We start from the raw sequence: 57,671 nt of genomic DNA, 5'->3' as shown, positions 1-57,671 counted from the left end.
AGAAGCGGAGAGTCATGCCCTTGAACTGCCAACTGGAAGCCATCGCCCTGACGGATGATGTGCGCTTGCATACCATTACGTCTGAGGATGTCTTGCAGCTCTGGCGACAAATCGCCTCTCAGTGGTAGAGAATTGGAACGTATCGACATAATAGTGTTGTTTAGGTTCAACAATCAGGCATTGCCATCAGCCAGTGCCTTTTCAAGTTCTTCTCCTTTGTAGTCAACGAACTTTTCTGCCGACTCATCGCCAACAGACAGTCCGCGTTCTCTGCAGAAGTCAGCATATTCGTTCTGCCATTCTTTGGAGTGATGGTTCACATAGTCGAGCCAGTTAAATTCGCCGCTCTGCTTCTTCTGAACCAACTCGCTTTCGGAATAATACTTGTTTGTAGCCATTGTCCTTTCTTTTTAGGGTTTTCGTTTCTGATTAGCGCATATGTCCCATGCTTCTGAGACCTGCCTTTTTCTGCTCATTCCAGAGTTCATCGGTGTAGTCCTCTTCCTTGACGTAATCAAGATTGCCGTCATCACCCATGACCCAACAGCCGTAGATGCCGAAGGTGAACTTGTCCCAATCACGGGTTCGCTGTTCGCTCCACATCTTGGCATCGCCCGGAGATACACGTACTCCAGTGCGGTTGCTAAGGTCAATACCAACAGTGATAGGTTCGTCATCGTCGTCACGGACGAAGGTGACAGGCTCACCATTCTGAAGGTTGTTGAACTCGGCTTCGCTCAGATGGATATCCTCTGAAATGAACTGGAGGTTGCGGGCGATAACCTGAACTGGTGCAGACAATACCTGGTTGGTCTCGTTGTCAATCTGTACAAAGGAGCGTACCATGCTGCCATTCTTGTCAGGAATGGTGGCAATGATAGTCTTACCTTTTTCTAAGAGAGCGCGGTTCTGCTCTGAGAACAGTCTGAGATCCGCTTTCTCTATCTCAGGATAGAAGAGCGCATCAACATTGCCGTCCTCCTTGCGGATGAGCTTGAAGCGGCTACGACTCTTGACCTCATTGCCCTCTTGGTCAATAACCATAATAGGAAGTACGGGCGAGCGTCTTCCTTCGAGAATGTCATTGGTAATCCTGACAGGGAGGTCTTCAATCATTTCACGGGTCAGACCCAAACGGTCAAGGGTCTGGAATGGAATTTCGTTCTCGGTAAACTGCATTTTCTTCAATTTTTATCAGTTGATGAAACAATTTTGGCTGCGAAGGTACACCATAATTATTCATCTTAGCTGAAGAAAATACTAAATCAGGTCGATTTTGAGTCTTGATAACATTTGAGTATAATTTTGCAGAAGAAATCATACTCAAAACTTATCAAATGTTATAACCGTAAGGTATTGTCTGATGATATTTTCCCAAGTGGCACAAGAGCACTAATTTTGCACCATGAAAAAATCAATACTCGTAATACTCACATCGGCATTTGTTCCGATTGCAAGTTTCGCACAGTTCAATACCATCGGTGATGTTGAAAGTCGCCCATCAATCAAGACAATAAAGAATCCTTCAGAACAAACAGTTGCTCCGAAGGATAGTGTTTTGCCGTCAGTTACGGCATCTACTGATATTCCCGATAGAATGGAAGGGAAAGAAAAGAGACTGAGGACGTACCTCAGTGTGTCCTTTCCTCTGAATAAGATACAGATAAATTCAAAGTTCGGAATGAGGATGCACCCTGTATATCATAAGTATATCATGCACAACGGCATTGACCTTCATGCACGACATGAGGATGTTCTGTCGATGCTGCCAGGCAAGGTGCTTAGGGTAGGATATGACAGCCGTTCTGGGAAATACGTGACAGTACAGACGGCTAATTACACGGTCAGCTATTGCCATCTGTCAGAACAATATGTAAAGACCAATGACTACCTCCAAGCTGGAGAACCATTGGGATTAACAGGCAATACTGGTGCATCCACTGGTGAACATCTGCATCTGACAACAAAAAAGGATGGCAAGGCTTTTGACCCAGCCATCCTCATTGATTATATTCGTTCTCTACAAAAATAGTGAACATTCATCATACAGATGACGAAACAAGTTTGTCCATGTTAGTCCACCTTCAAGTGATTTTGAACATGTATATAAAAATATATGTAACTTTGTGCCCAAATCATTATAACTAATAAAAATTTGGTAACATGAAGAAATTAAGTTTTATCGCACTCATATGTGCATCATTCTTATTCAGTTCATGCGGCGCTTTCAAGAGTTATGTCGCAAGTTATTCGGTTGGTCTAAGTGCTGTTGAAAGTCCTGCGGACGCTAAACAACAATTTGGTGAAACCAAGGTTGTCACTTTTGATGAAGAAGGCATCAGTAAATATCGCTATGAAGACGATTACATTGATATTGTATGGTATGTAAGTAGCAAGCAATTCAACTTTACTTTGAAGAATAAATCAGGTCATACCCTAAAAATCAACTGGGATGATGTAAGCTATGTAGATACAAAAGGTCAAGTTGGTCGAGTTATGCATTCAGGTGTGAAATATGCTGAAAGAAATAGTTCTCAGCCAGCTACAACGGTACCAAAAGGTGCAAGTATTTCAGATATTCTTTTGCCAACCGACAATGTATATTATGTCTCTGGTCAATACGGAGGTTGGAGAGAAAGCTACTTGATACCTTGTGTATATAAAACCCCAGAAGCTTTTAATGCAGAGGCTTCTGGATATGTCGGAAAGACAATGACCGTCATGATGCCTATCATGATTGAGAATGTCCAGAATGACTATACTTTCACTTTCAATATTGATAAACTCTTGAATACAGCTTCAAAATAGTACAAATATGGCTGCCTATACGTGTTTGTAGGCAGCCATTATTATTTGAAATCTATTCAGAACTTAATAATGTCCAAGTTAGGCAATTCAAACCCCCACCGCTATTAGTGTTAACATCAGGATTTTCAAGGATTTCGGTCATGTCACAATTAATTGTCTCTATTTCAAAAGATGAGCCGAATGCTTCCTTGATTTGTTGATTTGCGGCTGTGTCGAGTTCTTTCCATCCTAATGAAGGGATTATGATGTGACGGCCTACTTGTAAGAAATTGATATATCCCCAGCTCTTTGATTTCATTAAACTCCACATCTTGGTGTCTTTAATTCCTTCTATATCTCCGAAATGAAGACGCTCAATATCAAAGTATTTTTCCAATGGTTTTGTTAGGCGTTCTTCATCATCCAAATCGCAGTAATTCGTGATAAGAACTTTCCCCTCAGATATATAGCGAACCATTCCGTCTGCATGTCCAATTGGATTCTCCTCTTTGCCTTCCCAATCTATGAGAATAAGACGAATCTGTCCATCAAAGAATATATCCCACCAGTCGATCAGTTCTTTTTTTGACAGATTGTTTTCATTAAGAACTTTACTACACATGATAATAGTTGGATGACCAAATTTATCAATAGCCTTTATAATATTACCTCCATCAAGAACAAGTGGCATAGTCACAAAGTTAAGGTCAAGCTTCTCTTTGTGACGAACATGAACTTTGTGAATAAGCCAATTGGTAATATAAGCCTTTTGTTCACTAAGATAATCCGGATTATATGTGTAGTTTAAGAATAAATCTGGCGTTAATTGTACAGGCATGTAGTCTCTGGCCCATATATCACGAGTATTGTACAGCTCATAATTCTTTAAGGGCTTGACAGCCTCCTTCAATGCGTCATACAGTTCTTTCCTTAACCGAGAACTTAAACCGCTACTTTCTGTAGGAAGAAGACTTGAAAAACAAACCGTATTGTTTTTGTCATCTGTAATAAAGTCCTTTTTAGGGATATTTATCATGTTTTTAGTCCTTTATAAGTTCAACGTTAATTATTTCACCATGTGTCTTATAGTTACCGATGCTATCACCTCGAATTACTTTTTCTGCTTCAAGAATCTCTCCCTTGCGGATTTTATAGACAAAGAGAAGGTCATTAATTTTTAGACTGCTGTTTTCACTCGAAACAACCTTCAAGTAGTTCTCGCCTTCGTGATTAACAACAACAAAGGTAATTTTGCGATCCAGATATTGGATGAAGATTTTTGTATTTATTTCAAGGGCATGGATATATAGGGTCTCATCATTATACCCCCAGTCACTAACAAGATTCTTTGCTGACGAGTACTCCTCCCATGAATTATATCCGACATATAATGCTATGGTGTTTAATGTGTATTCACTTGCCTTTCTGTCATCTTGTATGTAGTGGAATAACCGTTTCAGAGTGGTTACACCAATATTTCGTCCTGTTTCCTTAAAAATGAGAGAGGATAAAATGCTAAAGTCTCCTGCTTTGTCAAACAAGAGACTTGATTTTTCTTTTATATCCTCAATAATAGCATTATTCAATATCATATCTCAACCTTTATGAATGAAAAATTGTCAGAAATAGAATTAGCAATAGCATCCAATTCTTCCTTCTTAGAATCATCATAGCACAATGCCTTTGTCATGTCAATCTCCTTATGGAAACCATCAGAACAGAGAATAAACACATCGCCAGTTTCTATCTCTATTTTTCTGACAGGTGCAACATCAACAGTTTCAACTCCCATTATCGATTTAGTTACGATAGAAGAATACTTCTCATAACTTGAAGCGCGTAATGTTTTAATTTTAGCCAGTTCATTAACAACAGAATGATCTTCAGTTCTATAAACTTCTTGACCATCCCTGTACATGTATATTCGACTGTCACCAAGCCATGTTAGATAGGCATATCCTTCAGAAATAAGAAGAATAGTTATAACACATCCCATCTTCTGAGCAGCCATAGCCATTCGTTTTAACATCAAGGCATCATTAGCAAATGATATGGATTCTTTTAGAAGTTCTGCAGGTGTATAATGTTGATAATTCATATCCAGAAAGTCGTAAATGGCTTCTGAAACTACTTTTGATGCAGCAGCTCCATCAGAATAGCCACCCATGCCGTCTGCAAGTACGAAAAAAGCAGCGTTATCGGGAAGGGAACCATGGATAACGAAATCCTGATTCTCTTCTCGACTACCTTTATTTGTATATTGATATATTCTCATTACTTAACTGCCTGAATTGTATCACCACCATGTTTCGTAACACGAGGACGAATACTAATCTTTATTGGTCTTTGAGTAATTGCTTTGTCAGTTGCTTTGTTTGCCCATAGATATGCCTCTCCAGAACCCAAAGTAGCCATTTCGGTAGCTGTGAGAGTCTGTAATGGAGTGATTGCCTTTTGGACATGTTTAACCCATGCTGGTGAACTGAACCTATGCATTACAACAATAGAACTTAACTCAATAATCTCTGTAGGAAGACTCATTGGATCCTGACTTGCAATCATTATAGAAACACCTTTATGACGCATTTCTCTGATAGCAGTTGTGATTGAACCCACAAGTTCTTTGTTGTTCATGTACTTATGTGCTTCATCAAATACAATGAATTTGTTGAACGCACGTCCATCCACTTTCAACACTGAAGAGAAAATATTGAGCATAACAACAAACAGACCAAGAGCTTCGTCTTTCTCGATGAACTCATCACGAAGGTCAACGATAATCAATCGACCAGGCTTCATGTATTGCTGTAGTTTGTTACCATCGCTTATATATTCTTCGGCAAAATCCAGTTTCTGCTCTGCAAGAGAACGCTGGGATGTGCTCATGTGGTTACTGTTTGCAACACCATTTCGGATATTGATAAGACTCATGTCATTTCTGCAGGCTTTCATAATCTGCTTCAACTCCTTGATGTAGGTTGAGTCATTTCCCATAGCCCCAAGCAAGAACATCCAATCACGAACAGCCAATTCTGAAGAATCAAATCCTATAGGATGAACTTCAATATCAGGATATTCTTCCTTTCTGGTTTCCACCTGACTTTCTGGTGCAAGAAGGATAACATCTTTGATACAGCCTGGTTCCGCTCCATATTCAGCTTTGAGCTTTGCTAATTGACCGGCTTCATCATTTGGATATACCATAGATGTGAATTCAGGTGCATAATCCATGCTATCACTGTAATGGAAAATAACACTGGCCATTGGTGCAGGTAACAAGTTCACCTTAGAGAATTGACGGAGTACCATTTCTGTAATTGAGCCAATGGTGTAACTTTTTCCAGCACCTTGAACGCCAAACAAGCTGATTGTATTGCATTCATTTAAGTCAAGACCTATTACACGGCCATTGCTATTCATCTTACCGATGATTCCGAACTGGGGACTATCACCATTCTTGCCTATAATAACATCACAAGACGGCTTCTCGTAGTTTGGATCAATAGGCTCTGGCTCAGAAACTGGTTCTGATTCAGAAGGTGTTTCCACATCTTCGGATGGTTTAGTTACAGACTCGGTGGCATGAGGTGTGTCATCTACATCGATATGCTCAGGCTCTTCCTGCGGCTCAAATGATACAGAAGGTTGATCCACAGAAGGATTTATAGGTTCGTCTTGAATGTCTGAGATAGGATTCTCGGTTCCTGTCTTAACAGTTGTCTTCTTTGGAATTATAACTTCGTAATCAGAATCCTGTTCAGGCTCATCAGAATGAACAAAAGGTTGTACAGGTACAGCAATTTCCCCGTCAGGGTCTTTTCTTGGAGTTAGGGTTGGCTCAAAGAAGTTCACGATTTCCTTGTCCATTGCTTCAAGTACCTGGGTGTTCAAAGTTCCCTCGGTATTAAGGATTTCACCAATTACTGGTTCTCCCATCGAGTAAATGAGTGCATCTCCATAGAAGTGCTTCTTTTGACGTTCCATTTGAGTAAAGTCAAACACAACACCTAACTGCTTAAATCTGATGGTATATCCATCAGCTAACTTACTCATGAATACTAAATACTCGTGTGCAAACTCTGGGTCAAGTTGGCCATAGCGCATAGCACGACGAATATAGAACTCCAAGAATGATTTCAATTCCAATACTTTGAGCTCTCTGTCAAGTCTATCATAGCCATCTACTGCAATTTCAAAGTGTGAGCGTAGTGCAAAGATTGTATTTTCAATTTGATTAACCATCTTAGCATGAAGCTCTTCCGCATTGTAATGTGCATTGCGGCATTTGATTTCAACTACCGTAAACAGAATTTCTTTCTTTGCAGAGTCGATTTTAACTACGAGATTGTCTGCACGTTCCTTGTTCTCGTTTTCTAAGTCTGCAAACAATTCTTTATGGAGGTCAATTGGAATGAGGAATGACTCTTTTGTTATCCCTTTCTTCTCCAAGAATCGTTTACAAAGTGTGGTGCCAATGACCTCAAATCCTTTACGAGAGGTTGCATTAACCTGCATAATCAAAGAACTACTTACAGAACGCACATCTTCCAATATCTGCTTGAAATTCTCATATCTTTCAAGGTTAATACCATATTCATGGAAGAGAGGAATCATCAATGCACCTATCTCGCTTGTAGGTTTGGTGGTAAGATACGACGAAACACCTGTAGCATCTTCACCAGGGACATAATCAAGTAGATAAGGAATATCGTTTTCGCCCAAACATGGTAAGTCATAAAATTCTGGCCCCATGTTTTTATCGAAAGTGATAACCCAGTCACTGCTATCATGGACGAATGATAACAGCATCATATCATTTTCTTTCAGGCGTAGCGTTGTAGCTGGAACAGACTCTTCAAGAGTAGAAGAGAGCAATTTTCCTGTTGCTTCTTGTAAACGTGCAAACAAGCTAACTTCCATGTTTGCAGACTCCGATACAGGATTTGGCAGTATCTTATTCGAGTAATACCTGTTCCACACGAATGATTTTCCTTCCTTTGCCGCATTAACCACATCTCGGCAAATTGTTCCATTCAGGTAGAATGAACGGCTTAATTCGTCAGGGCGAACTAACTCAGTATGCACGGCGAATGGATTAACCAGGAACGAAAGGTGTGCCTGGTACTTATCGTGGTCATCAATAAAGTCGCTTACCTTGTTAAGAGAGAAACGAAGTTTAGGGAACAATCTGTTTGCAGAAGCTTGTGAAAATACTTCTGCTTCAGCAGCGGTTCTACCATAACCTTCTGGATCAAGCAACTCTTTGAATGCTTCACCTGATTGTAGCATATTATCATCCGAGAACAAACGGATTTCATATGTCAGGTCAAGACCAAGTCCAATCTTCTCCAGTTCAATGAGAGCCTGAGCAAATACAGCTGCATCACCAGCATTGAAGAGGTTGATGACAAGTTTATCCGTATATGGATGAGACAATCCGTAATTGAACAGATGACGAACAACCAAATCTTTGCTAACATCACTATCAATCTGCTTTTCACGAGCGACATTAAGTAACATCGCAGTATATGACTTCAACTGACGGTAGCCAGAAGCAAAAGCGTCTTCTCTTCCGTAAGATGGTTGTGCATACGCGCCCCAGCCGAATGTGATTTCACCAATATACTGATATGCCTCTTGCAAAGAGCTTTCGCTTAGTACGAGAGGGGCAATTTCCATTGGCAATAATCCCATGAAGAGTTTGTCTAATTTCCTATACCATGCCTTACGGTACTTGGGATATTCTAAAGTCTTTTCTTCCCAATCCTGATACAACTCATATAAGTTGACCATCCATGCCAGACGAAGTGGATGAAGTGGGGTAATAAGTTTTACTTTGACATTGCTGCCATCAGGCATTTCGACAGTCAAAAGTACAGTGTCAAGATTCTGCAAGCAAACAATCTGCTCTTCGCTTAATTCTGTTTCTTGGAGATTTCTCAACCACGAATCATATTCAGCGAGATAGCCTTTGATTAGTCCGATATTTGTAGTAAAGTCTGTAGTACACGTAAGACCACTTTCATTTTCAGCAGACTCACGTATAATTGAAAATAAGTCTTGACGCAATGCTGTTAGTTCATCAGGAATACGAAGCCCCTTAGCTGCAACAAACAACGGGTACTGCCTTGCTGTGTCTGTTGGATCAAGCAGTTTTGCGTCTGTTGGATTACCACTTAGCAGTGCCTCTACATGACCAAATTCATTATCATTTTTAAGGAACGTGGTTTCTAATTGTATCAATTTCTTAGGCAACTGAATCTGATAAGCATATGCAGCACCAAAGTCAAATTGGTATGTATTATTCAATGTACCCTCAATCCACATACTTCTATCAGTTCCACCTTCGGGAAGCTCCAAATCTTCTTCTTTAGACAGATGGGTACTACGATAATGAATAATTGCCTGAGTTAAACTGTTAACTTTACCTCGTTTGTCAACTTCGCCTTCTCCTGAATACTCTTCAGTGGTAATAGTAAAGCTTTCAGACTCATTGCAGTATGCCACGTGTTGCTCCAATCGGTACTGTTCCATTTGAAGGTTAGGATTCTGCTCCTTCGCATCAAGCCATGAAGCCTGTACACGTTCTTCTTTGAACTCTTTTAATGTGTCAAGAACAATACCATTCTCGTCAAGAGCACGAACACGAAGCATATATTCACCTTCTTCGAACATGCCTGATGCAATATTCAATGAAAGTTTACGAGAGGCACGTTTGTTAGTTCCAACCTTAGCTTTTTTCACAACTCCTACTTCAGAGAAGTCATCAATGTTGACAAGGGCTATTTCGAATGAGAAAATATCTGGATTATCTTTGGGAGATGGATCCGTTGTAATCGTAAATGAAACCTTTCCCTTTTTGTCCTGTGGAATAGCCAACAGCAAGGAACCTGTATCGGCATCGCGAACCAGTTCCTTTTTGGGGTCTTTTCCTGGAACAATGTCAACCATGACCTTTACGGGTTTGCTCTCGTTGTCTTTGTCTATCCAAGGCAGAACTGCATAATTGAATTCAGGATGATTATCGTGAATATTCTCAAAGAGAGATACGGCATCTTCAATATTATCCGTTGTAGTAAAGAATACCATTAAGTCCTTTTGGACGGTATTTCTAACTAAAGGCAGACTAACGATTCTGTCAGCAGCAGTTAAAGAGAAGTCTGCCATCACAGAAGAGACCTTCTCTAAATTGAGCATGAAACGTCTTCTGATAGAACCTTCATTCTTAATGAGGTCTTTATCAGGAAGCATACCAAAAAGGTACAATCCATTACCCCATGCTTCATCAGCATATTGTTTGGTCTCCAAATATAGAAGATAGTTGATGACCGTTGTTCTTGACGGTTTTATCTCCTCAAAAAGGTCTGTCATCTGTTTCCAAAGATATTCCTTTTCTTCTGGTAATTCATGAATGAGTTTCCACACGAAGGAATCTTGGAGCTCTGCTACAGACAGATTTTGGAAGGTTGCATCACCATAAGAGTCTTCTGCTGATGTACGACTGTTTGACGGAACAAGGATAAGTACCGACTTGTCGGGATTATTACGTAGCTCAATAAGCTTAGTAGCATGAATAAATTCTTCTCCTTTATCCGTTTCTGACAGGATATAAACTTCCATTCCACTGTTCAAAGGACGAAGCAATGGAAGCAAGACACGAAGCTCCTTCATAGCCAGACCAGTAATCTTCATACAATGTCCTGGCTTAGCAGACTTCAACTTAGGTGAATACGCTTCTACAACATGTTGTATGAAACGCTCGTAATATAATGTTTTAATATTTTCCATTAGTCTTCCAATTTATAACGTGGACGAATCTTTTGAAGGATGCAAGCATCACTCATATCTGTATAAAAACCGATCTGACGAAGTTTATTTTTGAACGCATCCATGTTAACTCTGAATGCTGCATTCATTTCTACATCAGCATCTGCAAAACGTTCTTCTCCAATACCATTGATGATTAGACCGTAACGCTCACGAATAGCCTTCGCTAATTCATCTATTGAGAGAGAACGGGTTTCATAACCGCCATTGCTCTTCTCTTTGAGAACCAACAACTGTACCATCGTTTCAAGCAGTTTACTACCTAATGCACCTCTTCGAGGATGACGCTTAGAACGGCTATCTGCCAGCAACATAGAAGAGCTGTTTTTCATGCAGACAGCATCTACAAAATCATGTATGTACTTGTACTGACTTGCACCCAAATTGGATTTTTCAAGTACATGGACAAACATATCGAAATAGTCTTTCTCAGGGAAGAACTCTAACATTTCATGGAAGTCGTTTTTATCAAACTCCTTCTCATCACTATTGGGAAGGCTATCCTCTATGTCATTGAGTTCTTTCTCATAGTACTCTCCTTGCTTGTTATTGTCTTCTTTGAGTATGCGGAAAGCTTCATCAACATCGCAACGCTTTCTTTTCTGGATAATATCAACCATGTATGTAGCACGGATGTATTTGCCATAGCTGTTTTCCATTCGCTCAATGTCTTTACAAGCGAATTGCGAAACAATACTGTCAAGATTATCTGTCAAATCAACAACAAGTGACCAGTCATCATCAACGTTTCGAGTACCGGCATCAATCATCTTGGGCAACAGATATACAACTTTCATTGTATAGAGTGCAAGATGAAGACCGCAGAGTATTCTCAGATAGTCGATGAAAACCGCACGTGGAAGTTTTTCTTTGTAAATGAGTAATCGACGAATATCATCTGTAAACAAAGCAGCTTGTTTCTCCAAAAGAGGCTTGGGTATAATATCGACATCCTTATTCATACTCTTGCGCTCACGGAGAGGCTTTGTTATGTGTAGAATGCCTGTGGTATCTACGTCAAGTTCCTCCTGTGTGTTGATTTCGCCAGATGCTTTGTCCCAACCTTTGCTTAGATACTTCACCAATCCTTTCATCACTTCGGGATTGCTTTTTAACATGAGATATAATTGGTCTGAAGCACGATAGTCACGACAGTACTTGCTGTTCTGTACGCGGAAGCTCAACAGATGGAGTGGCTTTAAGGTAGATACATGTTCCTTAATCACATTACCACGGTTAACCAATTCGAGTAGTGAACTACGTAGCCAGTCCTCTACACCATCAGGATTATCCTTCACACCATTGATTACACCTTGTTCTTCAAGAGCATTGAGATTGGACTTCAGTGTATCGATAGTATATTCCTTTCTGAATGCCAGCTGGACAGGCTGCCCATCAGCATACATCTTAATAAACAAGTTAGTAAGAACACGATCCAGTCTTACTGACTTGAAGTCAACGTAAAGCAATTCTTTATTCAAGAATGCTACTGTACCTTTTTTTAATTTCAGTATCATAATCGTATTCTTTAAGCGTTTAGAGGTTCAATTACAATATGTTTCTTACCATCGAGTCGAATTACAGTGAACTTCCTGTTGTTCTTCGTGACAAGAATCTCTGTATAAGTTTTGGCTTCTAAGAGGTTCTTGAAAATCTGAAGTTCAATGAATCGGCCTCGTAGGTCATTCACAGAAGGACTGAAACCTGCACGAATGTATTGAAGCATTTCGTAGAGGTCAAGGCTGACAGTCAACTGGATAAACTTATCGGTTTTGTGACGGAAAGTAAGACTATCACTTTCGTATTCGATATATTTAGTCAGATGTTCTGTCTTGTTTACGAATAGCTCAAATTCATCCAATGGGAAACGACGATAGCTCTTTGAAATAGGATCACCCACATTGGAGCTTGCCAAAAGCAGATAACCTTCAGTCAAACGTGCATTGTCGCATCCTTCACTTGCAGAGATGGCGCAAGCCAAATCTTGCATTGTTTCTTTAAGAGCCTTTTCGTCTTCAACTCGAAGTTGCTCCTCGAACATACTTGCATAGCGATATGGCAAACGTCTGCGGAAATCAAATTTTCCTTCAAAATACTGATGACGCACATAACTCTTATGACGACCAGTTGCCTGCATCCTTATAACATCAGATTTAACCTCATATGCAGGAATAATGACATTGTTTTCGTTAAAGTCATTTAATAAGCTGCGCTTGCGGTCACTAAAAATCAGATAGTCATTAGGACGCTTAGATGTATAATAAAGGTCTCGGTCGTAAGCAGGTAAAGCTACACCAGCAACATCTGTTTCCCTCAGCAATTTTACCAAGCGGTCATTAGAGTCAAGTGATGGGAGCATGAAGTCTTTTGCTGGCCATGCAACTGGAGCTGTTACATTGAAGTAGTAATACTGCCAATAGTATTCAGGCAACTGTTCTGTCTGTACATACTCCACTAATTGCTTGACCTCATCACAAGAGTAGTCTCGTGTTAGCATCCAAGCAATCATAGAACGCAAGTCTCTCATGGTGATATGAAGCTCACGTTTATATACAATAGTTCTTACCAACCATTCCAGTCGATTGATTACTTCATCACCTGCACTGCTGTCTTGGAAGGTATCTACATTATATTTAATATAACAGCGGTCTGCAATAGGACATCCCTCACACTTTGACCACAACTCTGGACGGGTCAGTTTTTTCACCTGTTGAGCCAGAAGACTTGGAGAATTGCCGTCTCTTGCTGTCACAGAACGAAGATTAAGATTGATAACCATCAGACCTGGGAGGAGTTCTGCATGACCTTCCTGATAGAAATAGTCTTCAATGTTATCTTGGAGTTTTTTCAACTCATTATGAGTGGAGAGGAAGTCAACCAAACGACCTTCGTTGATTGCAATTACTCGTCCTTCTTGTGCCTGAGTGTAGTCACTAAGATTGTTGAAAGGAGATAGGAACTGAGCCAAAACTTCGTCGTTTGCTTTTTCATCCTCATCTTGTGAACCATCATAGTTAGATTCGAAGCGTATGCCATTTATATAGAACTGTGAACCATTGTTTGTGTCAAATGATTCTTTATTTGTTCCTTGATCTTCAATTCTATGGATAAATGCAGTCTTACCATCACCAGCATTTCCGGTAATGATAATCAGCTTATACTTCAAATCATTTATGTCCTGAATGAGTTGCTTGTCAAGTTTTGTCTTGGAATAAGTCAAATCATCAAAGGCATGAGTCTTTGCTCCAGCTCGTGTGCCGCTATTTCCATGGCGACTCTGACTATAGAGAGAATTAATGTAATCGACTGGATTTGCATTGACTGTAGAAGTATTTAAGATAGTTGAAGTGTCCTTCAAGATACCATTGACACCAATCTTCTCCAATGCTTCAAGCATTTCTTTGGCAGATGTAAATCGCTTATGTCTATCTGTAATGATTGCCTTCATTACAAACTCAGCAATCTCATCTGTCAACTTATCGTTGTAGCTACGAATATCCGTAGGCTGCATGTGTATGTTGGGGCGCATGTTGCTTCCTGGCCATGGATAGGCATGAGCAAGAAGTTCATAGATAGTAATACCCAGTGCAAATGTGTCGGCTGACTTATCCCAATCAATCTTATTTCCCGATAAAACAAGGTCTGGAGCCATATATGGGAAGGTTCCACCAAACGACTTGTCATCGGTAGTCGTAGATATATTGAAGTCAATGAGCTTGTAAATTTGACGCTTATGCCACATGATATTACTTGGCTTAATATCTCTGTGATATACAGGAGGATCTTGCTCTTCTTGCATGTAGCGCAACGCTTTCAAGATTTGGGTAGCCATCTTGTAAACCTCGTCAACAGGAAGACGCAGGTCACCTCTTGTATAATCCTGCAGGTTTTCACCTTCAAGCAGCTCCATCAGTGTGTAGAACAAGCCTTGTTGAGTGCGGTCGTTAAATTTAAACTCAACAATGTTGGGGTGGTGGAGAGATTTTAATGCCTCAAACTCATTGATGGCATTGTCAACGGATGCATCACGTTCAAAGATTTTAATGGCAAGATATTGTTTCTGCATATCATGCCATACCTTGAATACACGTCCAAATCCACCTCGGCCAAGAATTTCATGAAGGGTCATAGAAGGAGTTACCTTAACTCCTGGCTTCATGTCTTTCAAATATGCCACCTTGGTCTGGCTTGTGGTATTTCCTGCTGAATTGGCATTTTGAGCTTCAATGGTTTTCTTTTGCTCTTCTTCCATGGAATTATTGATGAACTCAATAAATTCATCAGCCTCTTGCCAACGTTTGAATGGGTCAGCTACGATTGTATGCTTGACAACTTCATCCATCCATTCAGGAAGATCTTTTGATACCTTGCTTGGCATGAGGTCTTCTGTGAGCACTCCTCCTAATGCAGAAGTAAATGTGAGACAACTGTCAAAAGGAAGTTTGCCAGTCATCAACTCATAAAAGATTACTCCAAGAGAGAATATATCACTTCCTGAACATACATCACCTTCTAAGAATTCAGGTGCTGTATATGGTGAGTTGATATTAGTATCTTTCTTTACCGTGAAACTGAGGTCAGAGTGTTCGACAAACCATGCCATACCAAAGTTTGCCAAAGCTGCTTTACCTCCTTCATATACAAAGATATTCTCAGGACACACGTCACGATGATATACCTGTTCCTTATGCGCAGCTTTCAGCGCATTAGCAACATCGAGTATAATGCTGATTTTATCTGTCTGTTTGAAAGTTTTCTGACGGAGTTTGCTCCTGAGAGAACTTTCATCCTGATAACGGCTTATCTCATAATAGTAAGTCTGCTCTTCATTCATTCTGCAATCAGTCTTGACAATGAATGGAGAAGCACCTATCTTGTCTTGGGCAAAGCTGGCATTCTGAACCATCAAACTCAGTTTCTTCAGTTCTTCAGGACTCTTACCAGCAACATCAAGGGGATATTCACGTATTTTATAACGCGCTGTAGCAATGAGTTTGGGAACACACAGATATTCCGTGAACTCTTCTGTCTCTTGAAGAACCTCCTCAATAAGATAGTTGAAGATTTCCTTTCGGTCAGCTCTTCTACGTTCAACAGATTGGCCAGAAAGCAAGTCAACAAGTTGTGACTGAATATCCATAATCATTCCTGGAGTACGTCCTACAAGTTCGGGCTTAGTAAGAAAATCTATCAAATCACCGCCCAATGTGAATGTTTGCTTGTAACAATCACAGGTAGGATCTAATCCGAATTTTGACTGTTGCGGATTGCTGAGAGTTATAGCTGTCAGTATCTGGCCAAAACGCCAATCTGGATGCTGGTTCTTAATCTTGCTGGCGAGAATACGGCTCTTTAGCCCTGCGGTCTTATGAGGGTTTGCAACCTCTTGACCACTACGGAACCAAGCCCAGTCATCTCCTTCGAGATTACCAGCCCAATCCTTATTCTCAATGTGATAAACAGCATGAGGTGCCACAACAATGCAGTCATATTCCCAATATTTCATTACTCGGTTCTGGCCAGTAATGGCAATATTAAGGTTGGGAATAATAATGTAGTTACTTGGCAACTTTAAGTCGAGGTAGTCCAACAAACGCTGTTCTCCAGCATTTACAGGACCATCATCGTGTATGGGTTTTCTTATTTGTGCCATATATTATACATGTTTAATGATTATTCGATAATACTCTCTCCAACTTGTCTATAATCCTGTCTGCTCGTTTGTCAACAAACGGCTCGCAAAAATCAAGGAACTCGTTGGCTGCTTTAATAAATGTATCACGAGAGATTCCCGGTTCCCAACTAAAGAGACCTTGGAACACCTGCTTGGGCTTTCCTTTTTCATCGAGGAAGTCTTCAAGCATCAATTCGTGAACAATATGATTGAAGTTTTCTTCTGTGCGGAAGGCAGCTACTTCTTTCTTCTTTAAATTGAGTGCATCTAACATCTTCATATTGCACTTCTTCGCACCAATCATCATCTTATAAAACTCTGCAAGGAATACGTCACAATAACCTCGTCCAAGAGGCTTGGTATTACGCATAAGGTTCAGGCCAGATGGAAGAACCATAGTGTTACCAATGGTGTGAACCTTCTTGCCGAATCGAACAACTCTTTCACGCAAATCCGCTGGAGCATCGTATGTTTCAAGAGCCTTATAGTAATCTTCAAAGTTAATACCGAAAATGGTATTTGTGATGTTGATAGTATCTGGCTTGTACTTATGTTTATCCATGCTTTCATAGGTGAAATCTGGATAAGTATCAGCAAAAGCGAGAGTAAGAACGGATTTCATTAGTATGCTATCAAGTCCTACCACACTTACGCGCTCGTCACCAAACTCAGTATCTTCCCTCAAAGTATAAAAGTCGAAGTCCTTCAATTTCTTGATGTCACCATCAAGTCTCTCAGCAACAAACTTTTTAAGCTTATTGAGAGCATAGGTATCACAAGCCTTTTCGACTTTTTCTTTTTCAATCTTCTTGTGGTACATGTCCATCTCTTCGAAGAAGGATGGTTTTGCGATGTCTGTCTTACGATACTCGCATCTACCTTTCAGATAACGCTCACGGAAACTCTTGATAAAGAGTCTTCCGCATCCTTCACCTTTGCCTTGTATGCCGTTTGCATAAATGCATCCTTCACATACTGTACCACTTACACCTCTATAGGGGAAATTGTCTTCTACGTTGATGAAATCCTTTAGGTCGGCATCATTTGCCAACTTGTGAATCATACTGCTTAGATTGGCTATTGGCCCATCTGTCGGTTCTTCCTGCTCGTTTGGATTTACAGGATAATACTCTTCGTCCAAACCAATCGGGTGGTGCATTCTCTCCACGAACTCCTTATCAAGAGAACGAGGATGAACCTCCATCTTCATCTTCTCATCGAGACTTTTGCGTGCCATCTCTATGAGAGTCGTTTCCTGACCAGTTGCTTCATTTACAAAGTTCATGGCTGTCTCGTCATGTCCAAGGAAGAAAGCTGCTGCTCCAGGAATATGAAGAAGGAAAACTTGTTTTACCCCTTCCTTCTCATAAACATCCATGACCTTGAAGTAACTGTTGAAATGAAGAGTGCATAGATTCCAATTCTTCACATTGGGATTCTCCTGACATAGCTCAGGAATCTCACACATCATGGCTGCATGGGCACTTGCTATAAGGAAACGAGTTTTATGAGCTGGCTTCTGTAATTTCGTGGTTACATCGACAAAGAATCCTGCACGAAGCACATCACCTACATGATAAGTGGTGTCCACAATCACTGGCGCATCAGTATCTCTGTAGAAAAACTGCAATCCTGGTAATGTCCAGTTGGCAAACTTCTCAAAGAAATCCTTATAGTCTATACTTACCTTCTTGGGTAGATGTCCGCGAGCAGGGTCATAGATACTGCCGTCGAGTGTAATGATATATGGCTGAGTACCAATCTCTGCATAGATGGCATCGCCCTTCTCCATCCAATGCGCTCTGTCAAATATCATAGGAAAGATGACATCACCGTTGATATGCGCTACTCCATAGATGTATCTTGTCTTAGGATTGGTCTTTGACTTACGGATGGTATTACTGAAGAGGAAGAATCCTTTCTGAACCTTAAAGACATCATTGTGCCAATTCTTTAGAACAATACTGCCATCAGGGCGAAGAATATTTTTCTTTATCCCTTGTTCTGCCTTATAGAATCCTTCTCCCCATTCTTCAATGTAGGAGTATCTTTCACCAACTTGATTGCCATTCTTGTCTAAAAGGAACCACTGGGCATCCTCATATACTCTGGCAAGTCCGTTGCTATCGTAATCGTATTCAGTTCTTGCCATGGCTATTCCTCTTTCATTTGTTTTGCCATCCACTCAGCATCCACACACATACAGCCTTCTGCTTTCATGCGAGGATCAAGTTCACAGGCAAGTTTATGCTCAAAGTAATTATCCATAGCAAAGCGAATCTGCATGGTTCGCTCGTTCTCTTCGTCGTCATAGAAGAAATAGATTGTACCATGCGGAAACTCCTCACTGGGTTCTTCGGTCTTAGCAAAGAACAACTCATAACCTTTCTCAACAATCTCTGGCATAATGACATGACTAATCATATACTTTTGATGCTCAATGGCTATATCATTCAATCCATGCTCCAGTATTACAATCTTTTCCTTGAATCGTCGTAAACCGAAAACAGCACGGAACAAATATTCTTTTTTCATCCCCAAACCTTCTGGAATTTCCATAGGAGAGTAGTCATAATCATCTGGTTTGAAGAAATCGAAGAATATCATGAAGCTATGAGTCATATCATGGTATAGCGTACCAGCAGGTATGCCTGTCACTTTGCCACAGTGAGGGCAGTGGTACATAAACAACTCGTCAGAGAAAATTTTTCCTCTGAGTTCGGGGTCTAAGTCCACGTTTACCGATGTCCAAAGGTCGTACTCGCCTTCCTGATGGCAGTGTGGACATTCTATGGTTTCTTTCCTTAACTGTGACATAAGCGTGATACTATGTTAATTGTTCCACTTCTCGATTTCTTGTTCTACCATAGATATTGCTTGATTTTCAAGTTCTATAGCTTTGTCGTTTTTGTATACATACTCCTTAATCAGTTCTACAACATTATCCATGTCTTCTTTAGGTATGATAGGAAGATCTACATTCCCTAGAAACTCTTCACCTAATGTTATTATTACAGAACCATAAGGTAGAATTTGAAGAGAATTTTGTCCTTGCTTAGTCTTGAAGTATGCAAATACATATTCAGGAGCAATTTTAGATGAATCAATACTAAGTTTCATGGCGTGTTCAGAAACTGCTACTTGGTTAAGAGTATCACCTACAATGACAGTATTGCCAACTGTTCCAGAACGAGAAATTAGAATGTCACCTTTGGACACTAACATATTCTCAATGTTGTTCGAGTTTTTTCTAATTTGTTTGCATCCTCTCAAAGGATTGGCAAGCATCATATCAGAGGAGGATAAGAAAGGTACTCCATTCTTTTCTACATACTCTCGTTTACCCCTATTTCCAACAAGGATTTTAGTCGATAATGATTCGATTTTTATGGTTTTCAGATTCTCTTTTTCCTTCAATAGTCGTTTGTTGCCTATTTGATACTGAGCGTCAAAACGAACGAAGCGAGCTGCTATGTTCTTTGATGAAATTGCAGCAGATTGGTGGTCAAAATTGAAATTTGAGGAACCTATGTTGTTCTCGAACACTTCAACTGCAGTATTTAATGCATCTGTTGATTCTTCTCTGAGTCTTGCTGCTTGTTCTATCAAGTTATTTACCTCATTTTCAAACCCTTTTTCAAATACAGGCATTTTTATCTCGCCAATGAATGATGGCTCGATATGTTGAATAACAGCACCAAAGGAGCCTTGCGTCAAAAGTGATTGTCCATATTTTGAAGCAAAAAAGGCATATAATAATCCGCCTTTTATCTTTGAATTAGGCACAACTCTAATTATATCTTCAGAGCCATATTTTCCTTCGTGAATCTTATTTGACCATGCAGTTTGACCGACAGTACCTGAACGAGTAATCATTACCCAACCTGGTTTTAAAGTCATTTCTTTTATACCAGGAGTGTGGATTCTCGAAACTAATTTGGTGTTATCTAGATTTGCAAGCATAATATTTGCTCCAGTCATGAAAGGAATTGCATGTTCTGGCTTACTTACATATACTCTGTTTGCTCTGATTCCATAAAAAATACGTTCTGTAATATCACAAATTTTTGTTTCGCCTAATGGTGAATGTTTAATTCTGCGACGGATAGAAACACCATCGCTCAGATGATAACTTGCATCAAATCTGTAATTTGCATTTGCAATATCACTTTTGGTTACACTTAAAGTTTTCATTAGCGCACCTCCTTGAATTGTGCATAAGCCATTGCTACCTTTGGAAGGTCATCTGCTAAATGCTTGATTCGTTCCTTGCGACTCTTGATTGTTTCGTTTCCGAACTCATCATAGCTGAGCCACTGTTTATAGTTCTCAAACAAGATTTCTGCACCATCGTCATCCTTTTCATAGACAGGTACACCACGACGATCCTTACCAACCTTTTCGACGATAGCCATGAAAACGTCATAGTCTTCATCTTCTATAGGGGTAAGCATTTCGGCATCTGTCTTCTTCTGAAGGAAAAGAAGAGATGCTTGAACGCCTACCTGAGGAAGGAAGGTCTCTACAGGAAGGTCAATACTTGCAAGGAGTTTGAAGTGACGAAGAATCCAGAGACGAACACTCTCTGTATTTGGATTGCCAAGAATACCGTCCGGCAATACGATTGCCATTTTACCGCCAGGTTTCAAGAAGTTGTAGCAAGCTTCTATAAAAAGGACTTCTGGAGCCTTGCTATTAAGTTCATATCGCTGAGCAATTTCTTGGTCAACCTCTACCTTAGTACCGAATGGAGGGTTGGTGAACACCATATCGAATTTACCTTGTGCATTATTGTCTGGGGTTTCGAAATGGAAGTCCTTATCTGCGCTATGCTGAATACTTTCGTTAACAGCTTCTGCGATATGAGGAACATCGGGTTTGCTACCAAACGGATATTCAAGTGAATTGATGTTGTAGATGTTAGAGTGTCCATCACCTGCCATCACCATATTCATTCGAGCTGCTTTCTTTAGGTCTGGATCGAAATCAAAACCGAAAATCATCTTTTCTGCATACTCACGAACAGCATCATCCACTTCTGGTGAGTTATATTTAGCTTCAAGACGAACACCATCAAGGTCTGGATAAAGATTCTTGGCAATCTTGTGACGTACATGATCAAGCACCATTACAAGGAAGCCACCAGAACCGCAAGCAGGGTCAAGTACACGACAATTCTGGTCCGGATCAAGCATTTCAACCATGCACTTGATAATATTACGTGGAGTAAAGAACTGACCAGCTTCCTGCTTCAAGGTATTACTTACAATAGTCTCGTATGCAGTACCTTTTACATCTACAGTAGCATCAAGGAATGAGTATTTCGCAAGTTCGGATGCAACAAACGCAAGGCCACGGTTTGAAAGCATTATCTGCTCATTGCCATCGAACACATCCTTGAATATGTTGCTTTCCTTCAAATCTTCAAAAAGGCCCTTGATGCGTTCTGCTACTGCTGCTTGTCCTTTTTCGGTGTTCTGTTCCTTTACGCCAACCCAAAAGCGACGGCGATAACTGATACCCTGTTTGGCATCAGAGAATCTACGCTTCTCATCATATAGTTTACAGAAAATAAGGTTGAGGAGTTCCCAGAATGCAGTCTTCTTCATTCCCTCATTTCCATAAATGTAATCATGGCAACGCTTAAATGTCTTTACCAAAGACTCGTTAGCAGGTTTACGAGGCATGGCACGTTCACCTTGTGCTTCAAGGTCTTCAAGAGTCTGTCCTTCAGCAGGGAAATCAGATATGGCTTCGCAAGTTACCTGACCAAAGTCATCCTCGTATGAATAAACATACTGGAGATCTTCACCATTTGTCCAGCAAGCAAAATCACAATCGGTGGAGCATAGAATGCCTTCGGTTGTTGCTTCAACGCCAGCTTTCTTGTCATTTGGCTTAACCTTAGCATCCTTAGCTACGATAATGAAACGAATGAGTTCATCTGCATCATGAGCATGGCCAGCATTGAAGATAGCCAAATCTACTTTCTGGGTCTTTGACTTGTCTTCATTTGCGTCTTCATACTTGACCTTGAAGTCTCGTTCCATGTCTTCTGGAGCGAAACCATACTCTTCAGTCATCATTGCAATCATCGACTGCAATGTCATTTCCTTATCTGTAGCCTTTACTACCTTGTTGGTGAGGGAGCATACCATCTCGTTCTCGCCAAGAACTATCTCATTTTGAGAAGCTATATTTGATTCTGAACTTGCCATAATTTGCAAAATTAAAATTTTGAAGTCGAAAATCCATATCCATGTTAGTCCATCTTACTCTAACCTGTTGGTAGAGCGCGTTTTATTGACTAACTTTGCTCATTTGGTTCGTTTGGATGTCATTTCTTATAAATGATAATGTTTTCTTCTTTTGTAGAAACGAGGAGGTCTTTTACATCAACCTCCAAACATTCCGCAATCTGATAGAGTGTCTCTAACCCTGGCTGTGCAGAGTTCGTGCACCATTTGCTAATAGTTGCAGGGTCTTTTCCAAGTTGTTCTGCTAACCACTTATTGGTTTTCTTTTTCTCAGCGAGAACCACTTTTAGCCGATTGAAGTCTTTTTCCTTTGCCATTTTGCTGAGGTTTTATTTGATATAAAATAAACGGAAAATCCTCCATTATATTATGAAAGATACGTCCATTTCTATTGCGTATTGTGCAAATTTAGTGATTTTTCTGTGAAAAACAAGGAAATAGACAGAAATTTCTTTCATATAATTGCATTTTCTTGTTGTTATTCATGTTTTTCGACTTTTTATTTGTATTTTTGCAGAGTCTTTATTGCAAAAACTGTAATAATTGATATTTGAAAGATGGGCTTACAATAAGTTGCTCAGAATTTAGAAGGTTGAAACAAAATGGATTTGCACTTGTATGAAATATCGACATTCAAAAATTGATTCTCAGAGTTTCTTGTTCTCTGCCAAGGAATCTAATGAAGAATACTATAGAGTTGCTTACGAATTGACCAAAAAACTTTTCGTAGGCATGTCAAAACATGCTTTAGCTTTCAATTCCAAGAAATATAATTTTTATGAACCTCCATTCTTGTTTAGGGAGCGGCAGCTTGACACGTTAATTATGCCCGTCCTGAATTCGCTTTGCAAGGGGCTTGCTTTTGCTGAATATCCAATGACGCGAAACAGCAGAAAGAAAGGGTTGGAAATTGAAGACTCGCAAGGTAGAATTGATTATTGGTGTATTTATAAGGACTATAGTTTTGTTATAGAGGTCAAACATAGCTATGACAACTTCGCAACATCTTCAACAAACGACGAGAGATTGTTACAAAGATGGCGCACTATGAATATCGTCCAACTTGACAATATCAAAAATGAGATTAAGCACTTTGAAGAAAGAACTAAAGGTGTAATTCGGTTAGGTCTTCATTTTATTACGTCACACAGCGGTACGAAGCTGAAAGAGAATGTTAGAGAAACTTTTATTTCACAGGAATGTGAGATGCTTACTCGCTTGTATGTAGATTTGAAAGGTATTACTCCTCCAGATTTTATGTCAGTGTGGGAATTGGATGATGATATGGTTTGTTATGATAATGACAGAGCCTATCCTGGGTTAATAGTTATGGCCAAATTTTTCAAAGATATAAAACATAAAGGATCAAAAGATTATTATGAATAGTATAAAATACGTTTTGCTCAAAGGAAATGAAAGATTCCTTGATCATCCAAAAAGTGTTGCCCTTTTTGGAAAGCTCTTTTGGCGCAAATCTGACAAAAAGCTCAATGTCGGTGACATCGTGTATCTCTTCATGTCTGGAAAAGGACATTATCAAATTAGATACAAATTAGAAGTAACCAATACAAGTGTACCCCGACATGATAAAAGCTGTTGGATAGCTCCCTTTGTTCCTGATAATGACTGCTATGAGTTTACCCCTGTAGCCTCAATGTATGGGGGAGAAGAGCTTGGCTACGATGAATTAGAGTCCATTGGTATTAGCCGTTACACTCAATATTCTATACTTAATGAGGAGCAGGTAAACTTCATTGATAAGTATTTCAAATAATAAGGCAAAATAACGTCAAGAACGTTTGGGGTAGCTTTTTATATAAACAAGTTTTACGCAAAGTGGTGCCCTTATGACAATTTATATTGGATATTTGAGTAATAAATAATGGCTGAAAAGAAAAATCATCACTTTGTTCCTCAGTCTTACCAACGTTTGTTCTCAAACGATGGTAAGAACATAGGAGTATATAACATAAAGAAGAATCTTCTAATTAACCAATCTTCAATAAAACACACAATGAGTAAAGATTACTTTTACTCAAAAAATCAGAATGTAGAAGATGCTCTGGCAGAGATAGAACGACTATGCATGTTAGCATTCCATAAACTGGATAATAATAATGATTATAACTTACATGAGGTTGAACGCTTGAATATTTTAACGTATGTAATGATGCAACTTGGTCGTACTGTTTATATGTCCGAAAGACTAAGTGATGATGTTAATGAAATGTCGTTAGAAATATTTAAGCGGTGTACTGGTATGGAACAAGTTGATCCTCATTTAGAATTTCGTTTTGATGAGCCTCCATTATTTTCATTAAGTGTCTATGCTGGTATGGTAGTAAATATGGCTGATTTGTCATTTAAATTAGTTTGTATAGACTCTAAATGCAGCTCTACTTTTATAACCTCCGATTGTCCTGCTTTTATTATTAATCCATATTTTGATTTTTTAGGGTATGCTGGAGTGAAAATACTTGGCTATAAAGGTGTATGTATAATGATGCCACTAAGCCCGAAGCTGTTGATATTGTTTTATGATTCAAATGTATACAAAATCGGAAACAGGAAAGGCAAAGTAACGATAAGTGAACCTAAAGAGATTGAAGCAATTAATATGCTTATCGCGAATGAGGCAAATGAACTGCTCGTTTTTAATTCTAAGCATGCAATATCATCATCATTAAGAGAGTATGCGCAGAAAGTAAAATCAAATGCCAGGCCATTTAAATTATTCCAAAACAAACAATGTATAATTCACTTTTTTCATATTCTTGACAAAGCAAAAACTCTAAATATAAACTCTTGCTTTCAAGAAGATTTGTTTAGAGAATATACAAACTATTTGTCGAAACATCCTGAAATTAAAAACTATCTCGAAAAGTTAGGAGGTTCTGCATCAGAAGAAGATCGCCGCAAATTTTATGAGGAACTGAAAACAAGAAGGTAGGTTCTTCTGTCGACTAATCTGTCATTATTCCAGGTATTGCATAGATACAAATCAATATCCATGATACTATCATTCTGAATATAGAAGTAATAGCTCTGTATAACGGCGACGTTCTATTGAAGATATTTTCTTCCCCTTCCAATGGCAGAACTGGACATAATCGCCTTTGAAATCTCTGTTTCCAGATTCAATCTTCTTCAAGAGTGTACTTTTGGGGTACTTGGTTCTGCTACCGAGAATTCTATAAGGCCCAACATTATAAGCTAATGCGGCGAGTAGGAGGGAGTCTTTTCCGTATTGCTTGAAAATTGTACATAGTTCCTTCAGATCTTTACGCAAGAGCGCATCGGCTTCTCTCAGAGACATATTCGAAGAGTAACGCTCTCCTGGTCTTAGCTTGTGGCCATAGCCAACATAAGGATAATCCTTCTTACGATGGATTCCCTCATAATATTTGATGCAGCAGATAGCTCGCTCAAATGGTTGAAGTGCAAAAATAGATGCTTGTTTTGGTGACTCATTTGCCTGAGCATCCATGCCCAGACAAAGAGTAAGGAATAAGGTTGTTAATACTGTTTTGAAAATCATTTGGTCTTGAATTTGTTTATTTCGTCTATCATGTTCTTCACGTCGAGATTAACCTGGCAGAAGTTCTGATACAAGATGCGTTCCTTGGCATCTTTAGACGGGAATTTGTAGAATTTGGGGAGTTTGAAGTTCTCGTAATCGTCTTCTTCTGCCTGTATCTCTTTCATGTCGAAGTCGGTCTTGCAGTAGAATTTCGAAGTTTGAAACTCTGCTGATTCCTGTATGTTCATGGAACCATTTCGCCCTGTCTTTGTCTTGATGAAGTCACGAGCCGTCTGACCAGCTATCCATCCTGTAGGCATATCCGAAATCTTGGATGCAGGAACAAGGCTGTCCATGTTCTCATTGAGGTTGATGGAGGTCTTATCTCTGTCGATGGTTACACCTTTCTTCAGTTGAACCACCTTGCCAAAGATATCATTGGAGAGCCATTCGAGTGTCTCCTTAGCACGGGCAGAGCCGGAAACGACATTGCCGACGGTGGTAATAACCTTCTGCATACCGACCTTGCCGTAGTCGGATTCAAGCTGGGGAAGCTCCTGAAAACCGAGAGCAACACTAACCTTATTGCTTCGGGCAGTACCGATAAGACGGTCAATCTTATGGAAATAAAGCGTAGGTAGCTCATCGACGATGATGCTTACAGGAATGTTCTTTCCTTGACCAGTATTGACACGAGTGACCAATCTGTTCAGGATAAGGGCGTTCAATGCGCCAATAATGCTCTCCATTTCAGGGTCATTGGCAATAAGAAGATAGCTTGGATTCGCAGGATCACTGACTTTCAAATCGAAATCATCTCCATCTTTATGAAATATCCAATAAGATTCCTTGGTGGCCAGACGTGAAGTATAGACACGCAGCGTACCAATCATACCTTCCAACTGTTCCATCGCATTATTCTTCATGGCAGTCTGGAAAGGGCCAAGAAGCGGCGCAACCTCAGGGTCTGTTTCTAATACCTCAAAGATTATTTTGTAATCCTGATTGAGGAAAGAGAGGATATGAGGCATGTCACTGTATTTGCCAAGCCAGTAGGCAGGTTCCACCTCCCTGCCTGAATGGTCAAAGACACGGCCTGTTGGCTTCGGTCTGTGTGTTTTGGGTTCTTCCGTCATCTCTGCAATCAAAGGATTACCATCCTTATCGTATGGCACTTTCTTGTAGGACACGAAGAAATAGATACATGCAGCCAAGAAGTTAACAGCTGATGTCTGGAAGAACTGGTCACTGCCGCCACCACCTTCCTTCTTTCCCTTCTGTAGAGATTCAAGCAGTGTTTCAGCCGTTTCACTGGCAGCAGCAAGGTTGCCAATATACTTCTGCTGGATTGGGTTTACACGGCGTGAATACTCCACATCCACAAAGTTGATGATGTTGAATTTGAAATCTCTGCCCGCCTTTTTATTGGCTGCAAGGTTCTTGCGATAATGGTAGTATAGCTTTTGGGCAAGTGTTGGAAACTTGTAATCGTACACTACCATTGCAAAGCCTTTTGCACTATGCTGACGGATAAATGGCTCTATGATGCTGAAGGTCTTACCAGATCCAGGAGTACCGACAACCCAAGTGCCACGGAACGGATTGACAATGTTAACCCATCCTTTGCGGAACTTCGACTTGTAGTAATAGCGCATTGGTATATTCACGCTATACTTATTCTCAATCAGTTCCTGGCACTGCTCGAATGATTCATTCTCAAAGTTGAACCTGTCTTTCAGAAGACCTTCCTTCAAGAACTTCGAGATATTATCAAGTGCAACATGAATTAGAATGGTTCCAAGGATGGTAGCTGCAATGTAGAGCCAGATGTTCAGCGGAATCATGTAGAACCGCATGTCCATTCGATAGCCGAACAGCCAAATGGACAGGATTGTAATACCTACACCACTGACAAGGGGATAGAGCACCTGCCGTCTTGCATCAAACTCCAAATGCTTCTTATTTCTGGTTCCAATACAGGTGATACATATAATCACGAATGTTGCAATCTTACTCCAGATAAGATTACCATCCAGATAGATGAACCACCGCTTGATTCGGTCATGAACATCGCAAACTATGCCGCCCCAGTAGTCAAGTAGTTCCGGGTCAATGGCATACTCGAAAAACTCCAAGAGTAGCGACACATAGATGACCGCGCGAAATATCTTGTAGGCAGTTTGAAGCTCTTTGGTTTCTTCCATTTCTTACTTAAATTGTTGTAAACTCTAATTGTATAAAGTGATGATTGGGCGTACTTTATGTGATTGTTCTTTAGGTGTTTCTTGAAGTGCTCCAGACGCAAGAGAGAACAACCATGCCTTAGCCGATTCCATATCTTTCACCTCCGTTGAAGTCCAATACCAACACTCGTCAGGATCATCAGATATGACATCGCCACCACACTTCTTTATATAGTCGTTTACCGTGTTCTTCGCACCATAAAGCAAACGTATCTCGGCTACTGATGGTATGAAGGCACTCTGTCCATATTGCCACATATCAAAGACTGCTGTTGCAGCTGGAGATGCCCCAGATGAGTACATGGAATGAGTATTCATGTTCCCGTCGAAAGCGGTAATATTGGCCGAAGTATTATGCTTCACGCCGATACTGTCACTGTATGCTTCTGGCGCAATGTCCCAAAGATAAACGGCATAACCTGTTCCCTGAGATTCATTGCTTTGATTGATATGGAACACAACGGCAATAGGTTGTTTTCCCTGACTTTTCATGTCTTCATAGCGCACAACCTTTCCATCTGTACATAGTATGTCGCAGGTCTTCATTGCCGTGTCAGGAAACTCACGGTGTTCGTCGCAACTTGTTATGGCCACCATAATAAAGGCAGCACAGATAGTATGTAATAGCTTCATTTTACTTTGTATTAAGTTTGATTATCTTGTGGGAATTTTGAATCCAAGGGTAACTCCTGTACGGAACAAGTCTTTTCTATCCGGTAACATTAGATCACATTTGGCTTGCCAATACAAACCCCATCCGTTCCTAAGTGCATAATTATGTTCGTAGCCAACATGGATGCCACCCAAGAACTTGTCTGTATTACTACCTGCACTGGCACCGATGCGTAGATTCCCATGATTGTTACGACCTCGCCACACACAAGGCTTGTAGGCTACGCCAACACCCCATGTTCGGTAGTTTTTCCAGAATGATTCAGGACACACATGCCCACAACTTTCGCACTCATCCCATTTGAGATAGCCATTAACGAAGTATTCCCAGGCGTTATGATACTTGGTTTCGTGTTCCCATGCAAGTGTGGCATCAAGGCCACGCTCATAAAGTAGTCCCACGCCAAAGGTAATCCTGTCACTATGTGACTGAGCAAAGGATGAAAGGGAAATAGAACCCAAGATAGCGATAATAGCAAATAACTTCTTCATTGTTTAGTCCTCCTTCAGTAAAATAGCGTTGAACGAATCGGCATAGAGGACATCCTCATAGTCAATGTTGAGCATGATGGTACGTCCACTAATCTGTTTCTCTGAAATCTCGATAGACAGCACCTTGTCATTGGGGAAGGTCATCTTCTTCAGAACAACGACGTTACGATAGCCATACTTAAACGTCTTGCTTTGGTCGAGGACAAAGGCAGGAGTAAGCTCGATAATCTGAGAATTAGTAGCCTTCGACTGCTTTTTGTCTGCCAGTTTGAAACGCATTTCATCAATATCAAAGCGAATGTTCGTCTTGTTCTCCACAGAGAAGTCCAGGAAAAAATATTCTCCAACGGAATAGATATTGTTCAGACGTATCATCATACGATGCTGCTTGGTACTGACATTGCGTATTCGGGCAGTCGAGTTCCAGATGGAACGAGCGTACTTTGCCATATCCTCAGTGCTCATTGATACAGATGGATTGTTATACGCAATTCTCTCTTCCGGCTGGATTTGCTTATCAGTAACAGCTTCCTGAAGTCTGGTTGTATAGAGAAGGGCATATTGAGTTCGGTATCTTTCTGTGACAATGGTGACAATGGCAAGCACTTCACCATCGGCATGTGCGCCCTCCTTGGGCTTCAGTCGGATAGTGTTGTTGATGGGTTGGTCACCAACCACCATGTCGGTACTGATGTCAACGAAACGGATAGGCTCAGAAGCCGTGATGACAGTAGTCACCTGTTCGTTGACTGTAAGTTGTTCCATCTCTTCATACGTCTGCTGTGCCATCAGAGGCATTGCAAACAAAGCACAGATTAGCGATGTGCCGATTTTCTTGAAAGTCTTCATGTTCATTATATTTGAAAATTGTTTTAATCGTTTTTCTTCTCTTTGCCGTTGACCAGATAGACAAACGTGCCATATTTAAGCTTGGCTGAGTTTTTCTTGATGGACTTACTAATGGCATTGCTCGTTTTCTGTACGGCATTTGTGATGGCTTGGTTGCCCCATTGAATGAGGGAGTTTCCAGCTGTTGTTGAACTTGACGTTAGAGCTGAAGAGTTGTTCATGGCTCCACTTGCTACGTCCTTCGTGGTCTCTCGGAAATTACTGCTTGGGACATACAGACCTTCCAATCCATCAGTATCGTAAATAGAAAGGTTGACCTTGATGATGTTATCATTGATAAGTATGCTCTTGATGTTTCCTTTGACACGCTGACTGCCAAAACCGCTCATAAGTGCATAGATGTACGTTCCCTTTGGAACTACAATGTCATTGATTTCAATGTCATCAAGCAGACGAAGCCTTACACGAGAACCATCTACCGCCTTTACATTTTCATCAATAATGGCTTTGATAAGGTTCGGCTCAGGGTCATTTTCAGTAAGGGTGTTGAAGTAATCGGAAGTGACTTTGACCTTCTTCACAACCTCCTGTGCTTCATCATCATCAGAGACACCTTTAACAGCTCTTTCATTCACACTGATTTTACCTTCTACTTTGTCTGAAGGTTGACTGTTGGCAGGTGTGTTATCTACATTGCTATCAGTTGGAGGTGTCATCGCTTGCTGACCTTGTAGTCGTGCCTGTGCAAGCGCACGGTTGAGTTCTTCCATTGCTTCCTGCTCTCGCTGCTGACTACGAGCGAGACGGTCTGCTTCACTCATGCCGCTACCATTCGCGATTTCTTGACCTTTTTGCGCACTCGCTTGTAGTTGTCTCTCAATCTCAGCGAGCTTCGCGGCTTCCTGGGATTCGAGTAGTTGACGCTCCTCGTCTGTGTACTTGGAGTCGTAAGATTCTTTTTCTTCTTCATTGTTTCTGTCTATATTTTCCATTGCAGTTAAGTCATCGATCTTGCCGTATGACTTAACCATACTCTCATATTTGTTGCCAATACCGTCACCCTTCATTTTTGCATCAGGCAATACTGGGTTCAGATATTCTGTAGTAGTAAGGCTATTGTCTGGTATTTCAGCCTTTTCCGTATGGAAGAGGTCAATGACGAAATATCCGACAAAAAGCAAAGGAAAATAGATGATGAGGGGCAGCATATATTTAGGCTGCTTCCAGTTAATCTTCTTCAGAATGTCCATTGTCTTTATTGATTTTAGTTTGTGATTCTTTGAACTCCTTGTTTACACTTACAGGCATGGTGTGGACGGAGCTGATAGCGTGCTTAACTCGCTTATGTCGGTTCCTGACCAACTCTTCTTGTACTTCAGTAGCGGATTTCTGTGACTGATGGGCGTTATATACCTTGCCCATACGAATGAGATTTCCAGCAAAACTGAGAATGATGAAACCAAAGACGATGGCTAAGAAGAGCTTCTTGTGGTCATTGGCAAACTGCTGGACTTTGGCAGCGGCTTTGTCAATCTTTGTTGCTCTGGCAAACTTGCGTCCGGCATCGACCTCTCTTTCATAGCGGTCTCGATACTTCGGGTCATCCTTGTCGGGCATTTTCTCGCCCATAATCATTTTCTTCCAAGACATAGCTGTATGTTGTTAGTAAGACATCTTTGTTTTCTGCTCTATGTCTTTATTCAGCAGGGTACGCCAGTTGGTGATAAGCAATCCATGAGGGTTGTTGTCTGTACGAGGAACACGCTTTATCTGTCCTGCCGTCACCAACTCTCGTGTCAGGATGCTGGAACGACGTTCTATTCTCTGACGACCATAGTAGGTAAACTCCATCTTATCCTTATCAAACTTGATGCTGTCACAGAAGATGCTGAAGACGGCACTCGTACCCATGATATTGGAGTAGAAACCTTTTTCCTTCAAAGTGTTGTACTGTGCCAGACCTGTTTCGTCAATTAGGTACATGGCTTTTTCCATTGTGTATTTGATGTACTTGTCATCAGGGGCAAGCGTGAAGAAGAAATGATGGAACATTTCGATATGGCTCTTGGCTTCCACATCGAGGGTTTCTTCCATCGTACTTCTTTGAACCAGGATAGGAACGTTGCCATCCAACACATACACTTTCTGCTGTGCGTCTGTTACCATCACACGAGCTGTCCAGATACTGGAAATGCTGATGATGATGCATCCCACCAAGAAGAGGGAGCATATTATCATCACCAACTTGATTTTGTTTTCGAGATTCTTGATAACCATAGTTTTACTATTTCGATAATTTATAATACTCTGCTAATCATACCTTGTGTAGATACCTTTGCTTGCTGTGCTACACCTTCACCGAAGTTACGGGTAGAGAATGCCGTATCACCTTCAGGAATCATCCATGCTGCAAGGTCTGGGACAAGGTTCAGACATTTGAGTGCAACGATGCTTGCTGCCATCAGATAACCTGCTGAGAAGAAGGAGTTCTGAAGGTATGCTGCCATTGTCTGCTCACTCTGCGTAATGGCTTCAAGGTTTTCAACCTGAATACAGAGAACAATGTCAAAGAGCAACAGCACATAGAAGCCGACGAAGTATAGACAAGCTCCGTAGAAATGGACAGTGAGATAGCGTATAAGCCATTTCGCCCAAGCTCCTTCCCATTTCGGGAGTAGCGAGAAAGCCCATTGGATAGGCCCGAATATCGTCAGCATACCTAAAAGAATCTGCTGGCAATAGATGGTAGCCCACCAACCGATACGGAAAACTATCAGGGCAATCAACATGATAATCTTATCGATACCTACGACAGCTCCAGCCGTAAGAGACGTGAACCATAGTTTTGAAGCATCCTGTTCCATGTTCGTCACTTCATCGACACCAGCCTGTTCCATTGTACTTTCAATAAGATTGGGGTCAGAAGTACCTGTATGAGCCACATCAGCCTGTGCTTGTAGAGCTGTGTACATAGTATCTCTTGTATAGATGAGTTCCTGGACTTCCGCAAACTTATCCTCAATCTGAGTGGATTCTGCCTCGTAGAGGTCATGCGTATAAGAGCCAATGCAGTTTGGAATGTAGGAAAGGAAGTCCAGAACGCACCAGCTGCTGCTGCTATTTGTCATGCCTGTATCTGCAGGTGGGTACCACCAACATAGGATAATGCTGACAACAAGGGGTTTGAACAGCTTCATGATGTCAAGCGGTTCATGTTTCACCATCATCTTGTAAGCCATTCCTGCTGCTACAATGATGGAGAAGAGTGCTGCAAGAGCCATACACATCTGCAATATCCACCAGAAAGGCCCTTGTGAACCAGTGAAAGTAGCATCACAAAGGAACTCGTTGGTCTGGAAGATAACATCATCAATCTCCTCTTCAAGGATGTTGATGCCAAAGTCTGAAAGGATATTCGTATCTGCCATATTATTCTTGGATAATTATGCCATTAGTATTTGAACCACTATTGGAGTTACCTCCATTATTTCCCCATCCGGCATCCCTCCAACGATTGTGTGCTGCCGTAGCAATAGCTGCACGATGGTCTGGCTTGTTATATGTTGCAGAAAGAAGGTCTGCCGTTTTCGCTTTCTTGTTGAGTTGAACAAGATAGGCTATCAGCGTTTCATTCTGTTTGGTTATGTCCGCATAGATGGCAAGATACTCTTTCTTTCGCTGTGCATTGGGCATATAAGCATCCTGAGTAGCTTTGATGGCACATTGAAAGATATGGTAGTAGTCATTCCATCGGTCTTTGTCATGAATAGAACCGCCAGCACCGACAATACGGTTAATGTTCGTCTGGAAAGCATTTAGCTTGTCTGTTATCTTTGACCCCTCGGCTAACCAGGCAATGTCAATCTGGCGGTCTGCTATATTCAAGGCTTCAATCTCTGCTCGTTTCGTTAATGCCGCCTCTATGGAGTCTGCATCTTCTACCTGTGGATAGGCAGAGACTCCTGCCAATGCGCGATAGGTCAGTTTGTTTTTCGATGCAGCTGAGTTTCGGTAACTGTTGTGAAATGCCCAATAGTACAAATCGGGAGTAAGGCATCCGGCTCCAATCTCCTGAACCGTTATCTGGTTCATCTTGGCTTCATCGTGATTGTAGGTCACATAAGACTGTGCATTTACTTGAATTGTTACTATCAATCCAAGTAAGAATGTCATTGATTTCAAATAGATTATGTATTTTCTCATAAAGTGATGATTTAATATCTGTTCTAAACTAATATCCGAGGTAGCCAGCTCCTTTCCATCTTCCAAAAGCACCTTCGATAATCTCCTGTTTTGTCTTAGCACGATACACCTGACGTTTCCAATATCCTATACGAACCTGGATGTATTTCCATGTGTCGAAGTAGGCTTTGTTCAGATGTTTCTTTATATTGTCGAGGGACTGGTTTATACTACTCAGAACCAAGATTAAGTCAGATGTAGAACAGGCAGCAGCTCCTGTGGCATAGAGAACCAAATCACTCACAGACTTATATAAATTGTCTCCTTCATCAGCAATCTTTGCCAAAGCTCTGGCATTGATGGTGATGATAAGCGTATCGGTACTGACAATGTTTCCTCGCTCCAGACATTTCTTGTTGAAATCTTCAAGCATGTCCTTATAATCACCAATACGGTCACTGACTGTCTCATAAGTGTTATAGACATTGAGACTTGTTCGCAAGGTCTGATATAATATATCTATGACATCAAAGGCACGAGTATATCTGTCGAGCTGGGCATTGATGTCTTTATAGCCGATATTTGCGTCACTTGAATAGTCATGCAGCAGTTTGTTGCTTGCTTCGAGGGTAGAACGGACAAGCAGAAGACTACGCTGTTCCTTATGGTCATAGATATAGGCTTCGACGGATGGTATATCGAAACCGAACTGTGCTCTCGAAATGGTAGGAAACAATGACAAGAGCGTAATAGCTATGATAATTATTCTATTCATCTTCATCGTCGTATTTTCCGTTATAACTATCTGAATGGCTGCTATTGGCAGCATGTCTGAGCCAACGCTTCCTGCATTGCTCTACAAGAGTAAGTCTGCGGCCTTGTTCATCATTGATGTATGGTGCTATAGTCCTCAATATGTCAATGATGGAATGCTTGTAATGCATCATTTTCTCCAACGAAACAAGGTCTGCATATATCTTTGTCAGGCGAGTGTCGATGTCTCGCGCAATCTCCAGACGGTCGCTTGACCAAAGAAGATGATAAGTATCATCCGTATCATCAGCCTCTACAGGATCTGTCTTTGCGTATTCCACAGACGTATCACAGTTGGGATATTCACGGGCAATCTCTGCAATCTTGGCATTTACTTCAGCTGCTTTTTCCGCATCACTCTTCTGAGGATCAAGGTCAAGCACGGCTACAACTTGTGTATCGCTGTAATCAGTAGTAAGTGTCCATGCTATCTGTACGATGGCACGGTGTATCTTGATGCCAAGGAAATATTTCGGGCCACGAGCTATCGAGACTGTTGCCCTGAAGGTGATAACTCCATTGACGTTTGGCATGGTAGCAGTACGGACGAATGTGTTACCCTCCCAGGAACCACTGCCATTCCATGTAAGATTATAAGCTGTCTTATAGTCCTGCATGATGGCTGGTATTCGATAATAGTCATCTGTTTGGGCAGACTCACTGTTGATAGCCTCCTGTTTGGCTTGATTGTACTGAGCCAAAAGGCTTTCCCAATTACTCTTTTCCGATGTAAGAGAGGCTATCTGATTTTTGTTGGCATTATATTGCTGCCTATAGGTGGCGGCATCATTGATACTTGCATTGGCTATCTTCTTGATTAAGTCTGCATTCTGAGCTTCCAATGCAGCTATCTGTGACTGAAGCATGGCAATCTTACTCTCTGCCTCGCTGATTTTCCCATCCAGTTCTGAAGTGTCAAACCCGGATTCAGTGATAGAGGTGGACATGGCACACTGTTTGGTGTGGTTACTGACAGAACCACCACAACTGCTGCACTTGTATTGGGTTGAACCCTCTCCAAGCTTAGCTCCATCATGGCAGGTCACGCTGATAGTGGCAGTCTCACAGCCAGCAATCTTTTGGGCATCGGTTGCCTGATAGTATTTCTTTGAATCTGAACCGATGTAGTAGGTGAAACCTTCCTCATTGTCATTATAGTCAGCCAGACGAGCATTCAGACCAGCCTTGAAAGAAGCCAGATCCATCGTATAGGAGTCAAAGACATCCTCATATTTGATTTCTGTGTTATTCCAAGACTTTGTGACATGAATCTCGTAGGCATAAGCCTTGGCATATTGTCCGCTTCGGCTCTTGCTCAGAATATAGGCACTGCTCCAATAGTTGATATAGTAATAGAAGCCGTCATTGCTGTTGTTAAGCTGTTGGACTCGGCTACGACTCCACCCGGCATGATTCTCTGAGTTCTGCAAGGCGGCTTCTCTTTGGCTGCTGTTTGGATAGAAGTCAGGGTCTCTGGTATCAATGCGATACCAATGATCTCCATAAAGGATGCTGTTATCATCGGTAGGAGGGTAGTAGTCGCATAGATTAACACTTCCTCTATCCACACGATAAATATACCAACGCTGGGTATAATATTGTCCCATTCCCTCACGGGCATAGTCTGTTAACCATGCCGTAGCATTATAATTGGAGAGATTGAATAGGTTTGCTACTGCATCCTGGCCACCAATCAGGTTAAGTAAAGTACCACCTGTATTGGTCGTAATGTTCTCATACAGGTTATATACGTTGTCAGCAATCTCTATGACACTGGCTGTTTTATCCATGATAGTGCCACTAAAGTTACTATTTGCCAGTATTGAGTTGATAAGATTGTTTGCTCCAGCTGTGGCAATGTTAACGCCCATTGCATAGAGGTTGTCAAGGTCTTCCTGAAGACTCTCTTTGCTGAAATTTGAAGGTATATCACCGATATTATCCAGAATGGCTTTCCAATCCACATCACCAAGCTCTGAAAGCTTCAAGATGTCCCTAAGCTGCTCGTTGATTTCAAGAAACGCAATATCTCTGAAGCTCAGACTGCTGTTGGTGACGATAGACTCAAACTGATAGCACAGATTCTTCGTCTCATCACAAACCTTATAGAGGTAGGAACCCCAATACAAGGCATTTTGGGGACTTTTGAGCATCATTCCGGCTACAGTCCAAATCTTCGGCATAATCTTAGCCGAAACCATGTGATAAATACGTCGATAGTAATAGTTCTCCGTGCTGCTTGTCCAAAGTCCGAGGTCTGTCAATGCCTTGCGGTCAAGGAACTTACTCGTGAAGATACCAGCAGCAGCTACCTCTGCAGCCTGATAATGCTCTCGAATTTTGGCTATCTGGTCTGCATAATACATCTCTGTGGCAGCTTCGGTATTGAAGGATGCTACCATCTTGGCTACAGTTTCCTTATCAAAGTTGACACTGTAGTACTGTGCCTTGGCTGTTGCCAGGGCACAGATGATAAGAGAGATTATAAGCAGACATTTTTTCATGTATAACGCTTTTCAATTGGTTTTAAGTTCAATACATGCCCTGCTTGATTTACCTTTTGGGCAAAAGGCAGAGATTTACTGATACCAGAACGATCCCAATCACGGCAATATGCCTCGATTGCTTGCTGATGGTTGCATTTCAGTTCTCGCTTGTAGAGCTTCAAGGCTTCCTTCTCGGCTCTTTCTGTGGTGTAAGTCATGTAGCATTCATGGGGTTCTTCGACTCCAAAGACGGCTCCAACACTTCCACGACGGATGAATACTTCACGGAAGAAACTGCGTCCTTCCTTGTTTTCCAGTCGATTGATGGTGAAAATCTTTTTGCAGTCCACATCGGTCAAACCAAGGATTGCCTTGATTTCATCAAATCTCTCACGGAACTTGCTCTGGTCAAGCAGCATCACGACATCAGAGTTATTGATAATGGCCTCCTTTACGATGGGAGAACCAACAATATCCTGAATTTCCTGTGTTACGACACCGACACTTGCCCAGAACTTACGTGCTGTCTTGTAGAGGTATTTGATGTATTCTGCCATCATAGGGCTGGCAATGGCTTTCCACGCCTCTTCAATGACAAGCACCTTACGGTTCTTCTTGATACGCATTTTCTGGATGAATACATCCATAATAATAAGCGTTACCAAGGGGAAAAGCAGCGGATCATCCTTGATGGAGTCAATCTCAAAGACAATGAATGTCTCATCAAACAGTGTGGAATCCAGGTCTTCATTCAGGGTTTTATCATGATTACCACCTCGATAGAAGTCCTTCATCATATAGCGATAGGTACTGATGTCGATGCCCTGAATCTGGTTTTCCTGACAGATGTCGGGAATACGCTGCACACTGAACTCATAGAAGGAATTGAATGACAGTTCGGTTACAGGAAGTTGTTTCCTGCGACTCTCTATCTCGTCAATCTGTGCCTCGATACGTGCCATACGCTCATTTTCTGTTTCCCTACTATTGACATTCTTGTTTCGGTCATCAATGAGCAACCCTTTCCGTAAGTCTTCACGTTGGGGTGGAGTAAAGCCATTGAAGCCGTTGAAATAGACATCATAGTATTCTGTGATGACTTGCTCAATAAGTCTTTCCTCCGTCTTAGTGACAGTTCCTTGCGTACCTTTCCAAATTAGCATGATAAGGTTCTTCAGGAAGCCAGTCTTCTCCACATTCAACTCTTCTCGCTTAATGCGGAAAGGATTCATGGTGATGGGATGTTCTTCGGTATAGCTGATATACTTACCGCCAACATATTCACATAACCCCTCGTAAGAGTTACCTGTATCGACCATAACAACATCGGTATTCTGCTCCCACATCTGACGGACTACGCTATTCATGTGGAAGGATTTACCGCTACCAGATGGGCCAAGGCAGAAAAAGTTGGAGTTATCCGTAATCTTGTTTTTGCCTTCCTTTCCACTAATGTCAATGGCTACAGGCACACCTTGCCTGTCCGTATAGTAGATTTTGAGAGGTGTGTCCTCACTATGCTGAATATGCTCCTTGTACATCAGACAAGCAGCAGCATCGCTCAAAGTGAGGAAACGGTCATAGTCCTGGTTCATTCCATAACAGTTGCCGGGGAAGGAGTTAACGAACAGCTCCAACTGGTTATAGGCTCGTTTGCTGATATGAATGCCAAGGCGACCAAAAGCATTCTCCAAATGGTTCGTACATTTTTGAATGTCGGCATCCTTGGGAACACCTACAATCAAATTGAAATGGGTATATACAAGCTGTTTGTTCTCTCTGGCTATAACATCCTGAACCTTCTTGATGTCCTCAACAGCAATCAGATTACTTGGATTGGGCATACTGGAATGGCGGTTCTTCTTTTTGTCCAACAATGCCAGTTCACGTTTTTGATTTGGCATGAAGAACATCTGGTTATAGACAACCACGTCTGCTGAAGGGATGCTGTCAACCAAAGACACAAGATCGACAGGCATAGCGACATTATTCACTTCAATATTGGTGAACGGCCTGACAATCGAAGGGATGTTGATGCAGTCCACGTCAACAAGACTATACACCTTGCATCGACGATCGCCCATGGAAATGGTCTCGTCATCGACTTTGAAGTTGGTCATCGACACAATCTTGTCATCGAAGTTCATTGAGAAATAGCGGTCAACATACATTCTGGCTTCTTCACCACCCAAATAGGTAGAATCTACACCGCTGTCCTTCAGGAGATCTTTAACCTTGCGGATTTTTACAAGGAAATCTCTCCATTTCTTGCTGTCAAAGGACAATAGACGGCTCTTTTTGTTCTCCTGAGTGATAATCAGATAGGTCTGGCTGTCTGTATAGGTACGGCCAGTAAAGTATCGGAAATAGCTTTCAGAAAGAAACTCATGATTATCCGATGTCTCATCCTTGAACTGCTTCCTGACAAATACATCCTGCTTGTGGATGGCATAACCTTCTCCAAGCGTCTGTGCAATAGCCGTAAGCAAATGAGTGAACTCATAGTAGCTGTCAATATTGGCTGAGTACTTTTGAACGGGATTCTCAATCTTGATTATAGCCGAATATTCACCAGTTTTCGTATAGAGAACACCAATACCATCTACATCCTCGATGGAGAAGTAGATGTCCTGGAATATCTTCTTGCGCTTACCACCAGTTCCAAAGGCATAGACAGAGATGGCCATGCCTATGAGTATCGCGGTAAATGCTATGATGACATATAGAATCATTCTTATCTCCAAATTAAGGCAGACTCACCCTGTCGAAGGGGCGAGCCTACCGATTACATTTATTCAGATTTCAATACACTTGCTCATTAACTACACTCGATGAAAATTACATTCTTCGTGAACAAGCGTAGATAAACACACCGTGGTCTTCTTTCTTCGTGTGCAGACCTTTCTTCTGTTTGAAGAAGATAAGTCCGGCACCAGTGCAGAGAGAAACAGCAAGAACAATCAAACCAGCAACGAATCCAAAGATGCAGTAGGCAATGATGAAGCCAAGAATGGCACCGCCAACAGCGCAAGCTGCCCATGTGATGTAACTCCCTTGGATACCCATGAACTCCAGAGGCTTCTGAAGTCCCTTGAACATTGGGTAACTGACATATTCGTTGTGTTCTGTTCCTGCTGCCATAGTGTGTATCTACGCTTGAATCTGGTTTAGAGACCGAAGAAGAGAGGCAGAGCCTGTGCAGCTGCAACGAGGAAGATGCAAGCACCGACAACCATCATAATCTTCTTCTTGACGTCCTGCTCCTCGTTGTTCATGGCGATGTACACGGAGATCGCACCGACAACGGCAACTACACCGGCGATGGCATAGCACAGCTTCACTACATAAGGAACATACTTCGCAATCTCCTCCGTGACGGTGGAGAGAGCATTGGTTCCTGCGGTGTAGTCACCAGCTGCGTTCTGCGCAAAGGTTACGGCAGTACCGCAAAGAAGCATCATGGCGAGCATCTTCATGCGATTGGCACTGAAGAGATTCTTAGCAAACTTTTTAATTTTCTTCATTTCTTTCTTACGTTTTACAGATTTTGTTAATTACTATTCACATGATTCTTCTCTCTTGGCCATTTGAGATTTTTCGTTATCCTGTTTATTTGTTATCCTGTTTGTTATCGTGTTCGTTATCCTAAATGATATTATATCCGAAGAAGGCTGGGAATAAGATGAATGCTCCAATCATGAACAGGCAAGCTCCGACGAGCATCATAATGCTCTTAGTGATGTCACCTTCTCCAGTTGTCATCTTGAAATAAATCTGCAATGCACCAATGATGGCAACGATAGCAGCGATGGCATAGGAGAGATAGACCACATACAGCATCATTGTAACTGTATAGTCATGCGCATTCGCCAAAGCATCCGCTCCCCAGCTATAGTCAACACCTCCGCATTTGGCAGATGCTAACATTGGCTGGAAGAGCAGGATGCCAGCCGAACAAAAACCGACAATCTTATGTGTTACACCCAAACCTGTTTTCATACGTTATCCCTTGAATAGAAGATTTTCGGACCACCAGGCTTCTGGTTAAGCAGCATGTTCACCATGACATCAGCCTCAGTTTCACCTGTGCTGTCAACATCCACGTCTTCCATGGAATCCTGCAAACGTTGGCATTCTTCCTCGACACTGGTATGTTCCTTCTTAATCTTTTCCTGGTACTTGTTTGCATCGTCATCATTTTCAATCAAAGTGACGGACAATGGTTCTTCCTGTTCTTCAGTGGTATCACCATTAAGATGGAATCCGTTAGCATCTTCAGTAATGCTAATAGGTTCTTCCTGATTCTGCATCTGACTGACATCAAAGTCTTCCTCTTCTGTCTTGGGAGCATCTTTCTTCGCGTACAAATCTTGCATGATGATTGCGGAATAGTAGATGACATAGATGACTGTCAGAACTAATACGAATATGGCAAATGCACTCATTTTGATACTTGAATTTTTGGTTCGACTTAAAATTTGCGAGTGCAAAGGAACATAGATAAATCTACATAAAATGAAGAAAATTTGAATTACAATCGAATATTAACAGGAGTTTAGTTTTGAGTATAATATTGCAGAAAATATCATACTCGAAAACATGAAAACACAAAAAAAAGGAGCCTCGGTCGAGACTCCTTATATACATGGCAGCACAAACTGGCTATAATTCGGAATTAGGCTGTTTTACCAGATAGTCATTCAAATCGTTATAAGGATTGAATCTGTGCGTTTCATCAATAACAATATCACCAAGAATACCTTTCATAGATTGAAATGTACGCTTGCCGCCATCGTCATTGTCGAGAAATGAGTGTACATATTTATATGATGGAAGCTCACCCAAAGCCTTATCAAGGCAATTGATGGAGTTCAATATCATATAATCACATTGATAGTGCAGGCAAATACGGCTGCTCTTTATGTCGGAGAGCATCATGTATGAAAGGAAATCCATAAAACCTTCGAAAACAATGATATGCTCCTGGATCTCCTCATTACTCTTCCGAATAAGTGTTATATCTTTATGCCCTATACATCCTTTATAATATTGGTTCCTGATTTCGTACCCTCCAATTCTATTACGAAAAGCGATGCCGAAATAGTGCTTGTCGCGAAGGTCATAATGGACTTCACAACAATACACACGGCTTAGATTCACATCAATTTTCCGCTTCATCATATAAGATAATAGCGCTCGATGTGTAAGTGGATAGTACGCAACATTGTGCATCTGCCCGGACTCCTGTCTTTTAGGTGGTGCATCTTTCCGATGATATATAGCGTTAATGAATGAATTGCTTTTAGGTGCAAGTATGGTAAGGGCTTCACTGGTGGTCTTCACATTGTATAGCCCTTTTATTAAGTCGAGGATGTCACCACCTTCTCCTAAACCATAGTCATACCATTCATTTCTACTGGAGTCAACCTTGAAAGAAGGTGAGCTCTCACTACGGATTGGGGAGTTGTACCAATAAATGTTTCCCCTCTGCTTTACTGCCTTGTGTCCTTCCTGTTCAAGAAAGTCCACTAAATTGATGAGCTTGGCCTGTGATATGTTCATAGTTTACATCGTAAGTATGCCAGTACATATATATAAACAGCCAAACTAAACTAAACCGTCCTCATCAGTATCTTCTGGCTGTTTTTCCGATTCCTGTTTCTGTGGAACATACTGGTAAGCCTTATCAGTCTTCAGTATCAGTCCCATCTCAATCAGGTATCGAAGTAAGCTGATGATGGTGTTTCGACCTCGTGAATAACCAATGTTAGAATAGCCATCCATTAGGAGGTTAATCATCTTTGAATAACCCAGTGGAGCATTATCGCCAACAACGCTTTCAATAGCCTCTCGATGCTGCTCTTCCGTTAGTCTGGAGAAGTGCATCTTCTTGTCACGTCTGGCAAGTTCGGCTTTGTAGCCTTCCACATAGTTTGGAAGACCGTTGTTGTCGATACGAAACGCAAAAGGGGCAAATTCCTTGTCTCTAATGAACATGGCTTTCACCTCACTCATATTGCTGTCATCTATATTCTTGGTTATCTGAAGTACAGTTTCTGCCTTGTTATTCAACTCGGAACCTATATGGCCACGAGTATTGTCATCGCCTTTGTTCAAGTGAAGTACTGTGTGAATGTGAAGGTCATAGAAACTTGACCATCGCATCAAATCATTGATAATGTCAAGTGCCTCACTTGGGTTATTGATGTCCCTGAGAAGGTCACGGACACCATCGATGACAACCAAACCATATCGTGAATCACCACGTAATGCTAGGGTGATGATGTCTCGTCTCTGTTCTGGGGTGTACTCGCGCAAGACAAAGAAATCGATGAGTCCGCTTTCCTTGTTCAATGGAAGATTAGCCAGCTTCAGTATTCGCTCTAGAACCTTATGGCAGTGGTACTTGCTCTGTTCCGTATCAATATAAAGAATCTTTTTTTTGTCTTCAGGCAAGTGTGCCTTATATCCAAGAATCTCTTTACCTGATATGGCAGCAGCAACAATAGCAGAAACGTTGAACGTCTTCTTACTCTTTGGCTTGCCGACTGAAGCACTGAAGTTGCCCAGAGTTGCTATTGTTGCCCCTCCACAAGTGATGATTTCTGGAGGAAAAGCATATTCCTCAGTAACCTTCAGCTTAATGTGCTTTAATAATTGTTCAAATGTCTTCTGGTCAATTCTCTGATTGCCTAATGTTGTTATGTCCATCATTTCTTTTTGTTTTTATGATTAAAATTTCCTTTGAACAGATTCTCCATGTGGGTGGCTGCATATTCCTCTATCTCGTCATCAGACATGACTCTGGTTTTGGCAATCCATCTGTTAAGATCATCTCTACGAATAAAAATGGTCTTTCCGTTAGGCTTGTAAATGGGGAGTTCGTGTTTGCTGGTTAATCTATAAACCAGGCTGGGAGAAAGATTAAGATAGTCCGCTGCTTCAGTGACAGTCAGATACTCTTTGAGAATATACATTTTCTTCTCAATGAAAAGCATGTGAGTGGCGAGATCTTTGAGCGTCCCGAATCTTCTTAGGAAGTATTCAAGATTGTTTAGCTTTTCAATCGTTGACTCAATGTCTTCAGATTTTTCGAGAACTTTCTTGGCTGCTTCAAGTCTGTCAAGCAAACTTATAATATGTACATTGTCAAGTTGATTTGCTTGGGGAAAATCATTTGTTTTCATCGTTATTTCTTATTTCATTATATGTTTTATTCTGTAATAGCCAGTCATCAAGCTCACTTCTATCAAAATATATTAGCTTACCTGTAGGTTTGTAGTGAGGTATTTTCCCGAGACTGGTCAGCTTGTACATGTGAGATTCAGTTATGCCCATATATTCACAAGCTTCTGTAACAGTTAATACCGTTTTGACTTCACTGTAAAACCTATCAATATGTTCAATCGTCAAAAGTTTCGGATTGATATAGTCCAATTTCTCTTCAATACAATGAAGACGCTTGGGAATGTCACAGTTAACAAGTTCTGTGAGTCGCTGATTTATGGAAATAATCATTTCCAAAGCATTGTCTGATAATGTTGTCTTACGTCTGCCCATTTCTTTTATTTTATGATGATACAAAAAGAGGTTGCCCTCCGTTACCAATGTAAACCGGTTACGGAGGGCAAAAGTACATCGAAAGTCATTCATGAGAAAGAGAGATAATAGAGACTCTATCTGATTCTCTTGCTCACTCCCTGACATCATCTTTGCAGTTATTTGTCAGTGTTTCTTTTTCTTTGATATTTCTGCCCGATAGGACGTACTGCATCATCAATGATCTTCTCCTGTGCAGACAATTCTAAATCTACAATAGAGTAGAGAGCTGAAGACAAAGACTTCTGGGTCAGAGTGTCTTTGCCTGTGGAGCTGACAATGCAGCGTTGGTGGGCAAGAACGTTCTGCCAGTTGCGGATGATGAGATTGTAGAGGGATAGCTGGTCGAAGAAAAAGGCGACAAGCCGATTGTTGCGAGAATGGAGAGGCATAGACAATTTGCCGTCCAGAAGAGAAAGAAGGTCGCTGGCATAGATGACTTCGCTGAAGATTTGAGCCTCGTTGCAGCAACGAGCAAGAATACTAAGGTCATCATTGTCGAGACAGGAGCATAAATTGAGGTCTGATGCCTCTCTGACTTTTTTACGAGCTACAAAGGTGTTGGATGAAGGTAGCGTAGTATTAAACAGATTAAGCATTTCCCTCAGCTCTGCTTCGCTAACTCCACTTTTGTTGAAGTAGTTCTCAACAAGGTCACGTCGATTGGTTAGTAGTGAATCAAGAATGCGGTAGTTCTTCTGATGTTCATTCTTGCTCCATGCGTCGATGGCATCGTGGAACTCATGGCTATAAACAAAATCATCAGCATAACGCTGATAAAGTTTGCCTTGGTTAACAACTTCGACCTGATAGAGGTCGTAGGCTTCACGGAGCATTTCGAGCAATCCCGAATCTCCACTCTTGGCAGCGGTCAAGTGGCTTGTCCGCGTCAGTCTCTCAAAAAAGAGAGAGGAAAAATTTTTCTTTTCTCATTGTTTTTATATTTATTAAATTGAAAATATAATGTAACGGCTTTCGCCGAACATTGTTATCACTATTTTATGGCGACACATGATTTCTCTCTCATAAATTTCCATTTATTGTCGTTTTAAAGACCCGAATTGAGTAGTCTTTATTACCTTGTTGATGAGGGAGCATACAATCTTGTTATCACCAAGAATTATCCCGTTTTGAGAAGCTATATTTGATTCTGAACTCGCCATAGTTTGCAAAATTATAATATTGAAGTGTAATAACCATATCCATGTTAGTCCATCTTGCTCAACCTATTGGCTGAGCACGATATATTGACTACCTTTGTTTATTTTGGCCTTTTAAATCTCATAGTTGTACTTTAAGGAATCGTGTATAATGATTATTGTACATCGAATTTATAAACACAAAAGGTGGGTAAACAAATATATTTACCCACCTCTGTTATGTAGAATGATTTAATATCAATTTGGTTTATCCATTGTTGTATTTCGAAGCAATTCTTTTTAATTCCACATCGAAAGTCCCAAAGTTTGGCTTTCTCTGCATTGCCACTAAACCTGTAACCAGACTTCCTTTATGAGGAGCATGACCATTGACAGAGAAACATGCAACAGTCTTAACCCAGTAGTCTTTGTTTGTCTTTGAGAATGTAAAATAAATGAAGTAGGAGAGGTGTTGTTGACTCTTCATCCATTCGATGGGTTTCCTGGTTGTTTGGTTTCCAAGGTTGAAGATGCTGAGAAAGTCTTCAACCGTAGTATCAGGACTTATGTAGCCGTGGTCAAGTAGTTCTTGATAAAGCGCACGTACACGACGGGCACCATAGGCAGCATCAAAATATTTGTCTTCATTTGGTGCAGTGAGCATAGTAAAGTCAACTTCGGGATAGAGCTGCATAAGTTTTCCGGCTCTTTTGAATTGCCTTTCGCTGATAGGTAATGTGGAAAGTTTATTAGCCCTGTTGATGCTCCATTGTTCTTCGAAATGTGACCATTTATGTCGCATAGTTAAATGAAGTAGTTCACCAATGGCAAAGGCGATAATCTTCAGCGTGTAGTTGTCTGTGTCGCCCTTTGGTTGATATTCAGCGGTCAAATAGCCTGCACTAACTGCACGGTCAAAAAGGGCAGCAGCTTCCTCATTGGCAAATTCGTCAACCAAGAATCTGAATTTGCCTTTAGACTCTTGATTGATGTTATAGCAGAGATCATGAATAGAATTCATCGCATTGACAACTCCAGTAAGGGCATCAAGAGTATTTTGAGGAAGTGTTTCTTTTCCATCATTTATGTAGTTCTCTAACATTTCTGGAGAACCGAGTGACGCTATCTTCTCAATGATGATTGGGTCAGGATTAAAGTTAATATAGAGCATTATGTCCTCCTTCCACTGCTCGAATTGAAGCAATTCTTCAGCGTAGGATGTTAACTTAGTGTTTCCACCTATGCAGATGTCATATATGAGTTGCTTCGCGAACTTATTGAATTTCACAAAGCTCAAAACTGCTTCTTGTCTTGTTACCATATATATAATGTATAGAGAATTCTACTTACTTATGTCTGGAATCAAGTTGACTGCTGCTTGTTTGTTCTTGTCAAGAACTTTGGCATAAATCTGAGTTGTCGAAAGTTCTCTGTGGCCAAGGAGCTTAGAGACTGTGTAGATGTCGGCTCCGAGGTCGAGCATCATTACAGCGAATGTGTGACGAGCACAGTGGAAAGTTAGGTTCTTAGAGATACCTGCTGCAAGTGCCCATCGTTTTAATTCGAGTGAAGTCCATGCACCATAGGTGAAACCCTCAAACACTCGGTCAACATCATTGCGACGGGTTCCTAAATAGGCTGCTGCCTGGTCTGAAATATCGAGGTATTCCTGACCACCTGTTTTCTTCTGTTTGAAAACAATACGAGTATATTTTCCAAATTTCTGGACTTCACCCCATGTCAATTTCTCGATGTCGCTCTTACGGAGTCCAGTCAGACAAGAGAACAGAAATGTCGCTTTTAGAATGGGATAGTTACATGGAGTTGCAGCCATCTTCTTAACTTCATCGAGGGTCAGGTATTCACGGGCAACCTCTTCCTGCTTAAATCCTTCGACACCTCTGATTGGATTCTTGTCGATAATATGTTCTTCAAATGCCTGATTAAGACATGCACGTAGTTTATTGAAGTACGATACCTTAGAGTTCTGTGACAAACCAACAAATACGTAAGAAACCTTTGGGTCAGTTTTCTTCTGAGCATCTTTCTCTGCTGTGTTCAGATAATCCTTAAATCCCTGAATCCACTCGGCATCAATATCATCAAAGGTAGTTGCTTCATCACAGTAAACTTCCAGATGCTTCAAACAGCTATGCCAGTTTCCCCAATTGCCATTTGAGTCTGGAGTCTTCAAACGGTCTTCACACATCTGACGATAGTAATCAAGGAAACGAACACCGCCTTGTTTGGGTTGTGTGATGTCGAATTTGCCATTGATGATTTCTAATTCACGTCTTGCTCTCATGGCATTGGCTGCTGCAAGAGCCTGACGGTTTTGTTCTCTTTCCTGCGCTGTAGTAGGGACTACCTGATAAAGCTTCAGATATTCCTTATGACGCTTGCCACCAACATTGATGTCAAGGTACAGGCTTGAACTTCCATCTTTAAGCTTCTTTTCGCGAAGCTTAACTTGTCCTCTTTGGACGCTTGCTGATTTCTTCTTTGCCATAGTCATTAATCGTTTTAGAAATTACCACCGACTTTTGTTTCGAGGGACACTTTTTCTGTCCCCGGGGGACAGTTTTTGACCCTTTGCGACTATTTCGGGGGACAACTGGGGGACAAAGTTAAAGAAAAATCTGCAAATAAACAATACCCGAAACAAAAATCTGCAAAGATAAGCACAAACTTTAACACTTGAAAATAAGGGTGTTACGGGCTTATTTTTGCAGATTTTATTATTTTCTTTGTAGTGGCTTCACTTTCCCACGCAGAAATGAGAGAAGATATTGCCAAGGACTTCATCAGTGGTGATGGTATTGCCCGTGATTTCGGAAAGATGGAAGAGGACTTGGCGTAGGTCTTCGCTTATAAGGTCGCCTGAAAGATTTGTGGACAGACCTTCGATCACTCTCTGCAATGCTTTTTGAGACTGGCGTAGCGAATAGTAATGACGGGCGGAAGTGACGAGATAGTCGTTTTCATGTATCTCGGGAATGTTGGCGGCCTGGTATATGGCTTGTTGCAGTTCCTCCAGATTCGTACCGTACTTGGCACTGATGCCAATCTGGCGGAATACGCCTTTGGCTTGAGTGGGAGACTGGGTGTAGGCGTTGTGGTCTATTTTATTCCTGACGATGATAACCTTCTGATTGGTATCAATGGCGTCGATTGCAGTTTGCTCTTCTTCGTCAAAGGTGTCTTGGTCGGTCAGCCAGAGTATGATGGTCGCCTGCTTAAGTTTCTCGAATGTTCGTTCAATTCCAAGTTGTTCAATGGCATCATCTGTGGTTCGGATACCGGCGGTATCAATAAACCTGAACTTGATGCCATTAATAGTCGTAGTGTCCTCAATCACGTCGCGAGTGGTGCCGTGGATGTCGCTGACGATGGCTCTATCTTCGCCTAACAATCTGTTAAGCAACGTGCTCTTGCCAACGTTTGTCTTGCCTATGATGGCAACGGCGACGCCTTCCTTGATGGCCTTGCCACTCTCGAATGATTTGCACAGACTATCAATCTTGTTCTCAATGCTTTCGGCCAAAGCAAGCAATTCTCCCCGCTCAGCAAATTCTAATTCCTCATGGTCGGAGAAGTCAAGCTCGAGTTCAAGCAGAGACGTGATTTTCAACAGCTTGTCACGAAGTATGGCCAAGTCGTTGCTGAAGTGACCTTTGAGCTGGGACATGGCTATTTTATGAGTCGCTTTATTGGTAGACGCAATGAGGTCTGCCACGGCTTCTGCCTGACTAAGGTCCATTTTCCCATTGAGGTAAGCGCGCATAGTGTATTCTCCGGGTGTAGCTTGGCGACAGCCTTTTTCAATAAGCATTCTAAGAATCGTGGCGGCTATGAACGTAGACCCATGGCATGAGATTTCAATAGAATCTTCTCCTGTATAGGAATGGGGTGCATGGAATACACTAACAAGGACTTCATCGACAACCTCGCCGTTGGAGTCTATGATGTTGCCGAAATGTATTGTGTTTGGGCGTGCAGATTTTAGAGGCCTCTTCGAGCTTGATATAAACACCATGTCAGCAATGTCAATCGCTCTGTCACCGCTGATTCTTATGAGTGAGATGGCTCCGCCTGCAGGTGTGGCCAGAGCGCATATAGTATCGTTGTTCATCATCTATATAATAAATATGTATATGTACCTCTAATATATATCCACGCCGATGGTGGTGTTGCTATATTCTATCAGCGTCATACCGTTGTCTCTTGTTTCTCACGTAGGACAATAGTATGACGCTGTTCGTTTTATACGAGATGTCTGTCAGGTCAGACTAGATTCTATCAAGTACTTCTATGATAAGATTGTCGATAGAATTCTTGTAATTAGCATTAGCTTCCTTGGCCACCCTGTTGGCAATTACCATACAGCAAGTCATGGCTTTGTGGCCCATGAGAGCGGAGAGGCCGGCGAGCGCGCTGGATTCCATTTCAAAATTGGTTATACGTAAGTCACCATATACGAAGCTCTCTACCTTCTCGTTCTGATGAGGGTCTGCCAGAGGAATTCTCAATTCACGACCCTGGGGGCCGAAGAAACCGCCACATGCGATGGTGATGCCTCTTACCATATCTTCGCCTGCAATGCGGTCTACCAACTCTTTGTCACCATCAATCACGTAGGGCGCTGAGAGAAGCGGACTCCAATTCATGTGCTTCTTAAATGCCTCCTCAAGTTTGAGGTCGCATACGTCGTTACGTCCGGCATAGAAGTTGAGCAATCCGTCGAAACCGATGCTTTTCACGCTGGCAACAAATGTTCCAACAGGTGTGTATGGCTGGAGACCGCCGCATGTACCAATACGTACAAATGTGAGTTGCTTGAAGGTTTCCTTCTCGTGTCTCGTCTTGAAGTCAATGTTGGCCAAGGCGTCCATCTCATTCACAACGATATCGATGTTGTCACAGCCAATACCTGTGCTTTGTACAGTGATACGTTTTCCTTTATATGTACCTGTGATGGTTTTGAACTCTCTGCTTTCTACTTCACACTCCTTGGTCTCAAAATGAGAGGCAACAAGTGCAACTCTGCCAGGGTCGCCAACGAGAATAATCTTGTCAGCGAGCTGTTCTGGCTTAACGTGCAGATGGAAAATGCTACCATCTGGGTTAATAATTAATTCAGATTCAGCAAAATACTTCATAATAGTTATCTGTTAATAAGTTTGTTCTCAGAGTTTCTTATTCTCTTTTCTGTCTCAGTAATTGTGTTGAGCAGTTGCTCTGTTTCTTGTTCTTTATTGATGATGTCAGTAGATACTTTTGCTTTCTGTCCTTTCGAGAGACTTTCATAATTCAGCCTCATCTTGTCAAGTTCTTCCATCTTTTTGCGATAGAGTGCCTTTTGTCCGTTGAACATCAGGAATTGCTGGCGGTTTGCTTTGCTCCTGAAGTTATCCAGGCGATGATAGACCAGCTTGTCATTGATGACAAAGGAGAAATACTCGTCGCTTGACTTGGCTGCTTGGCGTTCCAGCAGATTGGCCTTCTTTTGCAGCCCTTCTGCGCGGTTACCAAATTTCCATGTGTCGGCGATGCTTTGGATATTGGCATACTTCTTGAGCTCATCTTCCGTCAAGTCATCCTCCTCAAAACTTTTGCGGAGAGTAGGTGGGATGAAAGTATAGATACACACCTTGCCCTCTGGCTGGTTGCGGTCGCTTACCAACCATCCTATATTGTCATACTCGTCTATGGCAAGGAAGTAGTCATTGGCTGTGGAATTGAAGGGGAAACCATAATTCTGGGGCTCATAGAACTTGCCACTGTCGCTGTCGAATGTAGTTGTGAAGATATCGTAACCGCCAACACTGTTGGCTCCCTTTGCCGAGAAGAATAGAGTGATACCGTCAGACAAGACAAACGGATAATTGATTTGATGGAAGGCAGAGTCGATGCCTTCTACCTTGGTGCGTTTACCCCATTTCTCGCCAAGCCAGTCCAAGCGATAGAGCTTATTCCCTCTGACAGTGTCTTCTTCCGCATAATAGGCTTGGTCTCCAAATTCATTGATATAGACCGACATCATTACTGATGTTTTCTTGGCCTTGTTGAAGAATTTGTTGTAAGACATGATTTCGCCAGACTCCTTATTGAGAGGAATCTTTGTCAGAAACGAGTCTCTGTCTACCACCAGACTGTCAATAAACATGATTTTTGCGGTTGATGGCAACATGGATGCGTATAGCTTCTCTTCGGGAGATGGCTCTGTCGACACCTTGACAGCCGGCCGTTTAACTCTGCGATGCTTTTGGGCTTGTGTTGATACACAAGCGGAGATGAGTATCATCAATATAATCAGTTTCTTCATAATGGTTATACTATTTCATAAACACAAGATAAACTGCACAGATAATGAGCAGAAAAGCAAGAATGTGGTTCCAGTGCAAGTTCTGGCCTTGGAAGAGGATGTTGGCTATAATGGCAAACACGACCAGACTGACGCATTCTTGAATCACCTTGAGCTGTACGAGCGAGAATGGGCCTCCATTGCCATCATAACCTATGCGATTGGCTGGAACCTGACAGCAGTATTCCAAGAATGCGATAGACCACGAGAAGACGATAACCCCAATTAGGGGCCAGTCGCGTGAGAGGCCGGTTTCCTGTATTTTCAGATGGCCGTACCAAGCCAATGTCATAAATACGTTGCTCAGTATAAGTAGAATGATGGTGTACAACCCGTTCATTATCTTTTCTTTACTTGTTGTCGTTAGACATGTTGATTAGGCGCTCAGCCATGTTCTTGGCAGCGCGACGCCCGTCGCCCATTGCCAGAATTACGGTAGCGCCACCTCTTACTATATCGCCGCCGGCATACAGTTCTGGACGACTGCTCTGCATCTGTTCGTTCACGACGATGGTATTCTTTCGCCCCAGTTCCAAGCCGGGTATCGACTTGGGTACAAGTGGGTTGGGCGATACGCCCACAGCAACAATTACCTGGTCACATTCTATTGTCAGTGTTTCCCCAGTAGCTATAGGGCTTCTTCTTCCGCTTGCGTCGGGTTCGCCCAGCTTCATGATATCGAGTACGGCAGCCTTCACTCGTCCTTCTTCATCAGCCAGATATTCTTTGGGATTATGGAGTGTAAGGAAGTTGATGCCTTCCTCTTTGGCATGCTTTACTTCTTCCAGACGGGCAGGCATCTCTGTCTCCGACCTGCGGTAGGCGAGGGTGACATCTGCTCCCAAGCGCTTTGCCGTGCGACAAGAGTCCATTGCCGTGTTTCCACCGCCTACAACCAGCACCTTCTTGCCGATATTGATGGGTGTGTCTGTCCGTTCATTGGCGGCATCCATCAGATTTACTCGGGTCAGATACTCGTTGGATGACATAATATTGATGTAGTTTTCGCCAGGGATGTTCATGAAGTTGGGTAATCCTGCGCCTGAAGCGACGAATATTCCCTTGAATCCCTGTTCTTCGAGCTGCTCTACTGTTATGGTCTTGCCTACAATACAGTCGGTTTGGAACTCCACGCCCATCTTGCGGAGATTGTCTATCTCAACATCGACAATCTTATTGGGCAAACGGAATTCGGGAATACCATACTTCAGCACACCGCCAATTTCGTGAAGTGCCTCGAATACATGTACGTGAAAGCCGTGCTTGGCCATTTCGCCAGCGAAACTCAGACCGGCAGGACCCGAACCGACAACCGCTACTTTGATGCCGTTCTTAGGTGCCATATCCGGCAGTGCGATACTATTGCTTTCACGTTCATAATCGGCGGCGAAACGCTCAAGATAACCTATGGCCACAGCCGGTTCGTTCATCTTGAGATGGATACATTTGCTTTCACACTGTTTCTCCTGGGGGCATACGCGGCCACATACGGCGGGCAGAGCCGAGGTTTGTTTCAGCACCTTGGCTGCAGCGAGGAATTCGCCGCGCTCTATATTCTTGATGAATGAGGGGATGTTGATACTTACAGGACAACCTTCCACGCATCCAGGCTTGGCACAGTCCAGACAGCGTTGAGCCTCAACGAGAGCCATCTCTTTGGTGAGGCCTTTGTTGACCTCTTCCAGTCGTGTTGTGGCGCGATAGGTGGCATCCAGTTCGGGCATTACCACACGGGCAATCGTTTTGCGCTCTTTGGCACTCTTCGCCTTTCTCAGTTCTTCACGCCATGCAGCGTTGCGGTCTGTGAGGTCGCATGCTTCGGCAGTATTGTTACACTTGCAGCTATTGTTGTCATCACAGCTCTCTTTCTCTTCAGCTACGGGAATAGTTGCGTGTTCGGCATAGTGTTCCATCTCCACGCGTTCAACGGCCTTGAAAGTACCCATACGCTTGAACATTTCATCCCAATCTACAAGGTTGCCGTTAAACTCAGGGCCGTCGATACATACAAACTTCGTCTTTCCGCCAATAGTCAGTCGGCATGCTCCACACATGCCGGTTCCGTCTACCATAATCGTGTTCAGAGAGACGTCGTTAGGGATATTGTACTTTTGTGCCATCAAGGAACAGAACTTCATCATGATGGGAGGTCCGATGGCAAGCACCTTGTCGACATGCTCGCGCTTGATGACCTTTTCCATACCTGCGGTGACCACACCTTTTTCGCCCCACGAACCATCGTCGGTCATGATGATGACCTCGTCTGAGTATTGGGCGACTTCGTCCACCATTATCACCAGTTCCTTTGTGCGACCGGCCAGTACCGATACTACTCGGTTACCGGCTTTTTTCAGCGCAGTAAGAATCGGTAATATTGCGGCTATTCCAATGCCGCCTCCAGCACAAAGCACGGTTCCGTAGTTCTCGATTTTTGATGGAGTTCCCAACGGGCCTACTACGTCTTCTATATATGCCCCTGGTTCCAATCGGCACAATTTGGTAGAAGAGAGACCTACTTCCTGTACTACCAGAGTAAGGGTTCCTTTGTCGGCATCAGACATGGCGATAGTATAGGGTACGCGTTCGCTGTTCTTGTCGACGCGGATGATGATGAAGTTGCCGGCTTTGCAGCTTCTTGCTATAAGCGGCGCTTCTATTTCAAGGCAGAATACTCTCTCTGAATATTGTTTTTTGGAAATAAGTTTGAACATGGTGGAATGATGATTTCTTGTTGTTAACAAGTGGGGAAGGGCTATTTGCCCTTACCCCATATATAATAAGGTGGAATTAGAAATTCTTGTCGTCGAGCATCTCGAAGCCGCAGTAGGGTACCAGTACACGAGGAACGCGGATGCCTTCAGGTGTCTGGTTGTTCTCAATGATAGCGGCTACAATACGTGGAAGAGCCAGGGCCGAGCCATTGAGTGTGTGGCAGATTTCTATCTTCTTAGTGTCATTGCGACGGAAACGGCAGTGCAGGCGGTTGGCCTGATAACTCTCAAAGTTGGATACTGACGAAACCTCAAGCCAACGCTTTTGTGCAGCGCTCCATACTTCGAAGTCATAGCAGATGGCAGAGGTGAAACTCATGTCGCCGCCGCACAGACGCAGAATATGATAGGGGAGCTCCAGCTTCTTCAGCAGACCCTCTACATGGTCGAGCATTTCGTTCAGACTTTGGTATGAATGTTCGGGAGTGTCGATGCGTACAATTTCAACCTTGTCAAACTGGTGGAGACGGTTGAGACCTCTCACGTCCTTGCCATAGCTTCCTGCTTCACGACGGAAACAGGCTGAATAGGCGCAGCGCTTGATGGGCAGGTCCTTCTCGTCCAGTATCTCGTCTCTGAAAATGTTGGTAACAGGAACTTCAGCAGTAGGGATGAGATAGAGATTGTCCAGATTGGCGTGATACATCTGGCCTTCCTTGTCGGGCAGCTGGCCGGTGCCATATCCGCTGGCTTCGTTCACTACGTAGGGAGGCTGTATCTCCAGATAACCGCTCTTGCGGGCCTCGTCGAGGAAGAAAGCCTCGAGAGCGCGCTGGAAACGTGCCATCTTGCCGATATAGAGAGGGAAACCGGCGCCGGTAATCTTGACGCCGAGGTCAAAATCAACCAGATTATATTTCTTGAGCAAATCCCAGTGGCAAGGAGCGTCTTCGGGAAGTTCGGGCATGGGGCCTCCTTCTTTGACTACCACGTTGTCAGCGGCATCCTTGCCTTCGGGCACGTCGTCGTTGGGTATGTTAGGGATGGTGAGCAGTATGTCTGTCATATCCTGCTGTGCCTTTGCCATAATCTCTTGCAGAGCCTTGTCGGTACATTTGAGCTCGGCAACTTGTTCCTTGGTCGAATAGGCCTCGTCCTTCTTGCCGTCTTTCATCAACTGGCCTATCTGCTTGGACAGCAGGTTCTGTTGTTGCTTGTTGTTGTCTAATTTCTGCTGGGTTTCACGACGTAGCTTGTCGTACTCCAGTACCTTCTCGATGGCTTCACGAGCACCTTTGAAGTGTTTCTTTTCCAACCCGCGCACCACGCGCTCGGTTTCTTCACTGATAAGTTTTAATGTAAGCATAACTTATACTTTATTATAATATGTATATTTACGCAGCAAAGTTAGTAATAATAATTGAAACGAACAAATAATCGTGACTCTCTTTATCTTGAAAAGAAATAAGCTGACAGAACGTCGTTCTATCAGCTTATTCCGATTGTTTGTCATTATTGTTACTTGATTATCTCAAGTTCTTTGAATGCTTTCTTCAATATCTGAACACCGCGCTCAACCTGTTCTTGGGTGTGAGATGCCATAAGGGCAAATCTTACCAGCGTATCCTGTGGTGCGCAGGCTGGTGGGATAACGGGGTTGATGAACACACCGTTGTCAAAGGCCAGCTTGGTAACCATAAAGGTCTTCTCGATGTCTCTTACATAGAGAGGTATGATAGGACTTTCGGTATCTCCGATTTCAAAGCCTTCTTCCTTGAAACGCTTCAGAGCATAGTTGGTCACATCCCAAAGGTGCTCCAGACGCGAGGGCTCCTCCTGAAGGATGTGCAGAGCCTCGAGAGCAGCAGCGGTAGCAGCGGGAGTGTCGCTGGCACTGAAGATATAAGTACGGCAGCTGTGGCGCAGGAAGTTGATGGTGTCTGCATCGCCGGCAATGAAGCCGCCAATCGATGCAAGGCTCTTCGAGAATGTGCCCATGATGAGGTCTACCTCGTCGGTCAGACCGAAGTGGTCGCAGACTCCGCGTCCCTGCTTG

General features: G+C 42.1%; 50 protein-coding genes (2 of these 50 cut by a window edge). 5 read left to right on the top strand and 45 right to left on the bottom strand.

The features are described from left to right. The 3 genes in view from CIK87_RS06910 to CIK87_RS06900 are tightly spaced (at most 31 nt apart) and all read right to left on the bottom strand, a layout consistent with a single transcriptional unit that may run on beyond the window. A protein-coding gene (locus tag CIK87_RS06910; RefSeq protein WP_094386574.1) for a hypothetical protein crosses the window boundary here: on the bottom strand, positions 1 to 149 show its start. It extends 1,498 nt beyond the left edge of the window; only the first 149 of its 1,647 coding nucleotides appear in the window; it begins with the start codon at positions 147 to 149; its stop codon lies off the left edge, out of view. Between the two features lie 24 nt (positions 150 to 173). Then, positions 174 to 398: a hypothetical protein gene (locus CIK87_RS06905; RefSeq protein WP_094386573.1), complete on the bottom strand. Its 225-nt coding sequence runs from the start codon at positions 396 to 398 to the stop codon at positions 174 to 176. A gap of 31 nt (positions 399 to 429) precedes the next feature. Next, positions 430 to 1,188 (bottom strand): DUF4099 domain-containing protein, encoded by a 759-nt coding sequence (locus tag CIK87_RS06900; protein ID WP_094386572.1) that lies wholly within the window; start codon positions 1,186 to 1,188, stop codon positions 430 to 432. Between the two features lie 217 nt (positions 1,189 to 1,405). Here CIK87_RS06900 and CIK87_RS06895 point away from each other — a divergent pair, with 217 nt between their 5' ends. Together CIK87_RS06895 and CIK87_RS06890 are read left to right on the top strand one after the other, a co-directional pair. Beyond that, the gene (locus CIK87_RS06895) at positions 1,406 to 2,032 is read left to right on the top strand and encodes a M23 family metallopeptidase (RefSeq protein ID WP_094386571.1); all 627 of its coding nucleotides are present in this window, start codon (positions 1,406 to 1,408) and stop codon (positions 2,030 to 2,032) included. A 131-nt stretch (positions 2,033 to 2,163) separates the two neighbouring features. Further along, complete coding sequence (locus CIK87_RS06890; protein WP_094386570.1) at positions 2,164 to 2,808, top strand: hypothetical protein; 645 nt, start codon at positions 2,164 to 2,166, stop codon at positions 2,806 to 2,808. 52 nt (positions 2,809 to 2,860) lie between these two features. On the opposite strand, the gene CIK87_RS06885 is transcribed toward CIK87_RS06890, so the two are convergent. The 11 genes from CIK87_RS06885 to CIK87_RS06835 all read right to left on the bottom strand — a co-directional run bounded on the left by CIK87_RS06885 (position 2,861) and on the right by CIK87_RS06835 (position 22,862). Beyond that, on the bottom strand, positions 2,861 to 3,823 hold the full coding sequence (locus tag CIK87_RS06885; protein WP_094386569.1) for an agmatine deiminase family protein: 963 nt from the start codon (positions 3,821 to 3,823) through the stop codon (positions 2,861 to 2,863). Between the two features lie 4 nt (positions 3,824 to 3,827). Then, positions 3,828 to 4,379, bottom strand: coding sequence for a hypothetical protein (locus CIK87_RS06880; RefSeq protein ID WP_094386568.1), 552 nt, complete (start codon positions 4,377 to 4,379; stop codon positions 3,828 to 3,830). After that, the gene (locus tag CIK87_RS06875; RefSeq protein ID WP_094386567.1) at positions 4,376 to 5,062 is read right to left on the bottom strand and encodes a PP2C family serine/threonine-protein phosphatase; all 687 of its coding nucleotides are present in this window, start codon (positions 5,060 to 5,062) and stop codon (positions 4,376 to 4,378) included. Before CIK87_RS06875 ends, CIK87_RS06880 begins: the two co-directional genes overlap by 4 nt. Next, positions 5,062 to 10,575: an ATP-binding protein gene (locus tag CIK87_RS06870; protein ID WP_094386566.1), complete on the bottom strand. Its 5,514-nt coding sequence runs from the start codon at positions 10,573 to 10,575 to the stop codon at positions 5,062 to 5,064. The genes CIK87_RS06875 and CIK87_RS06870 overlap by 1 nt, the downstream gene beginning before the upstream one ends. Further along, positions 10,575 to 12,131: a hypothetical protein gene (locus tag CIK87_RS06865; protein ID WP_094386565.1), complete on the bottom strand. Its 1,557-nt coding sequence runs from the start codon at positions 12,129 to 12,131 to the stop codon at positions 10,575 to 10,577. The genes CIK87_RS06870 and CIK87_RS06865 overlap by 1 nt, the downstream gene beginning before the upstream one ends. Positions 12,132 to 12,142: 11 nt before the next feature. Next, positions 12,143 to 16,267: a serine/threonine protein kinase gene (locus tag CIK87_RS06860; protein WP_094386564.1), complete on the bottom strand. Its 4,125-nt coding sequence runs from the start codon at positions 16,265 to 16,267 to the stop codon at positions 12,143 to 12,145. A gap of 13 nt (positions 16,268 to 16,280) precedes the next feature. Beyond that, positions 16,281 to 18,440 carry a hypothetical protein gene (locus CIK87_RS06855; protein WP_094386563.1) on the bottom strand — a complete coding sequence of 720 codons (2,160 nt, stop codon included), beginning with the start codon at positions 18,438 to 18,440 and terminating at the stop codon, positions 16,281 to 16,283. 2 nt (positions 18,441 to 18,442) lie between these two features. Continuing rightward, positions 18,443 to 19,105, bottom strand: a complete 663-nt coding sequence (locus CIK87_RS06850) for a CpXC domain-containing protein (RefSeq protein WP_094386561.1) — start codon at positions 19,103 to 19,105, stop codon at positions 18,443 to 18,445. Positions 19,106 to 19,120: 15 nt separating this feature from the next. Then, on the bottom strand, positions 19,121 to 20,482 hold the full coding sequence (locus CIK87_RS06845) for a restriction endonuclease subunit S (protein ID WP_094386559.1): 1,362 nt from the start codon (positions 20,480 to 20,482) through the stop codon (positions 19,121 to 19,123). Beyond that, positions 20,482 to 22,506, bottom strand: a complete 2,025-nt coding sequence (locus CIK87_RS06840; protein ID WP_094386557.1) for a class I SAM-dependent DNA methyltransferase — start codon at positions 22,504 to 22,506, stop codon at positions 20,482 to 20,484. The genes CIK87_RS06845 and CIK87_RS06840 overlap by 1 nt, the downstream gene beginning before the upstream one ends. A 119-nt stretch (positions 22,507 to 22,625) precedes the next feature. Further along, positions 22,626 to 22,862, bottom strand: a complete 237-nt coding sequence (locus CIK87_RS06835) for a helix-turn-helix transcriptional regulator (protein ID WP_094386555.1) — start codon at positions 22,860 to 22,862, stop codon at positions 22,626 to 22,628. A 301-nt stretch (positions 22,863 to 23,163) separates the two neighbouring features. Here CIK87_RS06835 and CIK87_RS06830 point away from each other — a divergent pair, with 301 nt between their 5' ends. From CIK87_RS06830 to CIK87_RS06820, 3 genes are all read left to right on the top strand, one after another. After that, positions 23,164 to 23,931, top strand: a complete 768-nt coding sequence (locus CIK87_RS06830) for a hypothetical protein (RefSeq protein ID WP_094386553.1) — start codon at positions 23,164 to 23,166, stop codon at positions 23,929 to 23,931. Further along, complete coding sequence (locus CIK87_RS06825) at positions 23,924 to 24,319, top strand: hypothetical protein (protein ID WP_094386551.1); 396 nt, start codon at positions 23,924 to 23,926, stop codon at positions 24,317 to 24,319. The genes CIK87_RS06830 and CIK87_RS06825 overlap by 8 nt, the downstream gene beginning before the upstream one ends. A 108-nt stretch (positions 24,320 to 24,427) precedes the next feature. Continuing rightward, positions 24,428 to 25,495: a DUF4238 domain-containing protein gene (locus CIK87_RS06820; protein ID WP_094386549.1), complete on the top strand. Its 1,068-nt coding sequence runs from the start codon at positions 24,428 to 24,430 to the stop codon at positions 25,493 to 25,495. 69 nt (positions 25,496 to 25,564) lie between these two features. On the opposite strand, the gene CIK87_RS06815 is transcribed toward CIK87_RS06820, so the two are convergent. The 31 genes from CIK87_RS06815 to CIK87_RS06665 form a co-directional block, all read right to left on the bottom strand. Further along, entirely contained in the window at positions 25,565 to 26,083 is a 519-nt protein-coding gene (locus tag CIK87_RS06815) for a glycoside hydrolase family protein (protein WP_094386547.1), read from the bottom strand. Then, entirely contained in the window at positions 26,080 to 28,269 is a 2,190-nt protein-coding gene (locus CIK87_RS06810) for a type IV secretory system conjugative DNA transfer family protein (RefSeq protein WP_094386545.1), read from the bottom strand. Before CIK87_RS06810 ends, CIK87_RS06815 begins: the two co-directional genes overlap by 4 nt. 24 nt (positions 28,270 to 28,293) lie before the next feature. Next, positions 28,294 to 28,941 (bottom strand): hypothetical protein, encoded by a 648-nt coding sequence (locus tag CIK87_RS06805; protein WP_094386543.1) that lies wholly within the window; start codon positions 28,939 to 28,941, stop codon positions 28,294 to 28,296. Positions 28,942 to 28,962: 21 nt separating this feature from the next. After that, positions 28,963 to 29,472 carry a hypothetical protein gene (locus CIK87_RS06800; RefSeq protein ID WP_094386541.1) on the bottom strand — a complete coding sequence of 170 codons (510 nt, stop codon included), beginning with the start codon at positions 29,470 to 29,472 and terminating at the stop codon, positions 28,963 to 28,965. 3 nt (positions 29,473 to 29,475) lie between these two features. Further along, positions 29,476 to 30,327: a conjugative transposon protein TraN gene (gene traN / locus CIK87_RS06795; RefSeq protein WP_094386539.1), complete on the bottom strand. Its 852-nt coding sequence runs from the start codon at positions 30,325 to 30,327 to the stop codon at positions 29,476 to 29,478. 17 nt (positions 30,328 to 30,344) lie between these two features. Beyond that, positions 30,345 to 31,571, bottom strand: a complete 1,227-nt coding sequence (traM, locus tag CIK87_RS06790) for a conjugative transposon protein TraM (protein ID WP_094386537.1) — start codon at positions 31,569 to 31,571, stop codon at positions 30,345 to 30,347. Beyond that, on the bottom strand, positions 31,549 to 31,971 hold the full coding sequence (locus CIK87_RS06785; protein ID WP_094386535.1) for a hypothetical protein: 423 nt from the start codon (positions 31,969 to 31,971) through the stop codon (positions 31,549 to 31,551). Before CIK87_RS06785 ends, traM begins: the two co-directional genes overlap by 23 nt. A gap of 12 nt (positions 31,972 to 31,983) precedes the next feature. Then, on the bottom strand, positions 31,984 to 32,598 hold the full coding sequence (gene traK, locus CIK87_RS06780) for a conjugative transposon protein TraK (RefSeq protein ID WP_094386533.1): 615 nt from the start codon (positions 32,596 to 32,598) through the stop codon (positions 31,984 to 31,986). Positions 32,599 to 32,618: 20 nt separating this feature from the next. Then, positions 32,619 to 33,749 (bottom strand): hypothetical protein, encoded by a 1,131-nt coding sequence (locus CIK87_RS06775; RefSeq protein WP_094386531.1) that lies wholly within the window; start codon positions 33,747 to 33,749, stop codon positions 32,619 to 32,621. A 1-nt stretch (position 33,750) separates the two neighbouring features. Then, a complete protein-coding gene (locus CIK87_RS06770; RefSeq protein ID WP_094386529.1) occupies positions 33,751 to 34,494 on the bottom strand; it encodes a DUF5045 domain-containing protein in 744 nt (247 codons plus the stop codon). Positions 34,495 to 34,552: 58 nt separating this feature from the next. Then, positions 34,553 to 35,278, bottom strand: coding sequence for a hypothetical protein (locus CIK87_RS06765; protein ID WP_027455147.1), 726 nt, complete (start codon positions 35,276 to 35,278; stop codon positions 34,553 to 34,555). Further along, positions 35,271 to 37,820, bottom strand: coding sequence for a hypothetical protein (locus CIK87_RS06760; protein WP_094386525.1), 2,550 nt, complete (start codon positions 37,818 to 37,820; stop codon positions 35,271 to 35,273). Before CIK87_RS06760 ends, CIK87_RS06765 begins: the two co-directional genes overlap by 8 nt. Continuing rightward, positions 37,817 to 40,534, bottom strand: a complete 2,718-nt coding sequence (locus CIK87_RS06755) for a helicase HerA domain-containing protein (protein ID WP_094386523.1) — start codon at positions 40,532 to 40,534, stop codon at positions 37,817 to 37,819. Before CIK87_RS06755 ends, CIK87_RS06760 begins: the two co-directional genes overlap by 4 nt. A gap of 106 nt (positions 40,535 to 40,640) precedes the next feature. Continuing rightward, positions 40,641 to 40,943: a DUF4133 domain-containing protein gene (locus CIK87_RS06750; protein WP_094386521.1), complete on the bottom strand. Its 303-nt coding sequence runs from the start codon at positions 40,941 to 40,943 to the stop codon at positions 40,641 to 40,643. Between the two features lie 26 nt (positions 40,944 to 40,969). After that, positions 40,970 to 41,326 carry a DUF4134 domain-containing protein gene (locus CIK87_RS06745; protein ID WP_027455151.1) on the bottom strand — a complete coding sequence of 119 codons (357 nt, stop codon included), beginning with the start codon at positions 41,324 to 41,326 and terminating at the stop codon, positions 40,970 to 40,972. Positions 41,327 to 41,447: 121 nt separating this feature from the next. Beyond that, entirely contained in the window at positions 41,448 to 41,801 is a 354-nt protein-coding gene (locus CIK87_RS06740) for a DUF4134 family protein (RefSeq protein WP_094386519.1), read from the bottom strand. Further along, positions 41,798 to 42,247 carry a hypothetical protein gene (locus CIK87_RS06735; protein ID WP_094386517.1) on the bottom strand — a complete coding sequence of 150 codons (450 nt, stop codon included), beginning with the start codon at positions 42,245 to 42,247 and terminating at the stop codon, positions 41,798 to 41,800. The genes CIK87_RS06740 and CIK87_RS06735 overlap by 4 nt, the downstream gene beginning before the upstream one ends. A 217-nt stretch (positions 42,248 to 42,464) precedes the next feature. After that, a complete protein-coding gene (locus CIK87_RS06730) occupies positions 42,465 to 43,364 on the bottom strand; it encodes a toprim domain-containing protein (protein WP_094386515.1) in 900 nt (299 codons plus the stop codon). A gap of 45 nt (positions 43,365 to 43,409) precedes the next feature. Continuing rightward, positions 43,410 to 44,516 carry an AAA family ATPase gene (locus CIK87_RS06725; RefSeq protein ID WP_094386513.1) on the bottom strand — a complete coding sequence of 369 codons (1,107 nt, stop codon included), beginning with the start codon at positions 44,514 to 44,516 and terminating at the stop codon, positions 43,410 to 43,412. Next, positions 44,513 to 44,989 (bottom strand): helix-turn-helix domain-containing protein, encoded by a 477-nt coding sequence (locus CIK87_RS06720; protein WP_094386510.1) that lies wholly within the window; start codon positions 44,987 to 44,989, stop codon positions 44,513 to 44,515. Before CIK87_RS06720 ends, CIK87_RS06725 begins: the two co-directional genes overlap by 4 nt. Then, positions 44,976 to 45,362, bottom strand: a complete 387-nt coding sequence (locus tag CIK87_RS06715) for a helix-turn-helix domain-containing protein (protein WP_254046517.1) — start codon at positions 45,360 to 45,362, stop codon at positions 44,976 to 44,978. Before CIK87_RS06715 ends, CIK87_RS06720 begins: the two co-directional genes overlap by 14 nt. A gap of 158 nt (positions 45,363 to 45,520) precedes the next feature. Next, positions 45,521 to 46,276: a hypothetical protein gene (locus tag CIK87_RS06710; protein ID WP_094386508.1), complete on the bottom strand. Its 756-nt coding sequence runs from the start codon at positions 46,274 to 46,276 to the stop codon at positions 45,521 to 45,523. Between the two features lie 532 nt (positions 46,277 to 46,808). Beyond that, positions 46,809 to 47,861, bottom strand: coding sequence for a hypothetical protein (locus tag CIK87_RS06705; protein ID WP_094386506.1), 1,053 nt, complete (start codon positions 47,859 to 47,861; stop codon positions 46,809 to 46,811). A gap of 21 nt (positions 47,862 to 47,882) precedes the next feature. Then, on the bottom strand, positions 47,883 to 49,049 hold the full coding sequence (locus CIK87_RS06700; RefSeq protein ID WP_094386504.1) for a site-specific integrase: 1,167 nt from the start codon (positions 49,047 to 49,049) through the stop codon (positions 47,883 to 47,885). 249 nt (positions 49,050 to 49,298) lie between these two features. Continuing rightward, positions 49,299 to 50,672: a tRNA uridine-5-carboxymethylaminomethyl(34) synthesis GTPase MnmE gene (gene mnmE / locus CIK87_RS06695; protein ID WP_094386641.1), complete on the bottom strand. Its 1,374-nt coding sequence runs from the start codon at positions 50,670 to 50,672 to the stop codon at positions 49,299 to 49,301. A 157-nt stretch (positions 50,673 to 50,829) separates the two neighbouring features. After that, positions 50,830 to 51,702, bottom strand: a complete 873-nt coding sequence (locus tag CIK87_RS06690; protein WP_094386502.1) for a nucleoside phosphorylase — start codon at positions 51,700 to 51,702, stop codon at positions 50,830 to 50,832. A gap of 2 nt (positions 51,703 to 51,704) precedes the next feature. After that, positions 51,705 to 52,865 carry a hypothetical protein gene (locus tag CIK87_RS06685; RefSeq protein WP_144008138.1) on the bottom strand — a complete coding sequence of 387 codons (1,161 nt, stop codon included), beginning with the start codon at positions 52,863 to 52,865 and terminating at the stop codon, positions 51,705 to 51,707. 10 nt (positions 52,866 to 52,875) lie between these two features. Next, positions 52,876 to 53,244: a DMT family protein gene (locus tag CIK87_RS06680; protein WP_022311065.1), complete on the bottom strand. Its 369-nt coding sequence runs from the start codon at positions 53,242 to 53,244 to the stop codon at positions 52,876 to 52,878. 10 nt (positions 53,245 to 53,254) lie between these two features. Then, entirely contained in the window at positions 53,255 to 55,615 is a 2,361-nt protein-coding gene (locus CIK87_RS06675; RefSeq protein WP_094386497.1) for a bifunctional dihydroorotate dehydrogenase B NAD binding subunit/NADPH-dependent glutamate synthase, read from the bottom strand. Positions 55,616 to 55,691: 76 nt separating this feature from the next. Beyond that, the gene (gene serS / locus CIK87_RS06670; protein ID WP_094386495.1) at positions 55,692 to 56,981 is read right to left on the bottom strand and encodes a serine--tRNA ligase; all 1,290 of its coding nucleotides are present in this window, start codon (positions 56,979 to 56,981) and stop codon (positions 55,692 to 55,694) included. A gap of 152 nt (positions 56,982 to 57,133) precedes the next feature. Further along, a protein-coding gene (locus CIK87_RS06665) for an aminotransferase class I/II-fold pyridoxal phosphate-dependent enzyme (protein WP_022311062.1) crosses the window boundary here: on the bottom strand, positions 57,134 to 57,671 show its 3' portion. 650 nt of this gene lie beyond the right edge of the window; the window shows 538 of its 1,188 coding nt (coding positions 651-1,188); the start codon falls outside the window, past its right edge; the stop codon is at positions 57,134 to 57,136.

Source organism: Prevotella sp. P5-64 (genome assembly GCF_002251285.1).
Classification (GTDB): domain Bacteria; phylum Bacteroidota; class Bacteroidia; order Bacteroidales; family Bacteroidaceae; genus Prevotella.
This window is presented reverse-complemented; position numbering and strand designations above follow the sequence as displayed.

Coding starts and splice junctions, on each gene's coding strand:
- CIK87_RS06815 (WP_094386547.1), bottom strand. CDS start 26,083: ATGATTTTCAAAACAGTATTAACAACCTTATTCCTTACTCTTTGTCTG.
- traN (WP_094386539.1), bottom strand. CDS start 30,327: ATGAACATGAAGACTTTCAAGAAAATCGGCACATCGCTAATCTGTGCT.
- serS (WP_094386495.1), bottom strand. CDS start 56,981: ATGCTTACATTAAAACTTATCAGTGAAGAAACCGAGCGCGTGGTGCGC.
- CIK87_RS06725 (WP_094386513.1), bottom strand. CDS start 44,516: ATGATGGACATAACAACATTAGGCAATCAGAGAATTGACCAGAAGACA.
- CIK87_RS06820 (WP_094386549.1), top strand. CDS start 24,428: ATGGCTGAAAAGAAAAATCATCACTTTGTTCCTCAGTCTTACCAACGT.
- CIK87_RS06895 (WP_094386571.1), top strand. CDS start 1,406: ATGAAAAAATCAATACTCGTAATACTCACATCGGCATTTGTTCCGATT.
- CIK87_RS06860 (WP_094386564.1), bottom strand. CDS start 16,267: ATGGCACAAATAAGAAAACCCATACACGATGATGGTCCTGTAAATGCT.
- mnmE (WP_094386641.1), bottom strand. CDS start 50,672: ATGAACAACGATACTATATGCGCTCTGGCCACACCTGCAGGCGGAGCC.
- CIK87_RS06800 (WP_094386541.1), bottom strand. CDS start 29,472: ATGAAGAAGTTATTTGCTATTATCGCTATCTTGGGTTCTATTTCCCTT.
- CIK87_RS06770 (WP_094386529.1), bottom strand. CDS start 34,494: ATGACATTCTTACTTGGATTGATAGTAACAATTCAAGTAAATGCACAG.
- CIK87_RS06830 (WP_094386553.1), top strand. CDS start 23,164: ATGAAATATCGACATTCAAAAATTGATTCTCAGAGTTTCTTGTTCTCT.
- CIK87_RS06730 (WP_094386515.1), bottom strand. CDS start 43,364: ATGAACATATCACAGGCCAAGCTCATCAATTTAGTGGACTTTCTTGAA.
- CIK87_RS06835 (WP_094386555.1), bottom strand. CDS start 22,862: ATGGCAAAGGAAAAAGACTTCAATCGGCTAAAAGTGGTTCTCGCTGAG.
- CIK87_RS06885 (WP_094386569.1), bottom strand. CDS start 3,823: ATGATAAATATCCCTAAAAAGGACTTTATTACAGATGACAAAAACAAT.
- CIK87_RS06765 (WP_027455147.1), bottom strand. CDS start 35,278: ATGAATAGAATAATTATCATAGCTATTACGCTCTTGTCATTGTTTCCT.
- CIK87_RS06850 (WP_094386561.1), bottom strand. CDS start 19,105: ATGTCACAGTTAAGGAAAGAAACCATAGAATGTCCACACTGCCATCAG.
- CIK87_RS06760 (WP_094386525.1), bottom strand. CDS start 37,820: ATGAAAAAATGTCTGCTTATAATCTCTCTTATCATCTGTGCCCTGGCA.
- CIK87_RS06755 (WP_094386523.1), bottom strand. CDS start 40,534: ATGATTCTATATGTCATCATAGCATTTACCGCGATACTCATAGGCATG.
- CIK87_RS06680 (WP_022311065.1), bottom strand. CDS start 53,244: ATGAACGGGTTGTACACCATCATTCTACTTATACTGAGCAACGTATTT.
- CIK87_RS06720 (WP_094386510.1), bottom strand. CDS start 44,989: ATGAAAACAAATGATTTTCCCCAAGCAAATCAACTTGACAATGTACAT.
- CIK87_RS06675 (WP_094386497.1), bottom strand. CDS start 55,615: ATGTTCAAACTTATTTCCAAAAAACAATATTCAGAGAGAGTATTCTGC.
- CIK87_RS06870 (WP_094386566.1), bottom strand. CDS start 10,575: ATGGAAAATATTAAAACATTATATTACGAGCGTTTCATACAACATGTT.
- traM (WP_094386537.1), bottom strand. CDS start 31,571: ATGGACATTCTGAAGAAGATTAACTGGAAGCAGCCTAAATATATGCTG.
- CIK87_RS06825 (WP_094386551.1), top strand. CDS start 23,924: ATGAATAGTATAAAATACGTTTTGCTCAAAGGAAATGAAAGATTCCTT.
- CIK87_RS06775 (WP_094386531.1), bottom strand. CDS start 33,749: ATGGCAGATACGAATATCCTTTCAGACTTTGGCATCAACATCCTTGAA.
- CIK87_RS06865 (WP_094386565.1), bottom strand. CDS start 12,131: ATGATACTGAAATTAAAAAAAGGTACAGTAGCATTCTTGAATAAAGAA.
- CIK87_RS06705 (WP_094386506.1), bottom strand. CDS start 47,861: ATGGTAACAAGACAAGAAGCAGTTTTGAGCTTTGTGAAATTCAATAAG.
- CIK87_RS06700 (WP_094386504.1), bottom strand. CDS start 49,049: ATGGCAAAGAAGAAATCAGCAAGCGTCCAAAGAGGACAAGTTAAGCTT.
- CIK87_RS06740 (WP_094386519.1), bottom strand. CDS start 41,801: ATGAAAACAGGTTTGGGTGTAACACATAAGATTGTCGGTTTTTGTTCG.
- CIK87_RS06855 (WP_094386563.1), bottom strand. CDS start 18,440: ATGGCAAGAACTGAATACGATTACGATAGCAACGGACTTGCCAGAGTA.
- CIK87_RS06890 (WP_094386570.1), top strand. CDS start 2,164: ATGAAGAAATTAAGTTTTATCGCACTCATATGTGCATCATTCTTATTC.
- CIK87_RS06735 (WP_094386517.1), bottom strand. CDS start 42,247: ATGAGTGCATTTGCCATATTCGTATTAGTTCTGACAGTCATCTATGTC.
- CIK87_RS06685 (WP_144008138.1), bottom strand. CDS start 52,865: ATGAAGAAACTGATTATATTGATGATACTCATCTCCGCTTGTGTATCA.
- CIK87_RS06805 (WP_094386543.1), bottom strand. CDS start 28,941: ATGAAGCTATTACATACTATCTGTGCTGCCTTTATTATGGTGGCCATA.
- CIK87_RS06880 (WP_094386568.1), bottom strand. CDS start 4,379: ATGATATTGAATAATGCTATTATTGAGGATATAAAAGAAAAATCAAGT.
- traK (WP_094386533.1), bottom strand. CDS start 32,598: ATGGTTATCAAGAATCTCGAAAACAAAATCAAGTTGGTGATGATAATA.
- CIK87_RS06750 (WP_094386521.1), bottom strand. CDS start 40,943: ATGGCAGCAGGAACAGAACACAACGAATATGTCAGTTACCCAATGTTC.
- CIK87_RS06840 (WP_094386557.1), bottom strand. CDS start 22,506: ATGGCAAGTTCAGAATCAAATATAGCTTCTCAAAATGAGATAGTTCTT.
- CIK87_RS06715 (WP_254046517.1), bottom strand. CDS start 45,362: ATGGGCAGACGTAAGACAACATTATCAGACAATGCTTTGGAAATGATT.
- CIK87_RS06875 (WP_094386567.1), bottom strand. CDS start 5,062: ATGAGAATATATCAATATACAAATAAAGGTAGTCGAGAAGAGAATCAG.
- CIK87_RS06845 (WP_094386559.1), bottom strand. CDS start 20,482: ATGAAAACTTTAAGTGTAACCAAAAGTGATATTGCAAATGCAAATTAC.
- CIK87_RS06745 (WP_027455151.1), bottom strand. CDS start 41,326: ATGAAGAAAATTAAAAAGTTTGCTAAGAATCTCTTCAGTGCCAATCGC.
- CIK87_RS06785 (WP_094386535.1), bottom strand. CDS start 31,971: ATGTCTTGGAAGAAAATGATTATGGGCGAGAAAATGCCCGACAAGGAT.
- CIK87_RS06810 (WP_094386545.1), bottom strand. CDS start 28,269: ATGGAAGAAACCAAAGAGCTTCAAACTGCCTACAAGATATTTCGCGCG.
- CIK87_RS06905 (WP_094386573.1), bottom strand. CDS start 398: ATGGCTACAAACAAGTATTATTCCGAAAGCGAGTTGGTTCAGAAGAAG.